Raw genomic sequence first — 56,282 nt, forward strand, 5'->3', positions numbered from 1 at the left:
CGATCACATAAGACGGAGGTAAAGCCATGGATGATCTAGAGAAATACATTGAGAAACGGAAAAAGCGGTCCCCCGCTTTTGCGGCTGGATTTGAAACCGGGTACGAACAGTTTAAGATCGGACTCGTCCTTCGTACGGCACGCGAAAAAGCGGGGCTCACGCAGGATGAGGTCGCCACACGCCTGAGCACAAAGAAATCGGCCATCTCCAGGATTGAGAATCACGCGGAGGACATCAGGTTATCCACTCTGGAGAAATTCGCCGAGGCTATTGGCAAACGGTTGACATTGAAAATTGCCTGATTGATGAATCCATAAAATGCGAACCACACAATTCTGGCTATCGTCGCTCCGCTCCTCAGCCAGATTGTGAACGTTCGCGAAAATGATGAATGACGCCAACCAGAACCCTTGGTAATATAACGATATGGATGAAACGAATCATTTCGGGGACATGCTGCGCGAGCGCAACATTTTGCGGGCTTGGGCACAGCGAGCAGAAGATGAACCTGATCGGGTTGAAGACCATGATGATGGGACTCGACATTTCATCAAGCAAATTCCAGAGAACGATGGGAGATGGTTGCGAGTAGTTGTGAATATTGTGGCGTTCCCGAATCGGCGTGTAACCGTTTTTTTTGACCGACGACTGAGGAGAATACAATGAGAATTAAAATCGACAAAGACAGTGATGCCCTCTACTTCCGGCTGGATGACGGACGCATCGTGGAGTCTGAAGAAGTTCGCCCTGGTGTCGTATTGGATTTTGACGCCAATGATCGCGTTGTGGGCGTGGAGTTTCTAGGCATTTCGACCAGAGCCACACCAGAAGAATTGGCGAACTTCCAGTTCCAAACGTCATAATACCCTTCCAACCAGCGGTAGCACCATACGGCTCGCACACTCTCCGATCCTGGCCGCTGACGTTGGCATATCGATATTATTGCGGAATTTAAACTCAATGCTACTATTTATGCATGACAACCAAAGATAGAGTACTTCATGCTGTTCAGGAGTTGCCTGACGATAGTTCGATCGAAGACGTCATGGAGCGGCTGTTGTTCATGGCAAAGGTCGAGAGTGGCATCCAGCAGGCGGATGCCAGCAAAACCATATCTCAGGTCAAGTCAGGGAGAAGATGGCCAAATGGCTGAAGTGAAGTGGACGGGCATTGATAAATGCAGTGGCTCGTATGGCGGATGAAAATCGTCGGCTAGGGTATCCCGTTGCCGTAACGCAACATGCCTAGATGGCCGTAAATGGGAATGTTGTAATCTGCTGACATTGACTTCTGCGACATTTCGTCACCTTTGGCGTCTCTTTGATTAACGTAGAGCGACATAATGTCTCCATGATGTCGTCTTTAATAAATGATAAACAGATAGTGAAAAAGTTTTAACTCGTTAATTGATAGATGTTTATCGTTCTATTTATGAGCTGCTTGCGTTATGATGGCACGCTCATTGCTTAGGTAAAATCATGTCATTCAATATGAAATCTTTTTCGCACTGTTTTGTTGCGATATATCGGAAGGAGTTGGCTTATGGCTAAGGTATTAGGAATTGATTTAGGAACGACGAATTCTTGTATGGCGGTCATGGAGGGTGGTGAGCCTGTTGTGATCCCTAACGCTGAGGGAATGCGGACGACGCCTTCCATTGTGGCGTTCACCAAGACGGGTGAACGGTTGGTCGGGCAAGCGGCAAAGCGCCAGGCGATCACGAACTCCCAGAGCACCATTTATTCGATTAAGCGGTTCATGGGTCGTAAATTTGAGGAGGTCGCCCGCGAGATCTCGTTGGTGCCTTACAAAGTCGTTAAGGCCAAGAATGGTGATGCCCATGTTCAAGTGGGTGATAATCTGTATTCGCCGCCGGAAATTTCCTCGATGATCCTTCAGAAAATGAAGGCGGATGCCGAGGCCTATCTGGGCGAGAAGATCACCCAGGCGGTCATCACGGTGCCGGCTTATTTCAACGACAGTCAGCGTCAGGCGACCAAAGATGCGGGGCGCATCGCCGGGTTGGAAGTTTTGCGCATCATCAACGAGCCCACCGCCGCCTCGTTGGCCTATGGGCTTGATAAGAAGAAGGACGAGAAAATTGCCGTCTACGATTTGGGTGGCGGTACGTTTGATATTTCCGTTCTGGATATCGGTGAAGGCGTCTTCGAAGTCAAGGCGACCAATGGTGACACTCATCTCGGGGGTGACGATTTTGATGACACCATCATGACGTGGCTGGCGAATGAGTTCAAGAAGGAGCAGGGGATTGACCTGACCAAGGATCCCATGGCTAAGCAGCGTCTCAAAGAGGCCGCTGAAAAGGCCAAGTGCGAATTGTCGAGCGCTTTGAGCACCGACATCAATCTTCCCTTTATCACCGCCGATGCTTCTGGTCCGAAGCATTTGAATGTGACCCTCTCCCGTGCCAAGCTGGAGCAGTTGGTCGACCCCTTGATTGAACGCACGATGCAGCCTGTGAAGAACTGCATGAAGGATTCAGGTCTTTCGACGGTTGATGAAGTGGTCCTCGTGGGCGGTATGACGCGTATGCCCAAGGTTCAGGAAATGGCCAAGAATCTTTATAATAAAGAACCCCACAAGGGTGTGAACCCGGATGAAGTCGTGGCCGTTGGCGCCTCAATTCAGGGCGGTATTCTCAAGGGCGAAGTCAAGGATGTGCTTTTGCTCGACGTGACGCCTCTCTCCCTGGGTATTGAGACCCTAGGCCGTGTGTTCACCGCGTTGATTGAGCGGAATACGACCGTGCCCACGAAGAAGACGGAAATTTTCAGTACGGCTTCGGATAATCAGCCGTCAGTGGAAATCCACGTTCTTCAAGGTGAGCGCAAGATGGCGGACCAGAACAAGACCATTGGCCGGTTCCATCTGGATGGCATCCCTCCTGCCGCGCGTGGTGTGCCGCAGATTGAAGTGACCTTCGATGTGGATGCGAACGGAATTCTCCATGTGTCCGCCAAGGATCTGGGAACCGGGCGTGAGCAGAAGATTACGATCACAGCCTCCAGCGGGTTGACGGATTCCGAGATCAAGGAAATGGTTAAGGATGCCGAGGATCACGCGGATGAGGATCGCAAGAATCGCGAAACGGCCGAAACCCGCAATATGGGCGACAATCTGGTTTACCAGACTGAGAAACTGATAAAGGATCAGGGCGCCAAGATGACGGACGACAAGAAGAAGCCGGTGGAAGCTGAACTGGAGAAGCTGAAAGAGGCGCTCAAGGGCAGTGATAATGATGCCATCAAGGCGGCCATTGAGGGCGTCAACACGGTGATGCAGGCATTCACCGCCGAGATGTATGCACAAGCCAAGACACAGCATCCTGGTGGCGGGGTAGGGGATGCCGAGCCGGGGGCGGATGCAGGCGCCAAAGGCAAGGGCGGCAAGGATGATGTGATTGATGCCGATTTTGAAATGGTGGATGAGAATAAGAAGAAGTAAGGACAATACGCGGGGCGACTGGTTAGCCGCTGCGAAGAAGTAGAAACAAGAAAAGGAGAACCAAATAGATGAAGATTAAGCCGTTAGGTGACCGGGTTCTGGTTGAGCCCAAGAAGGAATTGGAAGTCAAAAAGGGCGGGATTATCATTCCCGACAGTGCGAAAGAAAAACCAACCGAAGGAACAGTGATTGCCATCGGTACCGGCAAGCGCGATGAAGATGGAAAGTTGATCCCGTTCACCGTCAAGGTGGGCGACACAGTGTTGATGCCCAAGTACGGCGGCACTGAAGTCAAGATCAACGACAAAGAATACCAGATCATGCGCGAAGAGGATATCCTCGGCATCGTTGAGTAATTTTTGGATAATTCTGAAGTAACAATAAAAGAAGGAAAAAACAATGGCTGATAAAGGCAAACAACTCAAGTATGACAGCGAAGCGCGCCAGGCGATGCTTCGTGGTGTGGAGAAGTTGAGCCGTGCCGTCAAGGTTACCCTTGGCCCGTGCGGTCGTAATGTGATTCTGGACAAGAAGTTTGGTTCCCCGACCATCACCAAAGACGGTGTGACGGTTGCGAAGGAAATTGAACTGCCCGACCCGTTTGAAAACATGGGTGCCCAGATGGTTCGTGAAGTTGCCAGCAAAACCAGCGATACCGCCGGTGATGGAACAACGACCGCGACCCTGCTTGCAGAGAACATCTATCGCGAAGGCTTGAAGAATGTAACCGCCGGTGCCAATCCGATGAGCTTGAAGCGCGGGATTGACTTGGCTGTTGCCGTGGTTGTCGAAGCCATTGCGAAGCAGGCCAAGAAGGTCAAAGAACACGTTGAGATCGCCCAGGTTGCGACGATTTCCGCTAACGGCGAAGTCGCCATCGGCGAGATCATTGCCGAAGCCATGGATAAGGTCGGCAAAGATGGCACCATCACGGTTGAAGAGGCCAAGGCCATCGAGACCACGTTGGATGTGGTCGAGGGTATGCAGTTCGACAAGGGCTACATCTCCCCGTACTTCGCCACGAACATGGAAGCCATGGAAGCCGTTTTGGATGATCCCTATATCCTGATCTACGAGAAGAAGATCTCGAATCTCCAGGACATGCTGCCCCTGTTGCAGAGCGTTGCCAAGTTGGGCAAGCCGCTTCTGATCATTGCCGAGGACATCGAGGGCGAAGCCCTGGCGACCCTGGTGGTGAATCGCCTGCGTGGTACGCTTCAGATCTGTGCCGTCAAGGCCCCTGGCTTTGGCGACCGCCGCAAGGCCATGATGGAAGATATCGCCATTCTGACCGGTGGTAAGTGCCTGACGGAAGATCTCGGCATCAAGCTGGAGAGCGTCAAGGTTGAAGATCTGGGCCGCGCGAAACGCGTGACCGTTGACAAAGAAAACACCACGATCGTGGAAGGCGCCGGGAAATCGACCGCCATTCAGGGCCGTGTTGCCCAGCTTAAGCGTCAGATCGAGGAGACCTCCTCGGACTACGATCGCGAGAAGCTGCAGGAACGCCTGGCGAAGCTCGCCGGTGGTGTGGCCGTCATCAACGTTGGTGCTGCGACCGAAACTGAGATGAAGGAGAAAAAGGCCCGCGTCGAAGACGCCCTGCACGCAACCCGTGCGGCGGTGGAAGAAGGCGTGGTTCCCGGTGGTGGTGTGGCTCTGCTGCGCTGCTTGCCCGCGTTGGATAAGATGACCGCGGAAGGTGACGAGAAGATCGGTGTGGATATCATCCGCCGTTGTCTCGAAGCTCCTTTGCGTCAGCTTGTGGATAATGCCGGCCTCGAAGGCGCCGTTATCGTTCAGGAAGTCAAGAAGCTCAAGGGCACGATGGGATACAATGTGGCAACCCGCCAGTATACCGACCTAATCAAGGAAGGCGTTCTGGATCCGGCCAAGGTGACCCGTATGGCGTTGCAGAACGCGGCGAGCATCTCGGGGCTGTTGTTGACCAGCGAGTGCATGATTACCGAGATTCCGAGCAACGACAAGCCGGCTCCTATGCCCGGCGGCGGTGGCGGAATGGGTGATATGGGCGGAGGGATGTACTAAGCCCGTATCAATAAACCGTTTATAGAAAACGGTTGACCTGTGTAAACGGGGCGCATACACTGCGCCCCGTTTACTTTTCTTTATATGGAGGTGGATTTTGAACGCAGAACTTATTGAACAAGCCAAATTGAAGATGACGTCGGTGCCATTGCTGGTAAATATGATCTCAAGGCGCGTGCGTCAGTTGAATGCCGGAATGCGGCCTTATCTCAAGCCCTTGACCCCGAATGAAGAGAAGGTGGACATTGCCCTGCGTGAAATTATTGAGGGTAAGTTGACCGCCGAAATCGGATTCTTTGATCCGTCATCTCCGGGTGCTGCTTCCAGTCATTAAACTGGAACTGTTTCATGGCGGCCGCTAAGGATAAGAAAGAGGCGGACAAAACCGCCACCAATCGCAAGGCGTTTCACGACTATTTTGTTGTGGAACGTATTGAGGCTGGGATCGAACTGCTGGGAACCGAAGTCAAGTCGGTGCGTGGTGGTAATGTGACCCTCACCGGCGGCTACGCGACTATTACAGCAGCAGGACGTGTGGTGTTGACTGATGTCCACATCGCTCCGTATGAGTGCGGGAACCAGTTCAATCATGAACCGACACGTCCCCGCACCTTGCTTTTGAATCGTAAAGAGATTGAAAAGCTGAAAACTAAAATTGCCCAGCACGGGTACACGCTGGTTCCTCTGAAAATGTATTTCCATAAGCGTTGGGCCAAGGTCGAATTGGGGCTATGCAAAGGGAAGCAGGATGGGGATAAACGGGATACCCTGCGGAAAAAGGATGCGGATCGGGAAACTCGTCGCGCCATGTCGCGTGATTGGTAGTTGGTGATCGCTTTATTTTTCAGGTAAGGTGTGGGTGTCCAATTACGAAAGGGTGGTATTATGCGTAATTTAGGTTGGCCTGAATTATTGGTGATTCTCCTGGTGATCGTGGTGTTGTTTGGCGCCCGCAAACTTCCTGATTTGGCTCGTTCTCTGGGGAAAAGCCTCAGCGAATTCAAGAAGGGCCGTGATGAGGCCGCGAAACCGGGTCCGACGGATACCGGGAAGAAGGATGAAGACAGTAAGCAGTGAGCAGTCGGTCATGCTTACTGGCTGCTGCTTACAGTTTGATGCTTGGCCGACGGGCCTCGGAATCAAGTTGCTTCAGGGCCTCATTCACATCGTTCAGCCACGGGCTCTTGGGATTGCTGGCCAGAAAATCCTCATAGGTAGCGCGGGCCTCGACGTAACGCTTCAAATCCTGCAGGCATCGCGCTTTTCCGAATATCGCCATGGGCATCAGAAAGTGCTGGGGATGCTTGGCGGCAAATTGAGTAAAGGCCGTTAATGCAACTTCTGTGTTGCCCAGCCCCTCGGTACAATGGATTTTTCCCAGTTCAGCCATGGCAGCCATGGGGTGATCGGGATATTTCGATAGGAATTCCTGATAGTTGGACTGAGCCGCTACAAAGTCGCTGTTGTCATACTGAGCCTTAGCCAATTGTAGCAGGGCTAATTTGGTGGCTGAGGTGTTCGGATACTGTGTGAGGATTGATTGCAGTGCCTGACTGTTGCGGGCTTCCCCGAGCATCCTGGAGGCTTTCTCTTCGTTATTGGCGTTGTTGGATCGGTAGAGTATCACCGCGAGAATCAAGATGGCTGCAATCCCGCCTGTAACAAGCCAGTTCCGCCATTCCGCACCCGTTGACTCCAATGAAGCTCCTAGTTCGTGTCCAATCGGTTGCCCATGGTTCGGTTCATTATTATTTGTCATGATGATCAATCCCTTTACGTCTGAAAAGTTCAGGCATTTAATACGGGTATGCCGGTTGAAGCAAGATCAAAATCTGAAACTCGTTATTCGTATTGTAGAGGCGGCGATCATTGGGCTGGTGTGGAAGATTCTTGAATTGATGGTTTCGCTTTTGTTACGTTAACTCCTGTTCAATGTCATTCAAATGAGTATGAGGAGGCTATTATGAGCGTACGAAGACTTAAGGCTGCAATTCGCGATGTGCCTGATTTTCCCCACCCAGGAATCATGTTCAAGGATATTACGCCGGTTCTTAAGGATCCGAAACTGTTTCGGGCTGCAGTCGATTTGTTCGCCAAACGCCATCGAGACAAGGGTATTCGCAAAATTGCGGTGATTGACGCCCGTGGTTTCTTGTTTGGTGCCGCCTTGGCTTATAAGTTGAAAGCTGGCGTTGTACCGATCCGGAAAAAAGGGAAATTACCCTATCAGACTTATGAAGAAAGCTATGAACTCGAATATGGTTCGGCCACGCTGGCCATCCATATCGATGCCTTTTCGCCTGGCGAGCCCGTCGTGTTGGTGGATGACCTTCTGGCCACTGGAGGGACGGCCTTGGCCTCCGCAAAGCTCATCGAGCGGGCTGGGGGGAAGGTGGAGGAAATAGACTTTCTCGTCGAGCTTGGATTCCTGAACGGGCGTGAGAAGCTTGGCGGCTATAACTTGTTTGCCCCAATCAAATATTGAGGCCAATGCTCTCGGAAATGGCTTGAGCCTTGGCGGCGTTGTCCACGAGGCGCACCAGGGTTAGTGCGAAGTCAAAAGTGGTTCCGGCTCCATGACTTGTGACAATACGGCCATCAACGACGGTAGGTGCCGTGAGCCTTGGCGTGACGGTGAGTCGGCTGGCGACGCCCGGATGGCAGGTTACATTTCTACCAGTCAGAATTCCCGCCGCCTGCAAGGTAAGGGGTGCTGCGCAAACGGCACCGATCCATTTTCCTGCCTGATGAAATTCTAGAATGGTTGCCAATAATGGCTTAAAATTAAGGAATTTCTCCACTCCCGGTCCGCCTCCAGGGATCATCAGAATATCATACTCGGAGGGGATAATTTCGGCCCATTGTTTGTCTGGTATCAGGCGGACACCGCGCGATGCCGTTAAAATCCCTTGTTCAATTCCCGCCACGGTGACTCCCCACTGGGCACGGCGTAGGATATCAATAATGATAACCGCTTCCATTTCCTCGGTGCCATTGGCGATGGGGACAAGAACGTTAGGCATAGGCTTGAATTCCCTAGTCGTTTCTCCGCCCCCCGAGCAGACCAGCACGGTAGAGATAGTAGAGCAGGGTGAGCAGGGCGGTGATGGCTGATGCCACGTAGGTCAAAAAGGCGGCATTCAGCACCCGTCCAGCGTCTTCCTGTTCGCGGATACTGACGATCCCTGATGAAACCATGAGTTTTTTGGCTCGCGCACTGGCATCCCATTCAACTGGCAGGGTGATCAGCGAGAATACAACCGTGATACTGAAAAGGATGACACCGATTAGAATCATTTTCGGGTTGTGCATAAACATACCCAGCAGAAAGAAGATATAAGAGCCCCAACTGCCAATCTGGGTTGCTGGAACCAAAGAAGAACGGAGGCCCAACCAGACGTAGGCTGAAGCATGTTGTAACGCATGACCGGCTTCATGGCAGGCCACCCCAATGGCCGAGAGGGATGTGGAGTCATAAACGCCCTCCGACAAACGCAGGGTGTGGGAGGTAGGATCATAATGATCGCTTAAAAAACCACTGGCCCGTTCAATTTTAACATTTGTTACGCCGTTCCGGGCAAGCATCTGGCGTGCGGCTTCCGCTCCGGTCATGCCGGAGGCGGCCATGGTTTGCGAATAGTGCGCAAATGTGGATTTAACTTTGAAGGTGGCAATCAAAGCCAGCACCATGCCTGGCCCGATAAATAAAAAATACAGAGGATCGAAAAACATGGTTTATAACCTCCTGATCATTGTCGGTTTTAACATAAGGACTGGCAGATAGTAATGGCGGCAACGCCGACAATATCATCTGCGCTGCACCCGCGGGAGAGATCATTTACAGGTTTTGCCAAACCTTGAAGAATGGGCCCGTAAGCAATGGCTCCGGCAAGTCGTTCTGTTATTTTGTAAGAAATGTTACCCGCTTGAAGATCAGGGAATATAAAGATATTGGCCGATCCTTTTAAGGGACTATCCGGACATTTTTTGGCGGCGACGTTGGGAATCATTGCGGCATCCACCTGAAGTTCGCCATCGACGACGGCATCTAATCCTAGTTCTGCCACGCGTTTCCGGGTTAACTCTGTCGCCTTGATCATTTTGTCCACCAAGGGATGTTGTGCGCTCCCTCGTGTAGAGAACGAAAGCATGGCGACGCGCGCTTGTCCACCTATCAGTGCTTTGTGAGAGGCAATGGTCGCCAAGGCAATATCCACCAACTGCTCAGCTGTGGGGTCAGGATTGACGCCGCAGTCGGAGTACAGCAGGACTTTATCGCCGGAAGGGGTTGGCTTGGTTAACTCCATCGCAAAGAAGCTGCTTCCAGTTTTGATACCCGGAGCTGTGCCGACGCACTGAAAAGCCGCGCGCACCATGTCGGGGGTGGAGGCAATGCTGCCGGCAACCAATCCGTCAGCCAGCCCCATCCGAACCATCATATCACCGAAATAAAGGCGATCCTTCAGAAGAGAGTGTGCCTGCTCAATGGTGATTCCCTTATGTTTACGAATTTCAAATAACGCCTGCGCGATACGTTCGAAATCCGGGGAATGGGGATAATCCAGTAGTGTGACAGGGAGTCCGGCAAAGGAGATGCCAGCAGTGCTAATTTGAGCTTCCTCCGGAGTGGCCAGTACGATGACTTTAGCGATTCCCTGTTGGGTGATTTTTACCGCCGCTTGCATGACCCTTGGATCATGACCTTCGGCCAGAACAAGAGTACGGTGAGCAGCGCGAGCTTTTGGAATGAGTGATTCAAGTAGTGACATATGTAAAGGATCTTTCGGATATTATTTGATGCAGGCAGGGCAGGGGAGGATGGGGTTGTCGGGGACTGATAATAAACGGACGGTTTCCCGGGCAATCATTAATTCCTCATTGGTCGGCATGACAATGGCTTTCAGCTTGCTTTCCGGAGTACTGATAATTGCGGGACGTCCGATCGCAGTGTTGTTTTTCTCGGGATCCAGATAGCAGCCCAGAGATTCAAGTTTGCGGATTGTATGTTCGCGGATATAGGAACTATTTTCTCCGATTCCCCCGGTGAAAACCACGGCATCGGCGCCATTCAGCAGGGTGAAGTAGGAACCGATATACGAGACTAATCGCTGAACAAACATTCGGATGCCGCGCTGGGCTTGGAGGTTGCCGGCCTCGGCCGCCGCAATGTTATCACGCATGTCTCCGCTGCCAATTCCGGAGACGCCAAGGAGGCCGCTACATTTATTCAAAAGTTTATCGATGGCGTCCGGCGTCATTCCGCGTCGGGCGAGGTAAAGGACTACGGCCGGATCGATATCACCACATCGGGTTCCCATAACAAGCCCGTTCAGCGGGGTCATGCCCATGCTGGTATCTAGGACATTTCCGCGTTCCACTGCAGTGATGCTTGCGCCATTTCCAAGATGCGCCGTAATCAGTTTAAGCTCTCCCAAGGGAGCGTTTAACAGGTTGGCGGTGGCATACGAAACAAATTTATGGGACGTGCCATGGAATCCGTATTTACGGATTCCATACTTCTCGTAATAGTCATAAGGAATGGCATAGAGATAGGACGAGGCCGGCATGGAATGATGAAACGCGGTGTCGAAAACGGCGACATTCGGAACCCCTTCAAAAACCAATTGGCATGCTTCAATCCCCCCGAGATTGGGGGGATTATGAAGCGGGGCAAGTGCGGCGCATTCGTGAATATTGTTTTTTACTTCGTTTGTGACAATGACCGAGTCATGGAAATTCTCTCCGCCATGCACAACACGGTGTCCAATGGCCTCGACATCCATCAGACTGTTTAAGACCCCCACTTCAGGTTCAACCAGTTTCGCGCATACCAGTTTTAAGGCCTCAGCATGATTAGATACGAGCGCCTGCTCCTTAAAAGAACTGCCGTCAAAGCGCTCATATTTCAAGAAGGGCTCATTGAGTCCGATTCTCTCCACAATCCCCTTGGCAAGAATTTTCTCGTGATCCATGGCAAACATGGTGAATTTCAGGGATGAACTTCCGGCGTTAACAACGAGCACGTTAACCGGCCCGCGTAGTGATATAGCAGCAGACATAATATTTCCTTAGAAACACAAAAGGTTTAGCCGTTAAAAAAATCACGATATAATTGCATGAGTGTAATAGGGAGTTCAAGCATATACGCCAAAAATTTTCATTCATGTGTATTTAAAGAGGGCTCGTTTCGGGGATGATCCGTGTGCGGCGGTAGCGGGCTGGGGTCACGCCGGTCAATCGTTTGAAGTGCTTGATAAAATAGCTTTGGTCATTAAAGCCCACCTGATAGGCAATTTCTGTGCAGGATTTATCAGTGTTTCCCAGCAGTTGAAGGGCATTTTGAACCCTCGTATGAATGATAATCTGGAGTAGTGTCTTTCCACTATGCTCCTTGACTACGTGAGCCAATCGAAAAGGGCTCAAGCCCACTTCCTTCGCGATGTCCTTTAGTTGGATGGGCTTCATATAGTTATGTGCGATGAAATCAAGCGCCTTTGTGACGTGGGTGTTGGAGCGATTAAAGCCGTGAAGGTAAATGCCTTCAATAAAGTCATTCAGGGCGTCCGTGAGAACTCGTGCCAGGGCTTCAAAATCGCGGGCACGGATCAGGCGCTCCATCCATTGGTGATTGCGCTCAATAAGGGATTCCATGACGGGGCTGTCTTCCACGGCAGCACGGGTGAGATATCCCATCATTTCAATAGCACGGGCTCGCAGTACGACCAGCTTGGGTGTGGTCAGATACATGGCGCCCAGCATCTCATTCAGTACACGACGGGCTCCGGTCTGGTCACCTGCCCGGATATGCGAGAGCAGAATGCGCTCTTTTTCGAAGGGATAAGCTGTCGGAGCACCCCGTTGTTGTTGATCTTCGATCGCTTCGGCGATTTGTTGTTGCTGCTGTCTCCTGAGGCGGTTTTCGTTCATATGAACCGCCTTCCATCCGCTCATCTGATAGAAGGTGTGCTCGAGATAGCTGGCCGCTTCGTTGCGTTCGCTAAGAGAGAGAATGGGGCGGCTCGCGTAATAGTCATGAGCTTGAGCAGGGGATAACCCCAGGGTGATCAGGTGGCGGACACTGTCCGCTTCTGGTCGCTGGTTTTCCTTGAAAAGCACATCACCCCCGATTAAGGCGCCATGGATAATCCTGCGGTGTTCCAGTGCGACCACCCAACTTCCGAGTCCCGGCATGGTTTCAAAAAAATATGGACAGCCCATATTGACACTCTCGTGAAGGGCGTAGATTCGAAGTTTATTGATTTTCAAAATTGGCACGCCGATAGGATCGGTCTCCCGATTCGTGCACCCATTAAGATCCATGAAAAAGGGTCGTATCCCTGTGACCCTGCGGACATCACGCGATATTTCACTGAGAAGTCGCTTGGAGAGACTTGTCATAACGGCAATCATTGCGTATTCGTATTATTTCGGTTCGGGGAAATGAATTTTATTATAATTCACTAATAATTGATAATCTCCAGTTTAGTTGGCATTACGTCAAGTGGAGATTCAATTCGTGAATGGCCCGTTTTAGCATTAAAAATGTGATATACAGCAAGAACGTCGTATTTGAGGGCTAGAAACAGCTATTTTGATAATCTTATGGAATGCTATTTTCGTTCCCCATTAAGGAATGAATAGATCTTCAGCAAACAAAAGGAGTATATGATGAGCGCAGTTTTGGAACAGATTAAGGAATCATTGATGAAGGGCAAGGCCAATGACGTCAAAGTATTGGTTCAGCAGGCATTGAACGAGAACATCGGTGCTGCGGATATTTTGAATAAAGGGTTATTAGGCGGTATGGGTATTATCGGAGAACGTTTCAAGAAGAACGAAGTTTATGTCCCGGAAGTGTTGATCGCGGCGCGTGCGATGAAAGCCGGAATGGAGATTTTGAAGCCGGCACTGGCGGCGGCCAAGGTCGAGCCTCGTGGCGTGGTGGTGATTGGCACGGTAAAGGGCGACCTTCATGACATCGGTAAAAACCTGGTTGGCATGATGCTTGAGGGCGGCGGTTTCAAGGTGGTGGATGCGGGGATCAATGTTGAACCGGCTAAGTTTATTGAGTTAGCACGGGCCAACAATGCCTCATTGATTGGTGCCTCGGCACTGCTCACCACCACCATGACAAATATGAAAGAGATCGTGGTGGCACTCAAGCAATCCGACCTTGCCGGTAAAGTGAAAGTGATGATTGGCGGGGCGCCCGTAACCCAGGCGTTCTGTGATGAGATCGGTGCTGATGGCTATGCTCCCGATGCTGCCTCTGCCGCGGATTTAGCCAAGAAATTGGCCTAGTACTTTTTACCGAGGGGCTGGCGCTAATCATCGCCAAGCCCCTTTTTTTGTTGTATTAATGGTTCCGTTCAGTTTTTCTTTTCTCAGAATTATCTTTAATCTCGACTCTAATCGTGACATAATATTTTTTCTCAATTTTACGGTGAAAGGATTTATATGGCCGTCTTGATTGGAATGTCGAGTACAGTAAAAGGGAAAAAATTTGAACTGAAGCATGATGAAACATTCATCGGTCGAAGCACTCAGAACCAAATTCCGATTGATGACGTCTCGATATCTGGTCGTCACTGTAGCATCGTTAGGGATGGAAATAAATTCTCGCTGATTGATCTTGGCTCTACCAATGGCACGCGTCTAAATGGTTCCGGAGTTACAAAAACGGGGTTGCGGCCAAAGGATATTTTGCAGGTAGGCAGTGTTGAGTTGATGTTTGATGGTCAGGACGTTGAGGTAGATTCCGGAACGGCATCTGATACCGCCAAGATAGAAGTTATGGCAGAACCGGTTCATATCCCTCCAAATTTTCATACGGCGTCGCCGTTCGGCAATCGCAAAGATAATCGGAAGCCCTGGGTGATATTAACCATCGGGTTGATGGTTCTGGTAGTCGCGGCACTTGCATTTTTTATCGTCAGGATGTTTTTCGCCTGATGGCTCCCCGAGGTAGGCGACATGCTGGCATGACGCTGGTTGAGATTTTGGTCGCACTGTCTGTGTCTGCTTTGATTTTATCTGCCGCCGCCTTGGTTTATCGGACCATAACAGCTTCGCTACGCCGTCAGCAAAGCAGTCGGCAGGAATCTGCATATTCTGCGCTGGAACAGTTGCGGCAGGATTTAGTCCAGTGCGCCCAAGTACCCTCCACTAATCTTCCGGCCTTTGTTCTGGAGAGCCAGAGTAGTGGTAGTAACACCCCCCAGATATCATCGCTCGCCTTCTCCGCCGGGAGTCTTCCTGCGCCAGAGACCGATTTTTCAAGTTTGGAAGTCTCTCGGATTCGATACAATCTAATTCTCATGGATGCGGATACAGAGGGACGGCTGGTTCGTGAAACCATGAGCTTGTGGGGCTCGAACGCCCTTTCGCCAGCTGTCAGCAATACTCTTTTAGATCATGTGACTGCTTTTGAAGTGTCCGTGCTTGCGGATACAGGTTGGACCAACACATGGAGCTCTTCCAACCGGTTACTGGTGCCCCGTGCGGCACGTCTTCGTTTGGATTGGCGAACCGATACATCACTGGAAACGGCTCGAATGGAGGTATTCATTCCTGCTGGTAATCTCGTGCCCAGCGGGAAGTCAAAGCGGTGAACTTTCTTTTCTTAAGATTTTTATCTTGCGTCATGTGGGGGAGATATCTATTATCTGCCCCTCATTAATTCAAGGAGACGACCGATGGGTAGGGCATGTGAAATTTGTGATAAAACGGTTAGCACGGGCAATCGAATTGTACGTCATGGTTTGGCTAAGGCCAAGGGCGGTATCGGCTTACATACCACGGGGATTACCCGCCGGAAATTCTTGCCGAATCTTCAGAAGATTCGCGTGAAAGAGGGCGGAAGCGTTATTCGCAAGACTGTTTGCACTGGATGCATTCGTTCTGGCAAAGTGGTTAAGGGCTAACGGCAGAACGAACTTTCGTTTTGTCAGTTGTTCAAAGGGCGTGGAGTGAAAACTCTGCGCCTTTTTCCTTTAATCAATGGATCTGATTTCCCGGAGCGCCTCAATGGCGTGCCGCATTTCCACCGCATCCTCAAGTTGCATCATTTCCACCAGATGCCGACGGCCGGCCAGCATCCGGCGGAGATATTGAGGAATCCATTTTCGATAAAGCCGGGTGGCTCCGATGGGGCCATACAGTTCGACCATCCGCTCAAAATGGGCTCCGGCAAAATCCACCCACTCCGCGCGGGAAGGGGGGGGCGCGGAAGGCATGCCTCTCATTTCGTTCCAGATATCGCGGATCAGCCAGGGGTGTTTCAGAGGGCCACGTCCCAGCATGATGCCTGCGCAACCCGTCACCTCGAACATCCGAAGGGCCGCCGCAGGTGAGGTTATGTCTCCATTCCCGATCATCGGTATTCGCTTGGCCGCCTGCACCACTGTTCTAATTCCCTGCAAATCGGCTTCGCCGCTGAATCCCTGACATCGAGTGCGGCCGTGAATAGTGATGGCTGCCACCCCGGCGGCTTCGAGTTCAGGAACCATTTCGTGTGCCACAAGGCTCTCTGTGTCCCAGCCCAGCCGAAGCTTGACTGTGACGGGAATCTTCACCGATTTAACGACTCCAGCCGCGATTCGGATCGCTTCCTTGGGATCCCGTAAAAGCCCTGCGCCAGCCCCTTGAACGGAAATCTTGCGCTGGGGGCACCCCATATTGATATCGATCAATTGTGCGCCCCGCTGTTCGAGCAATACCGCTCCGGCACAAAGGGTATCATAGTGAGCCCCATAGATCTGGTGGCCAAGCGGTAAATCTTCATCTGATGTTGCCGTCAGGGATTTTAGGCGTCGGGCTTTACCAATTAAAAGGCTCGCGGGGCTTAGCATTTCAGTATAGGCGAAGCCCAGCCCACCTAGTGCGCGGAGGCTCATCCGAAATGCGAAGTCCGAGTATCCCGCCAACGGTGCAAACAGAATCGGGGTGTCAAATTCCAGCGGGCCGATTCTAAGCTTGAGGGGGAGGCTCATGAATTTAGAAAAGACCGGGCACGGTCACGTTCCATTAATTGGGCTCGGTAGCCGCTCAGATCCCGTTGGGGAGCCGCTCCAGACGCCACAGCCGCTTCCGCAATGGCTGTCGGCACCTCAAGGAACAGTCGACGGTCAAAGGGTTTGGGAATGATATACCCGGATCCGAATGTCAGATCGGTTCCATAGAGTTTTTTGACCTCAGCCGGAACCGGTTGGCGCGCAAGGTCGGCTAGCGCTTTCGCCGCCGCCACTTTCATCGGCAGGTTGATGGTCCGTGCCCGTACATCGAGTGCGCCACGGAAAAGGAAAGGAAACCCGAGGACATTGTTGACTTGGTTCGGATAATCCGAACGGCCAGTGGCCATCACATAGGGTTTATTGCCCATGGCTTCAGCCACATCTTCAGGACGAATCTCCGGATCTGGGTTGGCCATTGCAAAAATGCCCGGTTGCGAGGCCATGGTCAAAATCGAAGCGGGCTTAACGCAGTTGGCGGCTGAAACGCCGATAAACATGTGTGCCCCTTTCAAGGCATCTGTCAGGGTAGTGTCGGACGTGGCGAAGGCATGTTCTTTCTTTTTACCGCTGAGATCACTGCGATCACTGCGAATGACGCCTTTTGTATCGCACAACATGACGGTTTTTGCCCCCGCCGCCTTGAGCATTTCGCAAATTCGTATGCCCGCCGCACCCGCGCCGTTGATGACGATTTTCAACTCATCCAGTGAACGTTGTGAAATATGGCAGTAGTTCATGGCCGCTGCCAGGGTAATCACGGCAGTACCCCATTGGTCATCATGGAAAACAGGGATGTCCAGCATGGCATCAAGTTTGTCCTCAATTTCAAAGCAGGCGGGTGCGGCGATATCTTCCAGATTGATTCCCCCGTACATCGGGGCAATGGCCATCACCGTATCGATGACCCGCTGAGGATCGGTTTTGCCGGTATTCTGCCCCTCCATGCGGCAGTGATTCACAGGAACGGGCCATCCATCAACGTCACCAAAAGCCTTGAATAGAACGGCTTTTCCTTCCATCACGGGAATACTGGCTTCGGCACCGAGGTCGCCAAGTCCAAGAATCGCCGTCCCATCAGAGACTACGGCCACCAGATTTTCCTTGGCGGTACAGCGATAGAGTGCTTCACGGTCACGAGCAATTTCTTTGACGGGCAGGGCAACACCGGGCGTGTAGGCAAGCGACAGATCGTCCGGCCCCAAAAGTTTTTTAGTGGTGCGCATGCCGATTTTGCCGCCGACATGATAATCGAGAATTTCTTTATTTTTCTGGGTCATAAGGCTCCTCATTGCATCAAACGAGCGGACAATATACTGGATTCCAGCCAGTCAAGACAACAGCAAACAAGGAGTCCATCGGGAATTCCCTGATACAGAAATCAGGGATAGGCTAGCTTGTGACATTTCATAATTAGTTTACTCTAACCCATAAGTGAATTGAGAGTTTGATAACCCATGTGCGCTGCAGGTGCTGGAGGAAGGGACCAAGAACCATGAATTCGAACTGTGAATTTTCTACGACGCTGGCACCTCAGAATGATGTGGGCTGGCATCTGCGTCCAGCGGGGTTGCTTGTGAAAGTCGCCAGCATGTTCGAATCCGAAATTATCGTGAGATGCGGTCAGCGGATCGCCAGTGCGAAAAGTTTACTGGGGATTCTCTCCCTTGGCGCGGGAAATGGGGTGCGCCTTTATATTTCAGCCCGGGGGCGTGATGCCCAGTTGGCAATCAAATCAATAGGAGAAAAGTTCTCTGCTGATATGAGTACTAAGGGGGCCACCATGCAGGAGAGTCAGTCGGGGATCAAAAATAGCAAACCCAAAAAACACGTGGCGACCACCTTTAAATGTGGAGTCAAACCAGATGCCAAAAAAGCTTATTTGGTTGGTGATTTTAACGAGTGGGATCCACAGGCGGATCCCATGACCAAACGAAACGGCTGCTTTTTGAAATCCATCAAGCTTACTCCCGGGCAATACCAGTACAAGTATGTCATCGATGGTGAATGGCATGCAGATCCGGCCGCGCCAGTGGCCGTCAGTGCGTTGGGATCAATCAACAATGTAATTTGCGTTTGACGCAACTGAAACTTTTTGATTGCGGCAGGATGCGCTCCTTGGGACTATGAGCGCATGAAGCAGATTAAAGTGTTTTCTCCTGCGACGATCGGGAATGTCGGACCCGGCTTCGACGTTCTTGGGCTGGCAGTCAAAAATCTCGGTGATATCGTTGAGGCGCGGCGCTTATCTGGTGGTAAGATCCGCATTGCCGCTGTTCATTCGGCGGTTCCCCTGTCATGCGATCCCAGGAAAAATACCGCTGCACTCGCTGCCGCAAATGTTTTCAAATATCTCAATATCAAGGGGGGGATTGAACTCACCCTTTACAAGGGTTTGCCGATTGGCTCCGGTCTTGGTTCCAGCGCGGCGTCTGCCGCGGCAGGCGCGTTTGCTGCCAATATTATTTACGGTGCACAGCTTAGCTTGGACCAATTGATTCTTGCGGCGACCGAAGCCGAAGCCATTGTGTCAGGTGGTTTTTTTGCCGACAACACCGCGCCCGCCCTGATGGGGGGGGCAACCTTGACCCGGTGCTGTGTCCCGCTGGATGTTACCCGGATTGGGTCAATTCGGAGCTTGAAGATTGTGCTGGTGACTCCCAATGTGGTGGTGCTTACACGTGAGGCTCGTAAAATGTTGCCACGGCAAGTTCCCATGGAACACTTTATTGCCAATATGGCGAATACGGCGTTGATCACAGCTGCCTTTGCGAAAAATGATTATTCCCTGTTTTCGAGGTGCCTGAATGATGTCATCGTTGAACCCGTTCGATCCAAATTGATTCCAGGCTTTGATGCGGTAAAACGTAATGCGCTCAAAGCCGGTGCGGATGGCGTAGCCATTTCCGGATCCGGACCGACTCTGTTCGCCATCACGGATAATTTTAAGAAGGCGAAGGCTATTGAGAAGCAAATGGTACTTACGTTTAATTCGCTGGGAATTGCGTCCAAAAGTTGGGTCACTACGGTGGACTCTCAGGGAACCAGGTTGATATAAGGCAATGCATACTACAGACCGCTGAGGGAAAGGGTTTTGTTCAGCGCTGGGGTTGATGAAAGAAACTCATCGGCCCGGGCTCTGGCGGTTGACCAATCGGGCGCACTCTGAATGGCCGTAAAAAGGGTATGGCCGAAAGCGAAATTTCGCGCGAAGTAAGGGGTGAAGACTTTTAGTCGGATCAATCCCTTTTTCGGGTCAAAATCATCCTCCATGTAGTTGCACAGTCGCGTCCATACTTCGTGATGATCGATGGTCAGGTCACGGCGGAACCACTGTGCAAATATCCAGGGCCGTGCCGCTGCCACTCGTCCAATCATAAGCCCTGCTGCAGGGGAAAAGAGTGATGCGTTCGACTGGATGTAGGAAATTCCCGTAATATCCCCGTTGGCGATGATGGGGAGTTTGGTTTCAGTTGCCAACTCGGCATAAAAAGAGTGTCGGGGCTGATAACGGTTTAGGGATTCTTCCGCGAATCGGGGATGTAAGGTTAATGCGTCAATGCCTTCGTCCTCGAAAAGATGCAGCCGGTCATGTAATACGCTTCGCCAATCCGGGGTGGAACGGCCCAAGCGGATTTTGACGGTCAGCGGTCCCGTAAAATCGCGTCGTATGGTACGGATGATATCGCGAAGCCGGGCGGGATCGTCGAACAGGTTTGAACCTCCGCCCTGCTGTTGAACTGTTGCGGACGGACAACCGAGATTGATGTCAATTCCATCTCGGGAAACCGGGGCAAGCCGGGCTAGGGTGGCTTGCAGACGGGTGGAATCGGTAATCAGCAACTGGTAGATGACCCGGTTTTCCTGTGGGCGTCGTTTAAGCCAAGGGGAGGTTGCGGGGTCTTCATGAACAACCATTTTTGCTGACAGCATTTCAGTGAACAATGCCCCGTAGCCTCCGAAATCAGCCAGAAGTCGTCTGAAGGCACTGTGGGTAATTCCTGCCATAGGGGCGCAGAAGAGCGGGGGATCATAACGTATCCCCCTGAGTGTGAGGGGAGGGTGCAATAGATGTGGCGGAGACATAATCCGGTAGATGCTCACAAATATTGGTGGCATGTGCAACCGTTTTACGACATATTTTCAACCCAATGAACCTGATACTCCTTTTTCCTGCAGATTTTATTGATGAGCATAAGGTGGTTTTACTTGGGGTGCGAATGGAACACATTCGTGCCGTGCTCCGGGCAGGAAAGGGAGATTCATTGCGGGTTGGGCTTTTGAATGGGCTTCTGGGGACTGGAATCATCTCGGCGATAACGGATAAAGGCGTTGAATTGATCATTACGTTGAAGGAAGTTTCGCCGGTTCCGCTCCCTATCACACTTCTTTTGGCGATGCCGCGGCCGAAATGTTTCCGCCGCATCATTCAGTGTGCCACCACGATGGGGGTTAAACGTATCGCATTATTTGGGGCTTATCGGGTCGAAAAAAGTTATTGGAAAAGTCCCTGGCTGGAGGATCAGGAATTGCAGCGGCAGTTGGTGCTCGGGTTGGAGCAGGCCCGCGATACGGAGATGCCTCAAGTTACCATGCACCCCTTTTTTAAACCGTTTGTAGAGGATGAGGTATCGGCTTTGGCAGCAGGAAGCCGATGTTTGGTGGCGCATCCAAGTGAGCGTTCAGACTGTCCTTCCAATATTTCTGAACCGATGACCCTTGCGATCGGGCCGGAAGGTGGGTTTACCGATTATGAACTGGGGCTTCTGACCGAACGTGGATTTGAATGTATCACCCTGGGGAAACGTATTCTCAGAACCGAACAGGCTGTTCCTGCTTTTCTTGGTCGTTTGATGAGGGCGTAGCGAAAGCCGCCTTTGGGGTTGTTTTCCATCGGCGGTGAATCCAAGTCCATTGGTCAGGATATTCCCGGATCACATCTTCGATGATTTTAGTATACAGTTGAGTAAAGACGTGAATGGTTTCTGGTTTACGGTCAGGCGGAGGGGGAATGGCGGGGAACGCCTTGATGAGATGCCTGCCATTGTCCAGGCGGATCATAAAAACAGGAACCACAGCGGCCCCGGATTGGGCGGACATATAGGCGAGACCGGGAGAGGTACAGGCCTTTTTGCCAAAGAAATCGACAAAAACCCCTTCAGTATCGATCATGTTTTGGTCCAGAACAAAAGCGACAATTTCATTTTTTCGCAAGGCGGATAGGCATTGGCGATAGGAGTTATGCGCCGGCACGAACTTGAGGCCAAATCGGCTCCGGGCATCCATCCAGAATTTATTAAGCGTAACATTTTTAATACTCTTAGTAATGACTGTCGTCGGAAAATTGAACTTGGGTGCGAAGGTGCATAACAGATCGAAATTCCCGAGATGGGCTGAAAGTACAAGCAAGCCTTTGCCCGCAGTAAGCACATTATGGCTGTAGGCTTCATTCTCCCACAGGATGTTTTCCTCAAGGTAGGTTTTTGTAACGGAGGGGAGTCGGAATTCCTCAATGAGGTTCATTCCGAGATTTTGATACATCCGATCAATGATGGCGTTTCTTTCCTGTTCAGTTTTTTCGGGGAAACTGCGACGCAAGGCCTCTGAGGCGTCTTTGCGGCGATGACGCAAGACGGAGCCAAAAAACCAGCCGAGTCCACGGCCAAGCGTGAGTGCCCCGGGAAGCGACAGCCAGGCAAAGAAATGGGTCAATCCTTTTAATATGAGATGAAGCATAGGGGTAACACCGTATTCAGAAATTGGGCGCGGGTCAAGTCAGGGCGTCAATTATTTTGCGGGTCTTGCTATTTTAGTGAAATTTTCATCTTGTTACAAAATGCCGGAGGGCATAGAGTTACAACGTGTTTATCAACTAACTGAGGAGGCGTTATGAAGACCAAGAGTGAAATCATTGCAGGGTTGGCTGAAACTTCCGGAGTCGAAAAGAAGCAGGTTGCTGAAATTCTGGAGGCATTAGTTAAAATGGCGGTTAGTGAGGCCTCTGATGGTTTCACCATCCCGGGCCTTGGCAAACTTGTCAAAGTGGAACGTGCCGCACGGACTGGGCGTAATCCTGCCACTGGCGCAACAATCGAGATTCCCGCTAAGACCGTATTGAAATTCAAGATCGCCAAGGCCGCGAAAGATGCCATCCTGACGGCTCGGTGATGACACGATTTGGCTTATAGCGCCTTAGCGTAGATGACGCGCGCATCCCCTTCATCGTAAAAGTTGGGGATACGTGCGGATTCGGTATAGCCAGTCTGGAGATAAAATCCGCGTGTGGAATCATAGAGGGGGCGCCCGGAGGTTTCTATAATGATGGCACGTCCTTTGGCGCGGCGGATGTGCTTCTCAACATGCTCCAGTAAGGCTCGTCCGAAGCCTCGGCCTTGAGCGTTGGCACTGACCCCGATCCAGTAGATATCAAACGTTCCTTTTGTGCATGGGGTAGGACCGCAGCAAATCCAACCAGCCGGCTGGCCGTCTGTGAGAAGCGTGAAGGATTGGTAGTGTCCTGATGGCCCCTTGGCGATTGCTTCCTCCAGCACTTCGCGCGCAACCTCAATTTCCCCATCATGGAAAAAGCCCGTCCCCCGCATAAAGTCCAGAATGCCATCGCGGTCTGACGCCTCACTATGACGGATGCGCGGCTTTATACTGGATGAGGCCTTTTTTTTCAGTTGTTTTTTTTCAGCCTTTGGCTGCGCTGCTTTTTGATTGGCCGTCCTAAGTATCAAACGAGCGCGCGCATTCCCGCAAACCTTGCTAACGAATTTCTGATACGGGATGCGAGTTGCGGTGAGAGCGGCGGCAAAGCCGCTATCGGGTGAAATATCGGGATTCGGATTAATTTCAAGAATTACGAAATTGCCCGCCGCATCCAACCGGAAATCCACGCGGGCATAATCTCGGCAGCCCATGGTGTGCCAGGCCGCCAGAGAAGCAGCCTGAAGGCGGCGGGCAATGGCCTTGTCCATGACCGCAGGAATCACGCGCACGGTGTTTTTATATTCGAAGGAATCCGTATGCCATTTGGCGGCATAATCCACAATTCTCGGACGATCTTTGCCAAAGTTCCTGAATTCGATTTCAGCCACGGGAAGGGTCTTGATGGTGGCCCCATCTTCAAAGATGGATATGTTGATTTCGCGGGTACCAAAAAATTGTTCCACTAGAGCGGGATGCTTGAATTCACGATGAACTCGTGCGACTGCTTTTATAAGATTAGCCATACCACCGGAAATAACCGAACTGGCGTGAATGCCCTCACTCGCGTCAGCAAATAGCGGTTTAACGATCCAGGGGGGCGGCGGGAGGGCTGCGCACATGGCGGCACCGTGGCCGGGCGGTATAATGAGTCCTGCCGGGACAGGAAGGCCCGCAGCTTTAAGGATCGCCTTCGTTCGCCATTTGTCCAGAGCCAAAACCTGACACGTGCTGTCATTGCCGGTACATTCTTTGCCGAACGCTTCGCAGAGAATGGGGACCTGCATGGCATCCGCAGGACGGCCGGGGAAATTCTCGACCAGATTAAAAACCAGACGTTCAGGGGCGCTTTGCAGAATTGCAGGGAGGGTGGCGAGTGACTCCACTGCCATGATCCTGAACGGAATTGCAAGCGACTTTAAGGCTTTGGCTACGGCGTGAACTTCCTCCATGACGCCGGCATCACTCTCGACGCTCTGGCAACTGCCGGGCGCGGGGAGAGCATGGTGCAAAATGAGGATCTGGTCGCAGGGGAAATTCATGCCGGTGTTGCCAATCGGGAGCATGCGCTATCGATGATGGCGCTGATAATATCTTTATAGCTCATTCCAATGAGCTTGCCGATAATTGGGAGATCTGAGTGGAGGGGATTAAGACCGGGGAGCGGATTGACTTCCATAAATGAAGGGTTGCCGTCCCGGTCCATGCGGATATCCACCCGTCCAGCGTCACGGAGTTCCAGGGCTCGGTAAGAATCCAATGCCAGCTTTTCGACCGCTTCGGTTTCCGGTGTGCGAGGGGGGCAATGATAATCTACATAGTGGGTGTAGTTTTCCTTCACCTCGTAGGTGTAAATGGTGGGGGCGGAGTTGTCGCGGAAACAGACCTCCATGGTCCCCATGACACGTGCCTTGGCCCCCGTGCCAAGAATGGCCACAGTAAATTCGCGGCCGGGTAGAAATTCTTCAATCAGAACCGGTTGGTTATATTTCAGCAGCAGGGTCTGGCAGACCGCCCGCAATTCGGCGGAGTTCGTAATCCTTGAGGTGCGGTCGATTCCTTTACCCGTTCCCTCGGCGATAGGTTTTGCAAAAAGAGGGAAGGGCAGATTGACCTTGGCAACGTCGAATTCGCTATGAACCACGTGAAAGCCCGCCGTATTGAGACCTTCCGCCTTGAGAATCCGTTTTGCCACCGCTTTGTCGAGAGTGACAGCACAGACCAACGGATCCGACATCGTGTACGGAATATCAAAGGCTTCTAACATGCAGGGGATTTGTGCTTCCCGGCTGCGACCGGAAACGCCCTCGGCAATGTTGAAGACCAGATCCCAGCGGGCCCCGGCGGCCAGTTTGCTGCAAAGTGCGCGGACATGTCCAATACGCTCGGGTTTAAACCCGAGCTCGGCAATGGTGCGCTCGATGGTGTCGATGGTGACATCTGCGTCAAACTCAGCGACATCCTCCTCTTTGTAGCCGAGGGCGAGATAGTCGCGCTTCAAGTCATAGGTCAATCCGATGGTTAGGCTCACGTGGGGTCTTAACCTCCGCCTTCCGCCATAAGTGATTCCAACAAGATCCGGAATTCGGGATGTTCCTGTCCAGGATCCGGCTTCTGATACTTGCGGGCGGATCGACGTTTGTTTCGATTGGAGTTTGCAGGCGTAATCACCGAAGAATGGCCTGCGGCCACTTCCCAGACGCCGTGGCTTCCACTTCGTGTCCCGGCAGGCGCCGGAGTGCGGGCCATGGGTTCCATCGGTTCGGGATAGTTAACAATCATGCCTTCAAAGTTCCGGAGCACGGTGTGTGTCGGACTGGAAGAGATAATGTAATTGGGCAATACAGGGATCTTGCCGCCACCGTGCGGGGCGTCGACCACATAGGCCGGGATGGCCAGACCGCTAAGCCGCCCACGAAGATATTCCATGATCTCAATACCTCTACTGATCGGGGTACGGAAATGCTCAACCCCTCTTACCAGATCGCATTGGAAAAGGTAATAAGGGCGGACGCGGATTTTCACGAGACCGCGCAAAAGTTCCTCCATCACCTGAGGGGAGTCGTTGATACCTCGCAGAAGTACCGTCTGGTTCCCGAGCGGAATTCCGGCATTGACCAGCTTGGCGCAGGCGGCTGTGGATTCAGTGGTGATCTCGTTGGGATGGTTAAAATGGGTGTTAACCCACACCGGATGGTATTTCGCCAACATCTGGGTTAGTTCTGAATTAATCCGTTGGGGCAAGACTACCGGAACGCGAGTCCCGATCCGGATGATATCCACGCTGGGTACTGAGCGTACGGCGGCCAGAATACGTTCCAGCAGAGAGGTTGCCATAGTCAGCGGATCTCCGCCGGAGATGACTACATCCTTGATTTCCGGATGAGCCCGGAGATAGCCCGTGATGGTGTTCAGTTGGGCGACATCAATACAGGATTCCTGGTATCCGGCTACACGCTTCCGGGTGCAGTGGCGGCAATACATTGAGCACATGGTGGTTGCCATCAAGAGTGCGCGGTCTCGGTACCGGTGAATCAATCCTGGTACAGGCATATCTTCCTCTTCTTCCAAAGGATCCGCATGCAGGAAGTCGGGTGCAAAAAGTTCCTGCCCCTGAGGCACGCTCATCTGGAAAACAGGATCAGATAGATCTGTTGTTTTGATGAGTGAGGCGTAATAAGGGGTGATGGCCATGGGGTATTTTTCACATACCCGGGCAATGCCCTTATTGGTTTTTAGTGAGGGGAAGAATTCTGTGAGTTCATTGAACGTCCGGATGCGGTTCCGAACCTGCCAGCGCCAGTCATTCCACTTTGGGTTTTGTTGAGGGTTGAGCGTGGATGAGGGCAGGGGCGCGGCAGAGCTTGTACTTGCAGGCTCATCACTACTACTAAGCGGAGGTTCTTCTTTTACTGAGACTAACTCGTTTGTCATATTATTATTGCTATTCATCTAAAACTCCTGGTTAAAAAGCTTTTTTTAAACTGATATAAAAATCTAAATTCCGAACAAACCATACCTGACAGGCCGGTCTACACGGCACACCTCGGTCGTTGCGACGTGCCGATCAGCAGCGACTGTCGCGCCAGATCGAGGTTAGTGATCACGTCATGTTTACTACTTAAAATGGATAGGCCGACGGTGATGTGTCCGCAAATGGTGGCGGCGATGGCGACAGCCAAGCGACGCGTGTCAACGGCATTAACAGGAGCCGGAAGTATCGGGGCTAAGCGTTGCTCCAGTTCGGTGATGTATCGGGCGAACGGGGGTTGAAGTCCCGGCACGGCTGCTGACCGCGCTGCCACCATCATCTGGCCTTGCAAAAAAACATTAAACAAGTCTGCGCGTTCAGATAGGAACGTTACATGGGCATTAAAAAGCTGGGTGATCCGATCTTCAAGCGAGAGAGGGGCAGTGGTGGTGGTGGGCATGCGCAGGATCAAATCATCAGTAGCCAGATCGAGAAGAGTGCGGAGAACATCCATTTTATCCATAAAGTGGCGGTAGAACGTCCCTTTGCCGACATCCGCACTTTCAGTGATATCTTCGATGGCACAGGCTTCAATACCTTTGGTATTGAAGACATAGAGGGCAGCGTCTAGCAATCGCTGTCGGGTTTTGGTAGCCCGTCGCGATGCTCTGCCCTCAGTTCTAGGGTCTGGTTCGTCGTCCATTTTTTCGTCACCAGTAAGTCAAAACTGACTATTTGGTCGCTTTTTCGCTTGTTGTTGCGGCCATTAAGCCTTGATTCTCAAGATACACACAATAGCTTGTGGTTTCTTATTGTTCTCTTGTTTAAGGGGAAAATAGTCGCTACTGACTATACCGTCAATAAACTTTCAACAAACTTTAATGTTTTTTTGAAGTTTCATTGCTTTTGCCAGTAATTGATTGACCAGTGGGGTTTTTGCTTTGGTATAGGCATCACGGTTGTGCCTGTATTTTTTGGCAAGGGCTTTTTTTAGATTATTGTATTTTTGCGCTTCGGCAGGATTGGCCCTGAGATAATCTCTGAAGAGAAGCCAACGGGGCCAGTGTTCACTGCCTTTTGAAACGAGATGAAGGTGATGGGTCACCGGATTTCCACGTATGAAAAAATGTCGTCCGGGAAGTCCATACTCACCTTTGTAGGCATAACCGGCCGCTTCAAGTCTCTTAATCCAAAGTGGAAGGCGGCGCAGACTGGGGATCATCATGGCCATGTCAATGATCGGCTTGGCATCAAGTCTTTGAATGGCGGTGCTGCCGATATGCTCAAGCAGATAGCGTGAGCCGCTCGTATAACGCTTTAGCCGCCGATCTTCGGTCCGGAACCGATTCCGCCACAAGGCTGTATAATGGCGCAATTTAACTGTGCCGGGCGTGAGGCCAATCATGGTTTTCATTTATTTGCCAGAGCTTAACTGCGGTTCAATAAATCTCTGAAGTAGGCAATCGTTTTGGTGAGGCCTTCGTCAAGCGCGATGGTGGGTTGCCATTGGAGGATGGTTTTGGCCAGGGTTATGTCGGGCTGACGTTGCTTGGGATCATCGGCGGGCAGGGGCATAAAATTCAGTTTGGATTTTGAGCCTGAGAGCGAAATGACTTTTTCAGCCAATTCGAGCATGGTGAATTCGCCAGGGTTGCCGAGGTTGATGGGGCCGGTCACCTCATCTGTGGAGTTCATGAGGCTCATCAGACCGTTGACCAGATCATTCACATAGCAGAAAGACCGGGTTTGTTTTCCGTCGCCATAAATAGTGATGGCGTCATTACGCAGGGCCTGAACGATGAAATTTGAGACGACTCGCCCATCATTAGGATGCATTCTGGGACCGTAGGTATTGAAAATACGCGCTACCTTGATTCGCACTTTATTCTGGCGGTGATAGTCGAAGAACAGGGTTTCCGCACAGCGTTTCCCTTCATCATAGCAGGATCGAATTCCGATGGGATTGACATGACCCCAATAATCTTCGCGTTGGGGGTGGACGTGGGGATCACCATAGACCTCACTGGTAGAGGCCTGAAGAATTTTGGCGCGGACGCGCTTCGCGAGCCCCAACATATTAATGGCACCATGTACGCTGGTTTTGGTGGTTTGCACGGGGTCGTATTGATAATGAATGGGAGAGGCGGGGCAGGCCAGATTGTATATCTCATCCACTTCGACATAGAGGGGGAACGTGACGTCATGTCGCATGAGTTCAAAAAATGGATTAGCCAGTAGATGCGCGATATTGGCTTTTGTCCCGGTAAAATAATTATCAACACAAATAACCTCATGTCCCTGCGCGATAAGCTTCTCACATAGATGCGAACCTACAAAGCCAGCTCCACCGGTGACCAGAATTCGCTTTGATGTCAGTGTTTTCATGAGGTGAATATATAGGTGATTAAGTGTGAGAGGCAAGAAGAGTGGTGAAAAATAAGAAATTTGTTCCTAGGGTTTGAGCGCGAGAATTCTCTGAATCTCCAGTTCCAGCAAACGGGGGTCTGCCGGACTACGTCCTTTATTGGTTTTGGGAAGAGTCGGAATCCATTTGCGCAACTCTTCAAGTAAAATGGCGGGCATATAGGGGCGCGAGATGACACCAAGAATAGGTTGCCTCTCGGCTAGAGGAGGAGGGGTGGCCGGTTGCTGCGCGGCCAGTATGATCTTTGTGTTTTTCAGCCAGTCCATATTTTCTATTTGATTTATAAACTCTTGCACGCTGATGAAAGGGAGGAGGGTGTCCAGAATCAGGTAATCCGGATGTGAGCTCTTAAGCCGGTGCAGAGCATCAGCCGCACTCTTCGCCAGCAGAATTTGGCAGGTCCCCATTTGATGGAGGGTTGTTCCTGCCAGTAATAACTGGGGAAGCTCGTGATCGACAACCATGATCGTGATTCCTGGGGGAGATTGAAGCGAACTATTATGGCTGATAATCCGCCTGATTTGACTCAGAAATTCAGGCATGGCGGGGGGCTTGAGGAAATAATCGCTGGCACCAAGTTTCATGACGCGTTCAATACTCTCTTTGTTGCTAACCATCATCATGGTGCTTAGCGCACTGGCGTATTTTTGTGTATTCAGTTGTTGCAAAAGATGGAAGCCGCTTTCTTGCGGAAGCTCGTCATCCAAAATGAGCAGGCTGAAGGGGGTACTGGTCATGCGCTGAAAAACGCTTTCGGTGTTTGTAAAAGTTTCCACCCGAAACGTCTCCCGTTCGAGAATCTGTTTGATCACATTCGCTACGTTCGGATTCGTCAGGCAGAGCGCGACGGGTTCCTCCCGGTGAGAGATTGGGGCGGCGTCCGAGATGATTTGATTTCTGGCTGAATGGGAATCGGCCTCGCTAAAGGCCATATAGAGGTGGCTTTCCGCTCGGAGAGCCGCGTCTTCAATAGCGGTGTTTGAGTCGTGGATGGTAATCCCGATACACACGACGATGGGAATCAGTTGTCCTGTCGAATTTTTAATTGTCAAATGGGATAGTTCTGGAAGCAATTTCTCCACCGCCTTGGTTGCCCCGAAATGATCCTCGCCTGTTAACAGAATGGCGAATTTTGATACATCCCACCTTGCAACGACATCAGTTGCCCGGAGCTCTGACGAAAGAATAACTCCCATTGCCCTCAGGAGTTCATCACAGGCCGTGGGGGGGCAGTGGTTGCTTAGCGCCGCAAAATGAGGGATGCCTACTAATACAAATGCCATTGGATCGTTCTTTTGAATCGATCGTTGAAGCTGTTTGAAAATTTCATGGCAGGCTGCGCGGTTGGGAAGGCCCGTTGTCAGATCCCGGCGTGATTGCAGGCCTTTCATATAATTTCGTTTAAGCCGAAGCGTTAGATAATTGGCAATATCTTCCAGGACAGCGGACTTAGAGAAAACACCATCTGCACCCGGCACGGAAAATGCCGAGGGGTGATTGTAGCGGGTTCCTGTAATGCTGGGTGTAATTGCGATAATAGGAAGGGCGGCTGTCTCAGGATGGTTCCGTAGTTCATTGATAAATGCTCTGCCGTCCAGATCAGCCAGAACAACGTCTACGATACAGAATGCCACCGGGGCGCTGGAGAGCAACTCGTCGGCCTTGCGTCGAGATTCTGCTATAAGCGCTTGATGATTCTGTGCCTTTAAGCTTTCCACAAGAAGCGAGCTGTAGATTTTGTCAGATGACACAATCAGCACCAGTCCTGTATTATCGGGGGTGCGCTCAAGTGCATGTTGGATTTCGGAAATCAGTTCCTGCAGTTTGTCAGGGAATGCCGCGGAGGTCGCCTGTTCAGCATTCCGTGCAGATTGCAACAGGTCATCCATGCCCCGGAACTCACTGGAGGCCCGTAGCAAGGCGACCAATCGACGGGCTTCGTTTTCGGATTCATCATGGGTATGAGTTTCCATCCGTGCCAGCAATTGGGTCAGGCTGGAAAGCCGATAGGTCAGATTCACTGGTGATGTTATACTGTTAATCATTATTGTTACATATTATCCCGATTAATCGCCTCTCGTCAAGGAGGCTCCCGAAGAGTCTGATCCATCCTTATGATTTTGGATTTCGACTCGAATCTTTCCGACAGAATGGTCGGCCAGCTTGCTTGACAGAGGGCGGGGGTAGAGTACTATTATGTCCAAATCTTGGGGTGCCCTTTCGTTGGGCTGAGATTATACCCGTTGAACCTGTCTGGGTCATTCCAGCGTAGGGATTATAACTGGAAGGCGCCTCAAAAAGGGGCGCTTTTTTTATGAAAATAATTGTAAACGGCAATACACATGAACTTAACAGGATGGCTTCGCTTGACGACCTTTTAAAGCAACTGGGTGCCAATCCTGAGGCTGTTGCTCTCATGGTGAACGATCAGGTGATTCCTAGGACTGAACGAGCAGGCATGGTACTCAAGGAAGGGGATCGTCTTGAGGTGCTGTCTTTCATGGGGGGGGGATAATATCGTGATGAAAACTAATGATAAATTAATTTTGGGTGGGCAGGAGTTTGAGTCCCGCTTGCTGGTGGGCACGGGGAAATTTTCGTCTATTGAGGTGATGTTGGCTGCGATTAAGGCTTCAGGGGCGCAATTGGTAACGGTTGCCCTGCGTCGGTTTAACCGGGAGCGGCCATCAGATGATTTATTGGGGCCGTTGGTAAAACTTGGAATTACGTTGGTTCCGAATACCTCCGGGGCACGGAATGCGGCTGAGGCGGTTCGAGCGGCCATGTTGGGGCGTGAATTATCGGGGAGTCGCTTTGTGAAGGTTGAAATTCATCCTAATCCACACCATCTCATGCCGGATCCGATCGAGACCTATGAGGCCTCCCGGCAATTGGCCCAGGAAGGATTTATCGTGTTGCCCTATATGCCAGCGGATCCTGTTCTGGCTAAGCGACTGGAAGATGTGGGGTGCGCTGCCGTTATGCCCCTGGGTTCAGCTATCGGTTCAGGCCATGGTTTATCCACCGCCGAAATGGTTAAGTTGATTATTGCCGATAGCGGGATTCCCGTCATTGTGGATGCCGGCATCCGCTCCCCCTCTGAAGCCGCGGCCTCCATGGAAATGGGCTGCAGTGCCGTTTTGGTTAACAGCGCTATTGCCGCTGCGGGTGATCCTGTGGGTATGGCCTCTGCGTTTTCATGGGCCGTCAAGGCAGGGGCTGCGGCCCGGCTGGCTGGCCTTATGGCTCAAAGCGGTCATGCCGTGGCAACCAGCCCTTTGACCTCGTTTCTGACAGGGGATCATGCGTGATCTCTGAACTCCCGACAGAACTTGCGCCATCGCCCTGGTTACTTAAGGCTCGCGCGGCCTCGGAGCTGGATGTGCGGCGTGCGTTGACGTCCTCCGCTCCGACCGAGGCTGAATTTGCTGCCCTGATCTCGCCAGCGGCGGACGGGTTGCTGGAGGAAATGGCTCAGCGGGCCAAACATCTGACGGAGAATCATTTTGGCCGGACTATCTCCATCTATGCGCCGCTTTATCTCTCTGATTATTGCCCCGGCGGCTGTGCCTATTGCGGGTTTGCCGCCGACCGCTCCCAGCCGCGCAGCCGACTGAGCCGTGATGAGATGCTGAGTGAATTTGTGGCCCTTAAGGCAATGGGGTTTGAGGAGGTGCTGTTGCTTACAGGAGAGCGTTCTCCCCAGGCTGACTTTGAATATCTTCGTGATGCCGTGGCTGAGGCTGCTAAACATTTTGCGGCTATTACGGTGGAAGCTTTTCCCATGACGACTGATGAGTATCGGGAGTTGGCTGCGGCGGGCTGTGTTGGTGTCACGCTCTATCAGGAAACCTATGAGCCCATTCAATATCAGGCACTGCATCGCTGGGGCCCTAAGCGGGATTACGCCAATCGTCTGGACGCTCCCTCCCGTGTGTTGGAGGCGGGAATGCGCTATGTGGGATTGGGTGCGTTACTGGGGATTAGCGATCCGATGTTTGATACCCTTGCACTGTATCGGCATGCCCGTGCCTTGCGCCGAAAATTCTGGCAATCGGGGGTGACGATTTCATTCCCGAGGGTTTGTCCCCAGGAAGGTGGATTTCAGCCTCCGTTTCTAGTGGATGAGCGTTTGCTGGCCCGGATCATTTTTGCCTTCAGGATTTGTATGCCGGATATCCCGTTGGTGGTGTCAACTCGCGAAAACGCCAAGTTCCGTGATGGCATCGCCGGGGTGGGGGTGTCAAAAATGAGTATAGCTAGTCGGACGACCGTGGGGGGGTATCGCGCGCCCACCTCTTCTCCGGATGGCCAGTTCCAAATCAATGATAACCGGGATATCGAAACCTTCTTTACCGCTTTACGAGACAAGGGCCTGGAGCCAGTTTTCAAGAATTGGGATAGTGTGTATAGCTTACATAAGGATGACACATGAGCGGACTACACTCAGAGCGTATGCAGCGTTTTCAGGCGGCAGGTCTTTATCTGGTTACATCGCAGGCACTTTCGGCAGAACGAACCACGGTTGAGATCGTGAGGGCCGCACTGGCGGGCGGTGTGAAGTTGATTCAACTCCGGGAAAAAAGTATGCCGCTCTGCGACTATGTCAAGTTGGCGGAACAAATCCGGGCCATGACTTCGTCGGCGGGATGTCTCCTGATCATCAATGATCGGGTGGATGTGGCCTTGGCCGTGGGGGCGGATGGTGTTCATCTGGGACAGGATGATTTTCCTATTCCTGCAGCCCGACGCCTGGCACCTGAAATGATTATTGGGTCCTCCACCCATAACGTTGAGGAGGCAGTGCGTGCCCAGAATGAAGGGGCTTCCTATATCAATATCGGGCCGATTTATCCGACTGGGACCAAGGTGTGGAAAGGTGAGTATCTGGGGCTTGAGGGACTTCGTACTATCGCAACGGTGGCACGGATCCCCTTCACGGTGATGGGGGGCATCAAGAAAAGCCATTTCCCCGGTCTCATCGCAGCGGGCGCCCGTACCATTGCACTTGTGACCGCCGTGACCGCTGCACCGGATCCTGAGGAAGCAGCGAGAACGTTACTGGGGCAAATAGTGAGCAGTCGCTAATTAGCCGTGAGCAGTTGCTGTCCACTGCCTCGCGCTAACTGTTTTTTTCGGCTGCCCTCATCCCATCCAGTGCAGAACTGACGATTCCACCAGCATAGCCTGCCCCTTCCCCAATAGGGTATAAGCCACGGGTGTTGGTGGACTCTCCCTCAGGATTTCGTGTGATCCAGAGGGGACTTGAACTGCGAGTCTCGGGTGCATAAAGAATCACTTCCTCCAGTTTGCTTCCGTTCAGTTCCTTCAGCATGAGGGGAATGGCGACTTCTAATGTGCGGGTGACAAATGGTGGTAGAATACTTCGGAATTCGACTGGGACAGCCCGCGGACAGGATCGGCCATCCGGCAAAGAAGCAGGGGCTTGTTTTGCCAGAAAATCTACAAGTCGGGTAGCGGGGACAATATAGGCCCCACCGGCCGCAGCGAAGGCCGCCTGCTCCAGTTGTCGTTGGAACTCCAGGCCCGCCAGGGCGGGATTGGCGTGAGCGGGGTAATCAGTGGGCCCGACCGGGACGAGAAAGGCGGCGTTCCCCAGTGGCAATGAGCGTTTGGAATAGCTCATGCCATTGGTGGTCAGCAGTCGGGGTTCCGAGGCACAACTGATCACTTTTCCACCCGGACACATACAGAAACTGTAGCAGGATCGGATTCCCTTTTCCTCACGTCGCGTCAATCGGAAACTGGCTGCGCCAAGTAAGGGGCTTCCTGCAAAACGGCCATATTGAGCCTTATTTATCGTGGTTTGGGGCAGCTCAAGCCGGACGCCGACGGCGAAGGGTTTGGGGGTGAGTTCTACCCCGGCCGCAGCCAGCATGACATACACATCATGGGCACTATGGCCAACAGCGAGGAAGCAATAATCGCAGGCAATTTCCTGGCCATGAATCACGACGGCTTGAAGTGCCCTATCCTTAATGATTAATTTTTCCAAACGCGCTCCGAACCTTACCTCACCGCCTGCCTCGATTATGCGCTGGCGCAGGCGGGGAACAATATCCAGCAGCACGTCACTGCCGACATGTGGCTCAGCATCAATCAGTACGGTATCACTTGCGCCGCATGCATGGAGCAATTCCATAAACTCGCGGATTCGGCCCCGCTCTTTGCTGCGTGCGGTGAGTTTGCCGTCCGAGAAAAGGCCGGCTCCCCCTTCGCCGTAAAGGACATTACTTTCCGGGTCAAGGGTACCATCGTTCCAGAACTGGGCCACTTTGGTGCCCCTTGCAGGGGCGGCCTCGCCCCGTTCGATTAATAGGGGGCGGGCTCCGGCCATAGCTAGTTTGTACGCTGCCATCAGTCCGGCGGGACCAGCTCCAACCACGATGGGGCGTGGCTTATGCTTTGCCCGACTGCATGACATAGGCGCGGCCTCCACCAGTGGAATGCTCTCGCAAATCTCAATACTCGGCAGGTGTGCCTCCTTGGGGAGGGCGGCTAAACCGAGATCGACGGCTATCGACAGGACGAAAACGGGCTCGGGATTACGTGGTCGGGCATCCAGTGAACGGCGTAGAACTTGAAGATTTGAGAGGTCGGATGGCTGGCAGCCAACTTTCCGACTGACTCGTTGCAATATGACTGCATTGTCATAACTGAGGGGGACACTCACTTGTTGTACTTGAATTCGCATGCTCGAAAATCTACACTCCATTACCTTAATAACCAATAACGAATAACCAATTCATGAACACGCAGCACCCTCGAGATCCTCTTCACGGCATTAAGCTTACTAAGATCCTGGATGATTTACTGGCGCACTATGGATGGGACGAGTTGGGGAGAATGATCCCTGTTCGTTGTTTCACCATGAATCCCAGCGTCAGCTCCAGTTTGAAGTTTCTCCGTCGGACTCCCTGGGCTCGGGAGCGTGTCGAAGCTCTGTATTTGCGCCTGATCACCTCAAACGATGTCGAAACGAAAATGGTGTGGTCCCCCAAAGATACCTGATTCCAAGTCCTGATCGTTTTACTGGGCTGCGGGACGGAGGCGGCGGGCGAGCTTGTTTTTAAGGGTTTCGTAGGTGTTGAAAACAATCGGACAGCAATCGTAATTTTCGACGGATTGGCGGACCCTGAAAACGAAGCCGCGCCGGTGTAAATGGGGGTAGGACCGGCAATCACGTGGGCGAACTTCATAGACTGTGCAATGTTTCTGTTTCAAGAAGGGGCAGGGGCGTTTTTGAAAAATCAAAACGTCTTTTTTGTCCTGCTTTATTTTCTGGAGATATCGGGCGGTAAATGATTTCAAGGTCATCCCGAGGTGGCGGGCCAGCCGTTTGGCATCGGCAAGGGTCAGCGTAGGATTGAGCTTGCGACAGCAGTTGGCGCAGTCGGTACAATCTACTTTTCGCGTGATCGCGCTGTAGGCCTGCTCAACGGCCTGATCGATGGCCTTGATGGAGTAGGGTAACTCCCTCACATACATTCGAAAATCATCATTCTCCGCCTGCCGGAGTTTTCCCAACCGTTTGATGGTTTTAAGTTCCGTGATGATATTCATAAAGGTAGTTATACCGTTTTAATGAAATGGCGCCGGTAGAAATTCAATTCGGCAATGGAGCACATCACGTCATAGAGTGCATCATGCCGTTTTGCCTGTTTGGGCAGGATCCAGCCGGAGAGATAGTCCTGCATCAGGGTAATATTTTCCTTCTCGAACTCCGGTCCGAGCTTGGCATCCAACCAGAGGATTTTCAGAGAGCTGACGTCCAGCATTCTGTAATGGAGTCGCGTCAGGAATTGTGGCAGATATCGCTGGGCAAACCACCAGTCGGCATGGATGGTATTCCCCGCCAGTATAGGACGGTCTTTGATTTTTGCCACCATCGGCCCCACCAGAGCGTCAATGGTAGAGGCTAGAAGGTGGTCCACATCCGACACGGTGGGGGCGTTTTCTGAACGGGCCTGAGTGACGATATCCGGACACTCTTTCGCCACAAAGTCACTGACGGATGCCGTTAGAGGAAGTCGAACAGGTGTCACCAGATCCTTTTCCGCGGGGGCTATCCTACGCCCCTGCATGTCGGTAATAACCATGGCAACCTGCAGCAGGTGGGCCTGTTCAAGCTCTAAGGTCGAATATTCGGTGTCAAACCAGACGAGATACGGTCCTGCTGATGCGTTCATGAGTTCCCTGTGATTTAGGATTAGGATTACGATTACGATTCGGATTACGAGAATGATGAGAAGGGGTTACAAGGTCAGCAAGTCCTGGATATCCGTCCAGGTCATGGCCGTGAAGGCATTCTCGCCGGTGGTCAGGGTGGCGTCGATAATGGCCTTTTTGCGGCGCTGTAACTCGAGCACTTTTTCTTCAACGGTACCCTTGGTAATGAGTTTGACGCTGTAAACGGTTCGTTTCTGGCCGATACGATGGGCTCGATCGGTGGCCTGATTCTCCACGGCGGGATTCCACCAGGGGTCGAAATGGATGACCATGTCGGCACCCGTCAGGTTCAATCCGACGCCACCGGCTTTCAAACTGATCAGGAATACTGGAATCTTGCGATCGGTATTGAATTTGTGGACCACGCTCATACGATCCTTGGTGGCGCCATCCAAGTAACAATAGGGGATTTGTTTGTGATCCATCTGAGCGCGCAGGATGGTGAGCATGGAGACGAACTGACTGAATACCAGGACGCGGTGTCCGCCGTCCAAAGCCTCGTCCAGGAGTTCGAAGAAGAGCTCCATTTTGGCTGATGGCGCCTCGACTTTTAGCCCTTCCATCTTGAGGAGATCAAGGTGGCAGCAAACCTGACGCAGGCGCAACAGGGTCTTGAGCACTTCCATGCGTGATTTCTGGAAGCCCTGTTTGGCAACCAGATCGGTAAGTTTGTTACGCGAACTGTCGATCAGCTGTTTGTACACGGCCTTCTGGTCGGCGCTGAGGGTGCAGGCCGCAATGCGTTCGATGCGTGGCGGCAGATCTTTTGCCACGTCGACCTTCAGGCGGCGCATCAGAAAAGGCTGGAGCTTGCGGCGGAGTCGGGCTTGTGCCGCTTCGCCTTCCGGCCCACCACCGGCAATCGGCAGTTCGCAGTTGTGCCGGAAACTGTCATGACTGCCCAGATAATGCGGCATCAGGAAGTCCATAATCGACCACAGGTCTGACACGCTGTTTTCAATGGGTGTACCGGTGAGCACCACTTTATGAAAGGCCTTCATCTCCTTCGCGACAATGGCATTTTGGGTGGATCGGTTTTTAATATGCTGGGCTTCGTCCAGCACCAGAACGCCAAAGTCATGTTCCCGATAATGCTCTGCATCGCGTCGGAGCAGGGCGTAGGAGGTCACCACCAGATGGGCTTGCGGCAACTCTGCCCACTTGGCATGCCGATCAATTCCAGAGAGCGTGAGGACCTTCAGTGACGGCACGAAGCGCTGAGCTTCTTCGGCCCAGTTTCCCACAAGACTGGTAGGGCAGACAATCAGGCATGGTTTTCCGCGGACGGCGGGATGAAAGCGTTCCATCTGTAACCAGACCAAGGTTTGAAGCGTTTTCCCCAGTCCCATTTCGTCGGCCAGAATTCCGCCAAACGTGTTGGTCTCCAGGAAGCGCAGCCAACTGACCCCTTCCTTCTGGTAGGGGCGGAGAATGGCATCGAGGGCGGGTGGAATCGTGGCCGGTTCAATAGCGAGACCATCCGACTGTCTCTGCGCCTGATTGCGCCATGCCAGCGGGGCTTCGACGTCCACGCCGTCAAGGGCATCAAGGGAGTTTTTAACATACGAGGCGTAAACGGACGGCATGCGGAACACACCGGGTTGGGTGCTCTCGCCGCTGGAACAATCCCGGAAGACTTCGATCATGCCCTCAATCGCCTCGGCGTCCAGCATGATGGTCCGGCCGTTGTGGTCGATGAACGAGTCCCCTTTACGCAGGGCACGTTGGATTTCGGCGGAGGTGAGGCGGTTGCCGGTGCCATCTTCAAAGTCAAAGCCGACCTCAAACCAGCCTGACTCCTCATCCTTGTAATTAATATGAACAACCGGAGTGGCAAATTCGGCCTTTTCCATGAAACCGTCGACCCGGCCTTCCAGTTCGACCTTCCAGCCTTTACGCCGCAGGGCGGGGACATGACTGCCGAGGAAGTTCAATACTTCCCGACATCCCACCACGGGTGTAAAAGTGTCACCGGTTTCCCCTTTGAACCCGTATTGGGCCAGAAATTCGGTGGCCCTTTTCTCGGCGTCAAGATTCCGGACCAGGTAGCGGAGAAAGTCATTCGGGTCCGGAATGGCAAAATGTCCCTGGGGATCTTTTTTGACGGTCACCATTTTGAAACCGTTGTATTCGGCATATAGGGTTCCGGCGAGTGAGGCCGGACTTCCCTTGATGACGAATCTGAATTTGGGTTGGGCTGGCTCGATGGGGAATAGTTCCAGGGACAGATCGCTTTCCACCCTCATGAATCCTGCCAGCATCGGCAGTTCTGCCTGCATGAAGCGGGGGACAGAGGTTCGGGGAATGATGACGGGTTCAACGTAAATGGAGCGGATCGGGTCTGGTAAAATCTGTTCTAAAGGCCAGAAATGATTGGCCCCGAATACCCAGCCATGCCGACCGGCTACCACGTACAGCGGGATTTCGGTGGCTTGGCGGAACGGGATCTCAGTGTGAATCATCAAGATCAGTTCCCCATTATCGCGGTCGAGATCAAGATGCAGGAATGAGGTGAGTTTCGTGGCGGTGACGGTTATGGGCAGGGGGTTCTGTTCTTCCTCAATCTGAAGCCCTTGCAATAATTGCAATAAGGAGACGAAGTCCTGCGGTTTGAGATCGATCTCGCTTTGGGCGGGTCCCTCGCAGATATCTTCCAGTACGAAAAGGACGGATTCATCCTTTTGATTAAGACCCAGACTCGTGGTCGGGGGGACATTGCTGAGAGGAATGACCTGATCCTTGATCAGGGCATCACAGCGGATCGGGATCCGATGATTCAAAACTTCACGACGCCAGCCACTCTTGAGGGTTAGCCGGATATGTGCGTCCGTACTTCCGGGGGTGCCATTGCGGGTGCGCTTGACATAGGCTGCTTCATTAAATTTGGCGATACGCTCGGCACGGCGGAGTTCTTCCTGCCGCTTCGCCTCCATCTCCGGATTATTGGCGCGGCGGATCAATTCCAGACATAAGGCGACCACATGGGCACAGATGATGCCCCGCTCCTTGCTATCCCGACAAGGGCAGTGATTCTGGGCAGACCCATCTTGCAGGATACGTACCGAGGTTTTTAGAGGCCGGTTGCTCCAGAGAACGGTGCCGGTGACGAAGGGTTCTTCATAAGCTACATCCTGAACCAGGCCCCGCTCAACCAAAGCCTTGGCATCCTGGAAGACGCGTTGGCCCGCCCAGTTGATCAGGATTTTGTGTGTGATGGGAGCTCGGGTCATATGAGATGGACTGTATCCCGTTTTTTCATACAGAGGGTGGTCCATTCGCCACGTTGAATGCTCTCGACGACACTCAGGTATTGTGCCTCAAAGGCGGCTTGGACATCGGCAGCCTGGGGATTGAGAATACCGGACAGAATGATGCAAGCTTGGGGGATGGGGGCCATAAAGGTTACGAGCACTTGTGCGTTGGCAATCAACACCGTGGCCAGAATATTGGCGACGACAATGTCGCAAGCACCTTCAAGTCCCGCTTCCGAGACATCCCCCGTCATGAACCTGATTTGGTCGGCCACGCCATTCAGTTCTGCATTCTCACGTGCGATTCGAACGGCAAGGGGATCATTGTCCAGTGCGATCAGCCGGGAATACCCCAATTTGGCGGCAGCAATGGTGAGGATTCCCGAACCGCAGCCCAGGTCGGCGAAGGTAGCACCGGAGTGTGTTACGGCCAGCTGGTCAATCATTTCCAAGCAACCACGAGTGGTGCCATGTTGTCCGGTACCAAAGCTCATGCCGGGATCAATTTCAACCACGATGTCGTCGGGGTGTGCGGGACAGGTTTCCCATGATGGCTTGATCCAGATCCGGTCTGAAACTTTTTCGGTGTGGAAAAATTTCTTCCAGGCTTCAGCCCAATCTTCAACGGGAAGTTCGCGGATGACACTTTTCAGGGCATCCTGTCCCTGGTGGGGGGCCAGAACGGCCGCCATCGCCGCGAGGCGATGTTCAGCCTCTGCCTTGGTGGCACAAAAATACTCAATGATGGCCAGATCGCGGTCAGCGTCAAACCAGGCCGTGCATTGATCATCGCCCCCTTCGACAGAATAGTCATCGTAGAGCTCTGCAAGCCGGCTGGAGGTTTCCAGACGGGCAACATAAAGGAGGGGAAAATCAGGTTTGGAGGCGGGTTTCGTCATTCTGACTCCTGGCTTTTGGCGCCTGACTTCTTCGGAAATCGGCTATAAGGCTTTGATTGAACTGCGCCATCCGGGCCCAGCACGGCGCGGGTCTCGTGAACACGTGCCAGAACGGACTCGGTGGTTTTGAAATGGCATTTGGCCGTATCTAGTAAAACCTTCGGGGAATGCTTTTTGATCAGTTCCACGGCGGCCATTTGAACCATCTCGGAGGCTCCTTTGGGAAGTTTGACGCCGTACTGTTCGCCCAGTCGTTGAATTCCAAGGACAAAAGCTTCCCGTGCCAAGATAGAGGCGGCGGCCACGGCCAGATCCGCTTCAGCGCGGTGCATTTGGACCAGTTCAATTTTTTTGCCCTTATTCATCAAAGCGCGCTTTACCTGCTCTTTGCTGCCGAACTGATCTGAGATCGCGCGCGGACAAGTGGGGATTTTTTCCAGCATGTTTTCGATGGCGCGGGCATGTCCCCAGGCTAGCATGGCGTTGACGCTCCGCATTTTGGCGTACAGTTGATTGTATTTGCCCGGGCCGATATGGATCAGCGTAAAGCGATCCCCCAGAAGTTTCCGGATTTCGCGGGCGAGTTCAAGAATACGCTTGTCGGTGGAGATTTTCTTGCTGTCTTTGACCCCCAGTTCACGCATCTTTTCAATGATCGGTTGATCAGTGTAGGCGCTGGCAATGACCATGGGGCCGAAAAAATCGCCTTTTCCGCTTTCATCTACACCGATATGTGGGGCCAGGGCCTCGGGGTTAAGCACGTCTTCATAGCCAACTTGGGCGGACATCAGAACCAGCGGTTCGAGAGTAAAGGTGACGAAATCCTGCGCTCCCTTGCCCTGTACACAGACTTTGCCTGAGGTATAGAGAACAATCCTGCAATGATCGCCGTCAACGGCAATAGTGGAATAGGGCACGGTTGCCCGCTTATAGTTCCCCCCTTCGAGGAGCATAATCAGGGCCGCCTGCTGGATTTCAGACAACTCAAATGTGAACGAATTTCGTTGTTCCATAAACGCTTAGTTATATCAAACTTCTCATGGCAGGCAAAATATATTTGGGCCACAACGCCCTAATAGCCGGATGACGATTTAAGAACCCTTATGGCACACCATCATCACGCGGCTCAGACTCCAAAAAAAATATCTAGAAGATAAAGATCATTCTACTGGAGGGCGAAGCTTGTCTGAGCCGCGTGGACAGGGCGTCAAAATATAGCGTCACTTCTTATCAAACCGCAGCCGATAAGTACATCGGCGGCAGAGCGGTTCTGTGATGTGACCCCGCCCAAAACCATCCCTCATCGTTTGGGCCCTTGGAGCGGCAAGTATCTCTGCGAGTGTTTGTTCTTCCAAATTGCCCAGGGCCGTAACGCCATTCCGGTCGAGGCAGCAGGGGACCACGGTGCCATCAACGAGCACCGCCAACTGATCGTTTAAGCCCGGGCATCGGCCGGATTCCCCAAGATCAGGCGCCTCGAGGTTCGGCCATTCAAATCGTTCTGCGGTATTAATGAAAAGGTAGTCGCTGATTCGTAGTGCCCCTTTGGCCTGTAGCGTTCGGATCATTTGGTCGGGTGTTCCATTGAAATGCCCTGAGGTGCAGAGCGCGGTTAAAAAGAACTGGGTTGCTGGGGAATTCAGGCTATGTTCGCGGTTCCAGAGGCGTAGGCTGATGTTCGGGTGTATTTTTTGAGCGAAAATGAACTCGATGATTCGGGAGGTATAGGGCTCGACGTTCTGGCCGGCATTTGCTTCAAGACTATGGAGCGAGATACTGATTTGTTGTATGGCGGGAGAATTGAGAAGGAGTGCCGTGTGATGGGAAAGGAGTGTGCCGTTGGTCACAAGGTTCACTTTGGCTCCGTGTGCAGCGCAAAGGGTTAGAATAGAACTGAATTCAGGGTGATGGAGCGGTTCCCCCATGATGTGGAGGTGCAGGATCCCTGAAAGTGGCGCCAGTGTAGCGATATACCGCTCCGCACGGCCTAGGTCGATGTGTTCGATTGGTCGCGTGGTGCCGGGACAGAATTCACATACAAGGTTACAGGCGTTTGTGATTTCGAGGTATATTTTACGAAATTTCAATAGTGGGCATTCCAATAGGTTTTATGGACAAGGCAATGTATTCACGGTGATTGTTTCCGCTTCGGGATTCAAGAACAATCGCCGTGACTTTGTGAATGGGGCATGCCTAGTATCCCGCAAGGATTTATCATCATGAGAACGAGGTCTGCATTGGATGTTATCATAATAGGGTTTGGCCCCGCAGGCATGTTTGCGGCCCTCGAGCTTCTTGATCATGGGATCAAGCCGCTCATCTTCGAGAGGGGCAAGAAGATCGAAGAGCGGGATATTGATGTTCAACGATTTATCAGGGAAAGGACATTGGATCCTGAATCCAATATCCAGTTTGGTGAAGGTGGCGCCGGTTCCTACTCGGATGGAAAACTGTTTTCGAGGATCAACAATTCAGTCCATGCCAACAAGGTCTTGGATACGTTTATCAAGTTCGGTGCTCCGGAGGAAATCGGGCATGTCCGCAAGCCACATCTGGGAACTGACGTATTGTGTGGAATTGTCCGCAAAATCAGGGCCTCTGTTCTCGATCGGGGCGGGGAGATTCATTATTCCTCAAGAATGACCGATCTGCTTGTTTCTGACGGCGAAGTCTCCGGTGTCGTGATCAATGGGGAGAAGGAATATCGTGCGTCAAAAGTCTATCTGGCGGTGGGACATTCTGCGCGCGACACTTTTGAGTTACTCCAAAAGAGAGGCGTGGCTCTGGAGCAGAAACCCATTTCTATCGGCGTGCGGATTGAACATCCTGTTGAGTTGATCAATCATATACGATATGGAGGAAAAGGGCAGGATCCGTCCTGCGTGGGAGCGGCAACGTATTCTTTCAACAATACCAATAAAAGGACCGGAAGAGGCGTATATACCTTCTGTATGTGTCCGGGCGGGGAGATTGTGAATGCATCGTCAGAGAACGGGTTAATGGTTCTTAACGGCATGAGTTACTCCGCGCGGACGTCTGCGTTCTCAAATTCGGCGCTTGTTGTGAGTTGCCATACTGCGGATTATCAATCGTCAGATCCATTGGCAGGCATTGATTTCCAGAAGGCGATTGAGAGAAAGGCCTTTGAAGTAGCTGGGGGAGGCTGGAAGGCGCCTGCTCAGAATCTCGTGGATTTTTTAAGTGGCCGAGCCTCTTCCGGATTAAATCCGAATTCCTTTAAGATGGGAACTGCCTCTGTTGTTCTAAATGGAATCTTTCCACAATTCATATGCGATGAACTTATGAATGCCTTTGCCGCGTGGAAGGAAGAGTATCCCTTATTTGTTTCAGAACATGCGATCCTGCTAGCCTCGGAAACAAGAACGTCCTCGCCTGTGAGAATCGTCCGAGGCGAAACGCGTGAGTCAGTGAATGTTAAAAACCTTTTCCCGATAGGTGAAGGGGCTGGCTACGCGGGGGGGATAACGAGCTCGGCGATTGATGCCATCAAGGCGGTCGAACGCAGTTTTAACCTTACGGCATGAAGGTATTGCGGAGCAGAATCAGATTGAGCACAATGACGATAATGGCGATGGCCCAGAGCAGGATCTTGCCGCGCGGAGTATTGGCGTGAGTGCCCATGACCTTTGGAGATGAGGTCAGGTAGACCTGCAGCATAATGGTGAACGGCAGTTGGATGCTTAGCAGGACTTGAGAAAGAATCAATGCTTTGAAACTGTTCGTGACAAACAGGATAGCTAAAAAGGCAGCGCCTAATGTGATGGCCACCCCGAGTTTTGATGTCCGGGTATGGATATCGTAATGCTTGTTGAACATTCCCGCATAGATGGAGCTACCGGCCATCCCTGCGGTTACACTGGCGGTCAAGCCTGCACAGAGGAGCGCAACGGCGAAGAGCGTGGCGGCCAAGGGGCCATTTCCACCCAGAATCGGCCGCAACATATCTTGAGCCTGTTCCAATGATGTGACAGGGACGCCCGCTCTAAAGAAGGTGGCAGCGGCCAGCAGAATCATCGCACTATTGATCATCCACCCGATAATCATGGAAAACAGGGTGTCGAGCCACTCATACTTCAGATGATTGGCAATGGCGCTTTCCCCTTGGATATTCCATTGCCGGCTCTGAATGACTTCGGAGTGAAGAAACAGGTTGTGAGGCATAACGACCGCCCCAAGTACGCCCATGACAATCAAGATCGAGCCGGTGGGGAGCGCGGGGGTTACCCAGCCTTTGGCGGCCGTGACCCAGTTTGTGTCTATCAGGAACATTTCAGCGATAAACGCGAGACCTATCAGGGAGACAAAGCCGATAATGAGTTTCTCCAACCGCCGGTAGGAGTTCCAGAGGAGGAGACCGAGCGAAACAACAGTGGTCAGGGCGGCTCCAATTCTCAGTGGAAGCTGGAACAGCATCTGAAGCGCAATCGCACCGCCCAGAATTTCTGCAAATGCAGTGGCTATGGCGGCAATGACGGCCGAACCCAGTAGCGGGCGTGAAAGCCAGCCAGGCAGATGCTGGGTAGCCGACTCCGCGAGGCAGGAGCCCGTGACAATTCCGAGATGGGCCGCATTATGCTGGAGCAGTATCAGCATCGCTGTGCTGATGGTGATCACCCAAAGTAAGGTATATCCGAACTGGGCACCCGCTGCGACATTGGTTGCCCAGTTCCCCGGGTCAATGAACCCGACAGTCACCAGCATGCCGGGCCCAAGAAAACGCAGGGCATTTAAGGCACCCGAGTAGGCTCGTTTCTTTTGAAGATGTTCGTGAAGTTGTCTCAATAGATTCATGCGGGGGGAAACTATAGCAAAGTCCGGAAAAGTTGAGAGTCCAAAGTAACCTGTCTTTGACGCCGGGCGAATAACAAATTTTAGGAAGTTACTCAAAAGGCCTTTATTCCAACCCCTGAAAACACATACGAAGACATTCTCGACACCCAATCAGTGTTTCTGTAGTTTACTTGGCCTTTATGGCGTTGGATGGGAGTTTTGGAAAACGGGGCTATTTATGAATGCACAGGATATTGTTGCGCTGAAGGAGCAGAGTCTGGCGGAAGTCAAGGCGGCTGCCTCCTTGAATGAAATTGATGCTGTCCGGATTAAATACCTGGGACGGAAGGGCTTGCTGCCTGCAATTATGGAGGGACTCAAGACCGTCGCACCTGATGATCGACCGGAAGTAGGGCGTCGCGCCAATGAACTTAAGCAGGAATTGGGGCTGGCACTGGATGAAGTGAAGGCCGCCCTCGGTGCGGCCTCAAAAGCGGCCGACCAGAAACAATTTGATGTCACCTTACCCGGCGCCTGGAAAACCCTTGGCTCTCGCCATCCCGTTACTCAGGTGATCGAGGAAGCCATCCGGATTTTCAGTATGCTCGGGTTCACAGTGGCGGATGGGCCCGATATGGAGACCGAATACCATAACTTTGATGCCCTGAACACGCCTGCTGACCACCCGTCCCGCGACACGCAGGATACATTCTGGCTGGATAAGAAGACCTTGCTGCGGACACAGACCTCGCCGGTTCAGATTCGCGTGATGGAAAGTTGCAAGCCTCCGATTCGCATTATTGCGCCTGGTCGCTGTTACCGGCGTGATACCACCGACGCCACTCATAGCGCGAACTTCCATCAGATCGAAGGCCTGTATGTGGATCGTAAAGTCTCGATGGCGGATCTGAAGGGGGATATCACCTTCTTTGCCAACCAGATGATGGGGCCGAATGTCAAAGTGCGGTTCCGTCCTCATTTCTTCCCCTTTACCGAGCCCAGTGTGGAATATGATTTTTCCTGTCATGTCTGTGGCGGCCAGGGCTGCCGGGTCTGTAAAAATAGTGGCTGGATAGAAATCTCCGGTGCTGGCATGGTCAACCCCAAAGTCTTTAACATCGTGGGCTATGACCCCGAGTCGGTTACAGGTTATGCCTTCGGCATGGGCGTTGAACGCATTGCCATGATCAAGTTCGGTATCGAGGATATCCGACTGCTGTATGATAACGATGTGCGATTCTTGTCCCAATTTTCCTGAGGAATACGACCATGAAACTTCCATTGAGCTGGTTAAAAGAATATGTGGATTTTGAACTGACCCCCAAGGAACTGGCCTCCCTGCTGACGTTCTCCGGAACCGAAGTCGAGGGGATCAAGACCATTGGTGGTGATTTTACGGGCCTGATAGTGGGCGAGGTGCTCAGTGTTGAGCGGCATCCGAATGCCGACCGCCTGACCGTCTGTCAAGTGAATGACGGAACGAGCACGCTGACGGTGGTCTGTGGGGCACCTAATGTGGCCGCCGGGATCAAGGTGCCACTGGCAACGATCGGGACTACCTTGCCGAATGGTTTAAAGATCAAAAAGGCCAAGGTGCGTGGCATCGAATCGTTCGGTATGCTTTGCGCCGCTGACGAATTGGGCCTTTCTGAGGATCACAACGGCTTGATGATCCTGCCTGCCGATGTCATAACGGGGACGCCTTTCTCCGAGATCGTGGGTCCGCCCGAGACGGTATTGGAACTCGAAGTGACGCCCAACCGCCCCGATTGCCTCAGCATGATCGGGATGGCTCGTGAGGTAGCAACCTTGTTGGGAAAGCCCTTGAAGATTCCCGCTCCGGTGATGAAGGAGTCCGGCACGTCTGTCGAGAGTTTAGCTAGTGTGACGATCGAGGATGCCGTAGGATGTCCACGTTACACCGGTCGGGTGGTGCAGGGGATCACGATCGCGCCAAGTCCGCAATGGCTTCAGAGTCGGTTGTCCGCGGCGGGGATTCGCCCCATTAACAATGTCGTTGATATCACCAACTATGTCATGTTGGAGTCCGGTCAGCCTCTGCATGCCTTTGATTACGAATTATTGGAAGGCCATAAGATTGTGGTGCGGCGCGCCAGGGTTGATGAGGCTATGAGCACTCTTGATGGGGCGGCCCGTGAGCTTACTTCTGAGATGCTGTTGATTGCCGATGTGCGGCGTCCTGTGGCAGTAGCCGGCGTGATGGGCGGGGCGGGGAGTGAGATTCGCGACGTTACCAAAACGGTGTTGCTGGAGAGCGCCTATTTCAAGCCGTCTGATGTTCGCAAGACCTCCAAGAAAATGGGGCTCTCGTCCGAGTCATCCTACCGCTTTGAACGCGGCGTGGATGTCGAAAACGTGGAGTGGGTCAGTCGCCGGGCAGTTCAGTTGATGTGTGAACTGGCCGGTGGGGTGGCAGCCAAGGGGGTAATAGATGTATACCCGACCAAGACGGCGCATGGACAGGTGACGCTCCGGTTTGCTCGTGTCCGGGACTTGCTTGGAATTGAGATCACCAATGAGAAAGTGATGTCGATTTTCACCTCTCTTGGGTTTGGTATCGTGTCGAACGACGCGGTCCGTTGTGTGGTTGATGTACCCGCTTTCAGGGTGGATGTGTTGCAGGAGGCGGATCTCATTGAGGAAGTCGCCCGTATCAATGGGCTGGATAAAATTCCCTCACCTTCACCAGTGGCGAAGATTGTGCCGGGAGTCGACGACAAACCGACCCGTGCGGTTTTAGCACTGCGTGAGAATCTGGTCGGGTTGGGGCTTGCCGAAACCATGAACTACAGCTTCCTGTCTGAGAAGTTGCTGGATCTGGTGGACTATGGGGACGCGGCGAAGCGGGTTGTATTGCCGAACCCGATCAGTGCAGATCATACGATTCTGAGGGATTCGTTCATCCCGCAGATGATCGAGACACTGGGTAAAAACCGGGCACGCCAGGCTCGGGAAGCGTCATTATTTGAAATGGGCCGCGTGTTCTTTAAGGATGCCGATGGCAAGAATGCCGAGTCGGACCGCATTTGCATCGGGCTGATGGGGCCGGTCGGTCGGGCAGGGATTCTGAAGTCGCAGCCGGTGAAGGATGAGGAGATGTTCCAGTGGATCAAGGGGATTCTCGAGTCACTTGGCCGGGCGCAACATGTGGCGGCAGTCGCCCGTGGCGGGCTGTGCCGTCTGGATATCGAATTGAAGCCCTTATCGAGTCCTTGCTTTGAAGAAGGCCGTGCGGTCTCGGTGTGGCTGGCGGGAGTCAATGTCGGTGTGATGGGCCTGGTCAGTGAACGCTTGCGCAATGAGTGGCGTATGGCGGATCCTGTCGCAGTGCTTGAGCTTGAGGTGGCGCCGCTGCTCAAGGATGTGCTGCGGGTTCCGGTATCTCATGGAATCGGTTCATTCCCCGGCGTCGATCGTGATGTGGCCATGGTGGTGGAAGATGGTATCTCGCATGAGGCGATACTGAAATCTATCTGGACGGCCGCCCCGCCGGAGTTAGTCGACATCCAGCTTTTCGATGTCTATCGCGGTGAGAACCTGGGGAAAGGACGGAAGAGTCTGGCCTATTCGCTGACCTATCGCTCCATGGACAAGACCCTGACCGATGAAGTAGCCAACGCTTTCCACGACAAGGTCAAAGCCGCCTTACGAAAAGATGTGGCCGCCGATATAAGAGAGGGCTGATTAGTTGGAATGTAGGGCCGTCGCTTGCGACGGCCCTACGGTAAATCAGGCGATTTAACGATATGAAGGCTTTGATCCAGAGAGTGAGCCGGGCAAGGGTGACGGTGGAGGGGAAGGAAACCGGGGCCATCGGGAAAGGCTATGCCATTCTTTTGGGCGTCCGGTTACAGGATACTGATACTGATGCCATCTTCCTGGCAGAAAAGACCGCAGGACTTCGCATTTTTACCGATGCCGAGGATAGGATGAATCTTGCATTGTCTGATGTAGATGGAACCGTTTTGGTCGTTTCGCAGTTCACACTTTACGCTGATACCCGCAAGGGAAACCGTCCCAGCTTTATCAATGCTGCCGCTCCTGCCGAAGCCGAACGCCTTTACGAGGTCTATGTCAACCAACTCCGCCGTATTCTCGGGCCGGACAAAGTGGCGACCGGTATATTCCGCGCCAACATGAGTGTCGAGATCATCAACGACGGCCCAGTCACGATCGAGTTGTGCTCGGATGGTAGGACGATTTGAGGCCTAACTCATACTTCGTAATTCATACATGGAAGAGGAGGGCTGATGAATGCGTAAACACGTGGCAGTCATGACCGGCGGGGCGCAAGGGATTGGCAAGGCCTTGGCCCACCGCTTCCTGTTGGACGGCTTTGCGGTGGTGATTGCCGATGTCGATGAGGAAGCCGGCCGTGAAACGGAAGCTGAGTATACCGGGCTAGGTGCCATTCGTTTTGTCAAAGCCAATGTCGCGTCCGAACCTGATGTCGTGCGCCTTGTGGCTGACACACTGGCGGCTTTCAATGGGGTGAACGTGCTGATCAATAATGCCGCGATTGGGTGTAATGAGCCTGTGACAGAGCTCAGCCTGACCGATTGGGATCGTGTAATCGGGGTTAACTTAACGGGCCCGTTCCTTTGCGCTAAACATTTTGCGCCTTCCCTGCGCCAGAGACATGGTGCCATCATTAACATTGCCTCCACCCGCGCGTTGATGTCAGAACCCAATACGGAAGCCTATTCTGCAAGTAAGGGTGGCATCATGGCGTTGACCCATGCGCTGGCCGCGAGTCTTGCACCGGATGTCCGCGTGAATTGCATTAGTCCCGGCTGGATTGAAACAGGGGCCTGGCGTAAGGCGAAAGAACGGACCACACCTGTCCATAGTGAGGCCGATAAGAAGCAGCATTGGGTGGGGCGGGTTGGCCAACCCGAGGACATTTCCAGCCTTGCCGCGTATCTCGCTTCTGCCCAAAGCGGATTCATCACAGGCAGTAATATGGTGGTGGATGGTGGCATGACTCATAAAATGATCTACGTGTGAGGAGCCAGTGGCCAGTGAGCAGTGAGCAGTAGGCAGTTGGCAGTAAGCAGTCGTCATTGAGAATTCTGCTTGCTGCAAACTGCTTACTGTAAACTGCCTACTGCTTGCTGCCCACTGCTAACTGAATTTTATTCATGAGATATCTTTGCATCTTTCTGGTTGTATCTGGAGTGAAAGTTCGATGATACGGTCACGGGAGAGGAACGGTGTGCCATAGTGTTCTACCGAAGCGGCTCCTGCGGCCACCGCCCGCGCCATGATTTCAGGCGTCATGATTCGACTCGGGAAATAGTCTGCACAGAATTGGCCGAGCAAAGCATCACCGGCGCCTGTGGTATCGATACATGACACGACCGGGGATGCGGCAAACCAGATGTGGCCCCGTCCCGCGAACCAGGCTCCCTGTGCTCCGTCGGAAACAACGATGGTTTCATGGCTGCCCATGAGCTTGCGGAGTGCATTTTGCAGCGCCGCTTTCGTCTCCAGGGCTTCGTGGAGTACGGTTTCCAGTTCTTGACGGTTAGGCTTGATCACATCCGGTTTTTCCGCCAGAGCAGCAGCCAGTGCCGGGCCCGAGGTGTCAAGGACTGTAGGACACCCTGCAGACCGGAATAGACGGATCAGATGGGCGTAAGTATCTGGAGGGAATTGGGCCGGTAAGGATCCACTCATGATGACAACGTCTTCCGGTGTTGTCAGAGATTGTACATAAGTACGCAAGGTGGGTTCGTCAAAGGACAGGTCGGGAAAACCCGGGCAGTTGAATTTCTGTTCGTGGCCAAGTTCATCGGAGATCATGAGGTTGACCCGCGTGGGGTAGGGCAGGGTGAGAAATTTACACGTAATGCCGGCAGGGGTGAGGGCGGTTTTATAGAAGTCGATGCGATCTTCACCCAGCAAACCGGCCGCCGTTACCGGCAGGCCGTTGGCGGCGAGCATTTTGGCCACATTGACTCCCTTGCCCCCGGGGGTGTTGGCTTCCGCCATAACGGTATGCACGGCATTAAGTGTGAGCGCGCCGGAAACCGAAAGAGAATGATCAATTGCCGGATTAAGAGTAAGTGTCACAAACATCCTGTCAAAATATCATATCGTATGGAATTTGAAAAGGAGGTCACAATGAACGTTTTGTCAGGAGAAATGGTCGGCGGTAAAAATGATTTTTTTAAAGATTGGTCACTTGACAATTTACTGTCAAACGCTAGAGTGTACCGCTCTTTGATTATTCCGGCGTAGCTCAATGGTAGAGCGTCTGGCTGTTAACCAGAATGTTACAGGTTCGAGTCCTGTCGCCGGAGCCATTCAATAGACAGCTCACTCTTACCGGGTGCCTTTATTTCTATCCCCAAGATGTGATCTGTGGCGTCCCGAAAATGCTATTGATGGCCGATATGCGTGGTTGCCTGTGCGCTTCGTGTCGGCATAGTAGCCTGCTCAAGCGCCGCAAGATAGTGATAGGCGTGGAGTTTGGTCTGTCCGCACATCTCTTCTGATGGTTTTAGCCGGACGCATATCGCGGGGCGACTGGGCTGGCCAAAAAGCTTACAAAGACCGTCTATGGTTAATTGAAGGCATCGTAGCCCAGCCGGTTTACCGTCTGGTAATCCGGGAATAGACGAGGAAATGGAGATTTCCACGCAACAGGCTGCGCATCCCGGCCGGCAGTTCAGGATTTCACCGATTTTACGATTTGATACCCGCGGCGATGGATCATTTCTGCATTCCCGAAGAGTTCCTTCATATAATCCAGATGATGGGCTGCATTTTTGGCAACGCTATAAGCGCGCCCCTCCGGTAACAAGGTCTCAAAGGCCGTACGAATGAAAAAATCCGTGATGCGGTCATGGGAGTAGTAGGGCGGGTTGCCCACAAATAACGTAAAGCGGGGCGGGGGCGGGATCCCCTGGTCGCTGAGTACTACGGTGTAATTTATGAGCCCATTGTTAAAGGCGTTTTGCTGGGTAATGGCGGTGGCACGTGAATGGGCGTCCACAAAACAAACACTTGCAGTCGGCTGGTTTTTTGCCAGCGAGATCCCAATGCTGCCGCACCCGCACCCCATGTCCAGAATGACATCCCCGGGCTGACTTATGGCTACTTCAGCGAGCGCCTGGGCACCCGGGTCCACCCGGCGGTGGGCGAAGACTCCCGGGAGCGTGGTGAGCGTGACGGGTAATCCATTGGGAATGGTCATGGTGAATTCGGCCTGATAGACCTTGAGTGCTTTTAACTCATGTTTCTTTTGGGCCATAAGAAGAGTGGATCCTTTTTTCTGGCCGCGGATGGAGCAGTTGCTGAAAAACTTTTTGACGTGTTCGGCAACCCAGGGCGCCTCTTCTTCAATCGAAACAAAGCATCGTCCACCCGTTTTAAGGGCCAGATGGCTTTGCTGCAGAAGATCCAGAATCAGTTCGTTGGACGTGGTGCCTTTTGAGATCTGAAGGCAGACGGCATCAAAACAATTCCGCTCCGGGATGTAAGGCTCGCACCGGGAGGTCACCCCGGACGCCGGATTCCGGAGAAGATTCCGTTCAACGGCATGGTGGTGAAACAGATCAAGCGAGGAGACGACCGCTTCAAGTCCGTGGTGAAAGTGTGTGGCCATCATGGCAATGGCCCCGGTACGATTGCCGAGAACCAGGAGCCGTTGCGGCTTGGTCGGGAGCAGGGGGATGGCTTCGATAAGATGAGCCTCGGTACGGCTCAGGCCGGAACGGGAGATGACTTCATATTTTCCATCGAGAAACAATTCAGCGGTGGACGCGAGGTCGGCTTGAGTTTCTGTGATATGGAAGGTGATGATCGGGAGGTCAAGCATAGGTTATAGGTTCTTTCATTTGCCTTAGTCTCGCATCATCCCTCGTCGCCCGTCAACATGATGCTACACATGCGGCTAAGGGGTGGGCAGCTCCTCATGTTCGCTACTGACCACAAGATTCTGTTCGTTGATAATATTGAAATAATAGACATGGGTGCCTGGTGGTAATTGGGCGGAAGCCCTTTTTGAAACGATAATTGGCCACTGCCAGGGTTTGAATCATGGGAGAGCCACCCTGATGGTCTTTTTGATCAAGGCGTCGAGGCCATCAATAAAAGCCTGGATGCTGAAGGTTTCAGCATGGGCCCGGATGAGGCGAGGATCCCAGGTCTTGCCGGCACAAGTTTCGATAGCTGCGATAAGGGCTTCAGGAGTTTGCTGGTCGAAAAAGAGTCCGGATACGCCCGCTTTGACTGTCTCCAAGGCTCCGCCGCGACCAAAGGCCACCACAGGGCGACCGCAGGCCTGTGCTTCGAGTGGGGCAATGCCGAAGTCTTCTTCGCCCGGGAAGATAAACATCCGGCACCGGCGATAGAGTCCCAGTAATTCATCATCCGTTTGCCGGCCCAGAAGTTCAATAGTGGGTCCCGCCATGGCCTTGAGCGATTCAAATTCGGTGCCTGTCCCGACAATTTTAAGGCGCCGTCCTGTTCGGTTGTAGGCCGTTACGGCCAGATCAATTTTTTTATAAGGAACCAGGGCCGATGCGATCAGATCAAAATCGCCAGCAGGTTGGTAATCCGGCGTCCAGCGGTCAAGATCCACGGGCGGATACAGGACGTCCGCCTCACGGCCATAAAAGCGGTTGATCCGGTCCTCAATATGCTGGCTGATGCCCACGAACCGGGTAACCCGTTTTGAGGCATGGCGGTCCCAGCGGCGCAGCCATGCCAGGAGGGGCCGTGCCAGCAATTTTTTCAACGGGTTTCCCTTAAGGTATTCATCGTGGAACAACCAGGCATAGCGCATGGGGGTAAAGCAGTAACAGAGCTGGGGTGCTTCGGAACGCAGGCCCTTGGCGACGCAGTGGCTGGTACTGATGACCAGGTCGGCCGTGGGAACCTTGAACTGTTCAATCGCTGATGGGAAAAAGGGCAGGAAATAGCGATATCGTTTTCCGATGGACGGGATGGCCTGAAGCCAGGAGGTGTGGATGGGGTGGCGGTTAATGGTATCGGAGATGGCGCTGCGATTACGGATGAGGGTGAAGATGGGGGCTTCAGGGAAGCCCTCGCAGAGAACCTCAAGGACGCGTTCGCCTCCGCGCATTCCGGTAAGCCAGTCATGGCAGAGAACCACGCGTAAATTTTTCCAGGATGCAGGGAATGTGTGGCTCATAACTGAATCAATTCGTGATAAAGGGCAATGGTTTGTCGGGCGGCTGCGGTCCAGGTGAACTGTCGGGCCTGCTCAAAGCCGAATTGAATCATATTGCGGCGGAGTTCGTGATCGGTCAGAACACGCAGGATCCCGTTTGCCAGTTCGGGGCCATTGTCGAGCGGGGTATAGAAAGCGGCCTGCCCGCCGATCTCTTTGAAGACCGGAATATCACTGCATAACATCGGTGCGCCACAGGCCATGGCCTCGACTACCGGCAGGCCAAAGCCTTCGTAGCGGGAGGGCAACACCACGACATCGGCACTCTGATAGGCCTTCACTAGGGCTGAACTGGTTTGATACCCCACCCAGGAGATGGCGGCTTCCATACCCAGCGCTTTGACACGTTGTCCGGCTTCCGGGTATCTGGGGTCGGGCGGACCAAGGATCTTGAGTTGGATTGGGAAGGGCGCCTTTTGGCGAGCTTCCGAGAAGGACTCAATCAGGAGGGGTAAGTTTTTATAGGGATCACTCCGTCCGACATAAAGCACCGTGCGGGGCCTTGTGGGGTCATCGTGTACAGCCTCCGAAGCAGGGCGGGGGACGAAGATTGGCGAGACTCCATTGTAGATCACTTTGACGGAATCGTGGCGCTCCGGCGGGATATTGAGATGTTTTACGATATCGGAGCGCGAGGCTTCACTGACCGCGATGATCCGGTCGGCGCGGGCCCCGATTTCAAGCATCAGGCGACGATAGATTGGGAATAGCCGGGTTTTCAGGGCGCGCGGGGTGGCCGA

The 56,282-nt window shown here is 52.7% G+C and carries 57 protein-coding genes, 1 tRNA gene, 1 pseudogene and 1 riboswitch (1 of these 60 running past the window's edge); of the genes and pseudogenes, 30 read left to right on the plus strand and 29 right to left on the minus strand.

Annotation, left to right across the window (positions count from 1 at the left end):
* The first annotated feature begins 26 nt into the window (after positions 1-26).
* The 10 genes and pseudogenes from WCI03_05975 to tatA all read left to right on the plus strand — a co-directional run bounded on the left by WCI03_05975 (position 27) and on the right by tatA (position 6,534).
* Positions 27-302 carry a helix-turn-helix domain-containing protein gene (locus WCI03_05975; GenBank protein ID MEI8139400.1) on the plus strand — a complete coding sequence of 92 codons (276 nt, stop codon included), beginning with the start codon at positions 27-29 and terminating at the stop codon, positions 300-302.
* 124 nt (positions 303-426) lie between these two features.
* Positions 427-666, plus strand: coding sequence for a DUF4258 domain-containing protein (locus WCI03_05980; GenBank protein ID MEI8139401.1), 240 nt, complete (start codon positions 427-429; stop codon positions 664-666).
* A complete protein-coding gene (locus WCI03_05985) occupies positions 663-863 on the plus strand; it encodes a DUF2283 domain-containing protein (GenBank protein ID MEI8139402.1) in 201 nt (66 codons plus the stop codon). The genes WCI03_05980 and WCI03_05985 overlap by 4 nt, the downstream gene beginning before the upstream one ends.
* 113 nt (positions 864-976) lie before the next feature.
* Entirely contained in the window at positions 977-1,153 is a 177-nt protein-coding gene (locus tag WCI03_05990; GenBank protein MEI8139403.1) for a hypothetical protein, read from the plus strand.
* Positions 1,154-1,542: 389 nt separating this feature from the next.
* Complete coding sequence (dnaK, locus tag WCI03_05995; GenBank protein MEI8139404.1) at positions 1,543-3,465, plus strand: molecular chaperone DnaK; 1,923 nt, start codon at positions 1,543-1,545, stop codon at positions 3,463-3,465.
* A 68-nt stretch (positions 3,466-3,533) separates the two neighbouring features.
* Complete coding sequence (locus WCI03_06000) at positions 3,534-3,821, plus strand: co-chaperone GroES (protein ID MEI8139405.1); 288 nt, start codon at positions 3,534-3,536, stop codon at positions 3,819-3,821.
* 43 nt (positions 3,822-3,864) lie between these two features.
* A complete protein-coding gene (gene groL, locus WCI03_06005; GenBank protein ID MEI8139406.1) occupies positions 3,865-5,514 on the plus strand; it encodes a chaperonin GroEL in 1,650 nt (549 codons plus the stop codon).
* Between the two features lie 97 nt (positions 5,515-5,611).
* The gene (gene rpoZ, locus WCI03_06010) at positions 5,612-5,848 is read left to right on the plus strand and encodes a DNA-directed RNA polymerase subunit omega (GenBank protein ID MEI8139407.1); all 237 of its coding nucleotides are present in this window, start codon (positions 5,612-5,614) and stop codon (positions 5,846-5,848) included.
* A gap of 14 nt (positions 5,849-5,862) precedes the next feature.
* Positions 5,863-6,339 (plus strand): SsrA-binding protein SmpB, encoded by a 477-nt coding sequence (gene smpB / locus WCI03_06015; protein MEI8139408.1) that lies wholly within the window; start codon positions 5,863-5,865, stop codon positions 6,337-6,339.
* Positions 6,340-6,399: 60 nt separating this feature from the next.
* Positions 6,400-6,534 (plus strand): annotated as a pseudogene (tatA, locus tag WCI03_06020) (twin-arginine translocase TatA/TatE family subunit).
* An 85-nt stretch (positions 6,535-6,619) separates the two neighbouring features.
* Here the strand turns inward: tatA and WCI03_06025 are convergent.
* Positions 6,620-7,273: a tetratricopeptide repeat protein gene (locus tag WCI03_06025; GenBank protein MEI8139409.1), complete on the minus strand. Its 654-nt coding sequence runs from the start codon at positions 7,271-7,273 to the stop codon at positions 6,620-6,622.
* A 204-nt stretch (positions 7,274-7,477) separates the two neighbouring features.
* Between WCI03_06025 and WCI03_06030 the strand changes: the two genes are divergently transcribed.
* Positions 7,478-7,999: an adenine phosphoribosyltransferase gene (locus WCI03_06030; protein ID MEI8139410.1), complete on the plus strand. Its 522-nt coding sequence runs from the start codon at positions 7,478-7,480 to the stop codon at positions 7,997-7,999.
* On the opposite strand, the gene WCI03_06035 is transcribed toward WCI03_06030, so the two are convergent.
* The 5 genes from WCI03_06035 to WCI03_06055 form a co-directional block, all read right to left on the minus strand.
* On the minus strand, positions 7,989-8,537 hold the full coding sequence (locus WCI03_06035; protein ID MEI8139411.1) for a DJ-1 family glyoxalase III: 549 nt from the start codon (positions 8,535-8,537) through the stop codon (positions 7,989-7,991). The genes WCI03_06030 and WCI03_06035 overlap by 11 nt on opposite strands.
* Positions 8,538-8,550: 13 nt before the next feature.
* Positions 8,551-9,246: a zinc metallopeptidase gene (locus WCI03_06040; protein MEI8139412.1), complete on the minus strand. Its 696-nt coding sequence runs from the start codon at positions 9,244-9,246 to the stop codon at positions 8,551-8,553.
* 29 nt (positions 9,247-9,275) lie between these two features.
* Complete coding sequence (pta, locus tag WCI03_06045; protein MEI8139413.1) at positions 9,276-10,283, minus strand: phosphate acetyltransferase; 1,008 nt, start codon at positions 10,281-10,283, stop codon at positions 9,276-9,278.
* Positions 10,284-10,304: 21 nt separating this feature from the next.
* On the minus strand, positions 10,305-11,573 hold the full coding sequence (locus WCI03_06050; GenBank protein ID MEI8139414.1) for an acetate kinase: 1,269 nt from the start codon (positions 11,571-11,573) through the stop codon (positions 10,305-10,307).
* A 112-nt stretch (positions 11,574-11,685) separates the two neighbouring features.
* On the minus strand, positions 11,686-12,912 hold the full coding sequence (locus WCI03_06055) for an AraC family transcriptional regulator (GenBank protein ID MEI8139415.1): 1,227 nt from the start codon (positions 12,910-12,912) through the stop codon (positions 11,686-11,688).
* A 267-nt stretch (positions 12,913-13,179) separates the two neighbouring features.
* On the opposite strand from WCI03_06055, the gene WCI03_06060 reads away from it, so the two are divergent.
* The 4 genes from WCI03_06060 (at position 13,180) to rpmB (ending at position 15,437) form a co-directional block, all read left to right on the plus strand.
* Entirely contained in the window at positions 13,180-13,815 is a 636-nt protein-coding gene (locus WCI03_06060; protein MEI8139416.1) for a corrinoid protein, read from the plus strand.
* A gap of 156 nt (positions 13,816-13,971) precedes the next feature.
* Positions 13,972-14,466: an FHA domain-containing protein gene (locus tag WCI03_06065; GenBank protein MEI8139417.1), complete on the plus strand. Its 495-nt coding sequence runs from the start codon at positions 13,972-13,974 to the stop codon at positions 14,464-14,466.
* Positions 14,466-15,125, plus strand: a complete 660-nt coding sequence (locus tag WCI03_06070) for a type II secretion system protein GspJ (protein MEI8139418.1) — start codon at positions 14,466-14,468, stop codon at positions 15,123-15,125. Before WCI03_06065 ends, WCI03_06070 begins: the two co-directional genes overlap by 1 nt.
* Before the next feature lie 84 nt (positions 15,126-15,209).
* Positions 15,210-15,437 (plus strand): 50S ribosomal protein L28, encoded by a 228-nt coding sequence (gene rpmB, locus WCI03_06075; protein ID MEI8139419.1) that lies wholly within the window; start codon positions 15,210-15,212, stop codon positions 15,435-15,437.
* Between the two features lie 69 nt (positions 15,438-15,506).
* Here rpmB and WCI03_06080 read toward each other — a convergent pair whose 3' ends face one another.
* Together WCI03_06080 and WCI03_06085 are read right to left on the minus strand one after the other, a co-directional pair.
* Complete coding sequence (locus WCI03_06080) at positions 15,507-16,505, minus strand: tRNA-dihydrouridine synthase (GenBank protein ID MEI8139420.1); 999 nt, start codon at positions 16,503-16,505, stop codon at positions 15,507-15,509.
* The gene (locus WCI03_06085) at positions 16,502-17,803 is read right to left on the minus strand and encodes a malic enzyme-like NAD(P)-binding protein (protein ID MEI8139421.1); all 1,302 of its coding nucleotides are present in this window, start codon (positions 17,801-17,803) and stop codon (positions 16,502-16,504) included. The genes WCI03_06080 and WCI03_06085 overlap by 4 nt, the downstream gene beginning before the upstream one ends.
* Positions 17,804-18,018: 215 nt before the next feature.
* Between WCI03_06085 and WCI03_06090 the strand changes: the two genes are divergently transcribed.
* Entirely contained in the window at positions 18,019-18,603 is a 585-nt protein-coding gene (locus WCI03_06090; protein ID MEI8139422.1) for an HPr family phosphocarrier protein, read from the plus strand.
* A gap of 54 nt (positions 18,604-18,657) precedes the next feature.
* Positions 18,658-19,581 (plus strand): homoserine kinase, encoded by a 924-nt coding sequence (locus WCI03_06095; protein MEI8139423.1) that lies wholly within the window; start codon positions 18,658-18,660, stop codon positions 19,579-19,581.
* A gap of 11 nt (positions 19,582-19,592) precedes the next feature.
* Here WCI03_06095 and WCI03_06100 read toward each other — a convergent pair whose 3' ends face one another.
* Positions 19,593-20,642, minus strand: a complete 1,050-nt coding sequence (locus WCI03_06100; GenBank protein ID MEI8139424.1) for a tRNA-dihydrouridine synthase family protein — start codon at positions 20,640-20,642, stop codon at positions 19,593-19,595.
* Positions 20,643-20,674: 32 nt separating this feature from the next.
* On the opposite strand from WCI03_06100, the gene WCI03_06105 reads away from it, so the two are divergent.
* Positions 20,675-21,388 carry a 16S rRNA (uracil(1498)-N(3))-methyltransferase gene (locus WCI03_06105; protein ID MEI8139425.1) on the plus strand — a complete coding sequence of 238 codons (714 nt, stop codon included), beginning with the start codon at positions 20,675-20,677 and terminating at the stop codon, positions 21,386-21,388.
* Here WCI03_06105 and WCI03_06110 read toward each other — a convergent pair.
* Positions 21,336-22,259 carry a lysophospholipid acyltransferase family protein gene (locus tag WCI03_06110; protein ID MEI8139426.1) on the minus strand — a complete coding sequence of 308 codons (924 nt, stop codon included), beginning with the start codon at positions 22,257-22,259 and terminating at the stop codon, positions 21,336-21,338. The two genes, WCI03_06105 and WCI03_06110, sit on opposite strands and share 53 nt — an antisense overlap.
* A 153-nt stretch (positions 22,260-22,412) precedes the next feature.
* Between WCI03_06110 and WCI03_06115 the strand changes: the two genes are divergently transcribed.
* Complete coding sequence (locus WCI03_06115) at positions 22,413-22,691, plus strand: HU family DNA-binding protein (GenBank protein ID MEI8139427.1); 279 nt, start codon at positions 22,413-22,415, stop codon at positions 22,689-22,691.
* Positions 22,692-22,705: 14 nt separating this feature from the next.
* On the opposite strand, the gene WCI03_06120 is transcribed toward WCI03_06115, so the two are convergent.
* The 7 genes from WCI03_06120 to WCI03_06150 all read right to left on the minus strand — a co-directional run bounded on the left by WCI03_06120 (position 22,706) and on the right by WCI03_06150 (position 31,173).
* Positions 22,706-24,274, minus strand: coding sequence for a GNAT family N-acetyltransferase (locus WCI03_06120; protein MEI8139428.1), 1,569 nt, complete (start codon positions 24,272-24,274; stop codon positions 22,706-22,708).
* The gene (locus WCI03_06125; GenBank protein MEI8139429.1) at positions 24,271-25,263 is read right to left on the minus strand and encodes an ATP-grasp domain-containing protein; all 993 of its coding nucleotides are present in this window, start codon (positions 25,261-25,263) and stop codon (positions 24,271-24,273) included. The genes WCI03_06120 and WCI03_06125 overlap by 4 nt, the downstream gene beginning before the upstream one ends.
* 8 nt (positions 25,264-25,271) lie before the next feature.
* Positions 25,272-26,684 carry a KamA family radical SAM protein gene (locus tag WCI03_06130; GenBank protein ID MEI8139430.1) on the minus strand — a complete coding sequence of 471 codons (1,413 nt, stop codon included), beginning with the start codon at positions 26,682-26,684 and terminating at the stop codon, positions 25,272-25,274.
* 80 nt (positions 26,685-26,764) lie between these two features.
* Positions 26,765-27,406: a TetR/AcrR family transcriptional regulator gene (locus WCI03_06135; protein MEI8139431.1), complete on the minus strand. Its 642-nt coding sequence runs from the start codon at positions 27,404-27,406 to the stop codon at positions 26,765-26,767.
* 165 nt (positions 27,407-27,571) lie between these two features.
* Positions 27,572-28,117, minus strand: coding sequence for a GrpB family protein (locus tag WCI03_06140; protein ID MEI8139432.1), 546 nt, complete (start codon positions 28,115-28,117; stop codon positions 27,572-27,574).
* A gap of 14 nt (positions 28,118-28,131) precedes the next feature.
* The gene (locus WCI03_06145; protein MEI8139433.1) at positions 28,132-29,088 is read right to left on the minus strand and encodes a UDP-glucuronic acid decarboxylase family protein; all 957 of its coding nucleotides are present in this window, start codon (positions 29,086-29,088) and stop codon (positions 28,132-28,134) included.
* A 66-nt stretch (positions 29,089-29,154) separates the two neighbouring features.
* Complete coding sequence (locus tag WCI03_06150) at positions 29,155-31,173, minus strand: response regulator (GenBank protein MEI8139434.1); 2,019 nt, start codon at positions 31,171-31,173, stop codon at positions 29,155-29,157.
* A 153-nt stretch (positions 31,174-31,326) separates the two neighbouring features.
* Positions 31,327-31,420: riboswitch (TPP riboswitch) on the plus strand.
* A gap of 22 nt (positions 31,421-31,442) precedes the next feature.
* On the opposite strand from WCI03_06150, the gene thiS reads away from it, so the two are divergent.
* Genes thiS through thiE form a run of 4 tightly spaced genes read left to right on the plus strand, consistent with a single transcriptional unit; the run spans position 31,443 to position 34,216 of the window.
* Positions 31,443-31,643: a sulfur carrier protein ThiS gene (gene thiS, locus WCI03_06155; GenBank protein ID MEI8139435.1), complete on the plus strand. Its 201-nt coding sequence runs from the start codon at positions 31,443-31,445 to the stop codon at positions 31,641-31,643.
* A gap of 7 nt (positions 31,644-31,650) precedes the next feature.
* Entirely contained in the window at positions 31,651-32,439 is a 789-nt protein-coding gene (locus tag WCI03_06160; GenBank protein ID MEI8139436.1) for a thiazole synthase, read from the plus strand.
* A complete protein-coding gene (gene thiH, locus WCI03_06165) occupies positions 32,436-33,563 on the plus strand; it encodes a 2-iminoacetate synthase ThiH (protein ID MEI8139437.1) in 1,128 nt (375 codons plus the stop codon). The genes WCI03_06160 and thiH overlap by 4 nt, the downstream gene beginning before the upstream one ends.
* Entirely contained in the window at positions 33,560-34,216 is a 657-nt protein-coding gene (gene thiE, locus WCI03_06170) for a thiamine phosphate synthase (protein MEI8139438.1), read from the plus strand. The genes thiH and thiE overlap by 4 nt, the downstream gene beginning before the upstream one ends.
* A 34-nt stretch (positions 34,217-34,250) precedes the next feature.
* Here the strand turns inward: thiE and WCI03_06175 are convergent, their stop codons facing one another.
* The gene (locus WCI03_06175) at positions 34,251-35,843 is read right to left on the minus strand and encodes an NAD(P)/FAD-dependent oxidoreductase (GenBank protein ID MEI8139439.1); all 1,593 of its coding nucleotides are present in this window, start codon (positions 35,841-35,843) and stop codon (positions 34,251-34,253) included.
* A 53-nt stretch (positions 35,844-35,896) separates the two neighbouring features.
* On the opposite strand from WCI03_06175, the gene WCI03_06180 reads away from it, so the two are divergent.
* Positions 35,897-36,160: a VF530 family protein gene (locus WCI03_06180; protein ID MEI8139440.1), complete on the plus strand. Its 264-nt coding sequence runs from the start codon at positions 35,897-35,899 to the stop codon at positions 36,158-36,160.
* A gap of 18 nt (positions 36,161-36,178) precedes the next feature.
* Here WCI03_06180 and WCI03_06185 read toward each other — a convergent pair whose 3' ends face one another.
* From WCI03_06185 to WCI03_06210, 6 genes are all read right to left on the minus strand, one after another.
* Positions 36,179-36,712: a YkgJ family cysteine cluster protein gene (locus tag WCI03_06185; protein ID MEI8139441.1), complete on the minus strand. Its 534-nt coding sequence runs from the start codon at positions 36,710-36,712 to the stop codon at positions 36,179-36,181.
* Between the two features lie 8 nt (positions 36,713-36,720).
* On the minus strand, positions 36,721-37,338 hold the full coding sequence (locus WCI03_06190) for an exonuclease domain-containing protein (GenBank protein MEI8139442.1): 618 nt from the start codon (positions 37,336-37,338) through the stop codon (positions 36,721-36,723).
* A 66-nt stretch (positions 37,339-37,404) separates the two neighbouring features.
* Positions 37,405-40,608, minus strand: a complete 3,204-nt coding sequence (locus tag WCI03_06195; protein ID MEI8139443.1) for an SNF2-related protein — start codon at positions 40,606-40,608, stop codon at positions 37,405-37,407.
* Positions 40,605-41,528, minus strand: a complete 924-nt coding sequence (prmA, locus tag WCI03_06200) for a 50S ribosomal protein L11 methyltransferase (GenBank protein ID MEI8139444.1) — start codon at positions 41,526-41,528, stop codon at positions 40,605-40,607. The genes WCI03_06195 and prmA overlap by 4 nt, the downstream gene beginning before the upstream one ends.
* Positions 41,525-42,541: a ribonuclease HIII gene (gene rnhC / locus WCI03_06205; protein ID MEI8139445.1), complete on the minus strand. Its 1,017-nt coding sequence runs from the start codon at positions 42,539-42,541 to the stop codon at positions 41,525-41,527. Before rnhC ends, prmA begins: the two co-directional genes overlap by 4 nt.
* Before the next feature lie 207 nt (positions 42,542-42,748).
* Positions 42,749-43,615 carry an SPASM domain-containing protein gene (locus tag WCI03_06210; protein MEI8139446.1) on the minus strand — a complete coding sequence of 289 codons (867 nt, stop codon included), beginning with the start codon at positions 43,613-43,615 and terminating at the stop codon, positions 42,749-42,751.
* Between the two features lie 132 nt (positions 43,616-43,747).
* Here WCI03_06210 and WCI03_06215 point away from each other — a divergent pair, with 132 nt between their 5' ends.
* A complete protein-coding gene (locus WCI03_06215) occupies positions 43,748-45,073 on the plus strand; it encodes a dehydrogenase (GenBank protein ID MEI8139447.1) in 1,326 nt (441 codons plus the stop codon).
* Here WCI03_06215 and WCI03_06220 read toward each other — a convergent pair.
* A complete protein-coding gene (locus WCI03_06220) occupies positions 45,063-46,331 on the minus strand; it encodes an Nramp family divalent metal transporter (GenBank protein ID MEI8139448.1) in 1,269 nt (422 codons plus the stop codon). The two genes, WCI03_06215 and WCI03_06220, sit on opposite strands and share 11 nt — an antisense overlap.
* A 226-nt stretch (positions 46,332-46,557) precedes the next feature.
* Between WCI03_06220 and pheS the strand changes: the two genes are divergently transcribed.
* The 4 genes from pheS to WCI03_06240 all read left to right on the plus strand — a co-directional run bounded on the left by pheS (position 46,558) and on the right by WCI03_06240 (position 51,347).
* Complete coding sequence (gene pheS / locus WCI03_06225) at positions 46,558-47,577, plus strand: phenylalanine--tRNA ligase subunit alpha (protein MEI8139449.1); 1,020 nt, start codon at positions 46,558-46,560, stop codon at positions 47,575-47,577.
* A gap of 11 nt (positions 47,578-47,588) precedes the next feature.
* A complete protein-coding gene (pheT, locus tag WCI03_06230) occupies positions 47,589-50,024 on the plus strand; it encodes a phenylalanine--tRNA ligase subunit beta (GenBank protein MEI8139450.1) in 2,436 nt (811 codons plus the stop codon).
* Positions 50,025-50,086: 62 nt separating this feature from the next.
* Positions 50,087-50,545: a D-aminoacyl-tRNA deacylase gene (gene dtd / locus WCI03_06235; protein ID MEI8139451.1), complete on the plus strand. Its 459-nt coding sequence runs from the start codon at positions 50,087-50,089 to the stop codon at positions 50,543-50,545.
* 49 nt (positions 50,546-50,594) lie between these two features.
* A complete protein-coding gene (locus WCI03_06240) occupies positions 50,595-51,347 on the plus strand; it encodes a glucose 1-dehydrogenase (GenBank protein MEI8139452.1) in 753 nt (250 codons plus the stop codon).
* A gap of 132 nt (positions 51,348-51,479) precedes the next feature.
* Here WCI03_06240 and WCI03_06245 read toward each other — a convergent pair whose 3' ends face one another.
* On the minus strand, positions 51,480-52,415 hold the full coding sequence (locus tag WCI03_06245) for a 1-phosphofructokinase family hexose kinase (protein ID MEI8139453.1): 936 nt from the start codon (positions 52,413-52,415) through the stop codon (positions 51,480-51,482).
* A 158-nt stretch (positions 52,416-52,573) separates the two neighbouring features.
* Between WCI03_06245 and WCI03_06250 the strand changes: the two genes are divergently transcribed.
* Positions 52,574-52,648 (plus strand) — tRNA-Asn (locus tag WCI03_06250).
* A 365-nt stretch (positions 52,649-53,013) separates the two neighbouring features.
* On the opposite strand, the gene WCI03_06255 is transcribed toward WCI03_06250, so the two are convergent.
* The 3 genes from WCI03_06255 to WCI03_06265 all read right to left on the minus strand — a co-directional run.
* Positions 53,014-54,165: a methyltransferase gene (locus tag WCI03_06255; protein MEI8139454.1), complete on the minus strand. Its 1,152-nt coding sequence runs from the start codon at positions 54,163-54,165 to the stop codon at positions 53,014-53,016.
* A 219-nt stretch (positions 54,166-54,384) separates the two neighbouring features.
* The gene (locus tag WCI03_06260; GenBank protein MEI8139455.1) at positions 54,385-55,503 is read right to left on the minus strand and encodes a glycosyltransferase; all 1,119 of its coding nucleotides are present in this window, start codon (positions 55,501-55,503) and stop codon (positions 54,385-54,387) included.
* A protein-coding gene (locus WCI03_06265) for a glycosyltransferase family 1 protein (protein MEI8139456.1) crosses the window boundary here: on the minus strand, positions 55,500-56,282 show its 3' portion. The gene runs 381 nt beyond the window's last position; 783 of the gene's 1,164 nt are visible here — the last part of the coding sequence; the start codon falls outside the window, past its right edge — the gene reads right to left on this strand; its stop codon occupies positions 55,500-55,502. Before WCI03_06265 ends, WCI03_06260 begins: the two co-directional genes overlap by 4 nt.

Source organism: bacterium (assembly GCA_037143175.1).
In the GTDB taxonomy this organism is placed as follows: domain Bacteria; phylum Verrucomicrobiota; class Kiritimatiellia; order CAIKKV01; family CAITUY01; genus JAABPW01.

Bases quoted from the DNA above. Each gene is read 5' to 3' on its own strand.
- WCI03_06070 (MEI8139418.1), top strand. From the start codon at position 14,466: ATGGCTCCCCGAGGTAGGCGACATGCTGGCATGACGCTGGTTGAGATT.
- smpB (MEI8139408.1), top strand. From the start codon at position 5,863: ATGGCGGCCGCTAAGGATAAGAAAGAGGCGGACAAAACCGCCACCAAT.
- pheS (MEI8139449.1), top strand. From the start codon at position 46,558: ATGAATGCACAGGATATTGTTGCGCTGAAGGAGCAGAGTCTGGCGGAA.
- WCI03_06215 (MEI8139447.1), top strand. From the start codon at position 43,748: ATGAGAACGAGGTCTGCATTGGATGTTATCATAATAGGGTTTGGCCCC.
- WCI03_06195 (MEI8139443.1), bottom strand. From the start codon at position 40,608: ATGACCCGAGCTCCCATCACACACAAAATCCTGATCAACTGGGCGGGC.
- WCI03_06085 (MEI8139421.1), bottom strand. From the start codon at position 17,803: ATGACCCAGAAAAATAAAGAAATTCTCGATTATCATGTCGGCGGCAAA.
- WCI03_06150 (MEI8139434.1), bottom strand. From the start codon at position 31,173: ATGATTAACAGTATAACATCACCAGTGAATCTGACCTATCGGCTTTCC.
- WCI03_06055 (MEI8139415.1), bottom strand. From the start codon at position 12,912: ATGACAAGTCTCTCCAAGCGACTTCTCAGTGAAATATCGCGTGATGTC.
- dnaK (MEI8139404.1), top strand. From the start codon at position 1,543: ATGGCTAAGGTATTAGGAATTGATTTAGGAACGACGAATTCTTGTATG.
- WCI03_05985 (MEI8139402.1), top strand. From the start codon at position 663: ATGAGAATTAAAATCGACAAAGACAGTGATGCCCTCTACTTCCGGCTG.
- WCI03_05980 (MEI8139401.1), top strand. From the start codon at position 427: ATGGATGAAACGAATCATTTCGGGGACATGCTGCGCGAGCGCAACATT.
- WCI03_06185 (MEI8139441.1), bottom strand. From the start codon at position 36,712: ATGAATATCATCACGGAACTTAAAACCATCAAACGGTTGGGAAAACTC.
- WCI03_06160 (MEI8139436.1), top strand. From the start codon at position 31,651: ATGAAAACTAATGATAAATTAATTTTGGGTGGGCAGGAGTTTGAGTCC.
- WCI03_06135 (MEI8139431.1), bottom strand. From the start codon at position 27,406: ATGGACGACGAACCAGACCCTAGAACTGAGGGCAGAGCATCGCGACGG.
- WCI03_06035 (MEI8139411.1), bottom strand. From the start codon at position 8,537: ATGCCTAACGTTCTTGTCCCCATCGCCAATGGCACCGAGGAAATGGAA.
- WCI03_06145 (MEI8139433.1), bottom strand. From the start codon at position 29,088: ATGAAAACACTGACATCAAAGCGAATTCTGGTCACCGGTGGAGCTGGC.
- WCI03_06120 (MEI8139428.1), bottom strand. From the start codon at position 24,274: ATGAATTTCCCCTGCGACCAGATCCTCATTTTGCACCATGCTCTCCCC.
- WCI03_06110 (MEI8139426.1), bottom strand. From the start codon at position 22,259: ATGCTTCATCTCATATTAAAAGGATTGACCCATTTCTTTGCCTGGCTG.
- WCI03_06065 (MEI8139417.1), top strand. From the start codon at position 13,972: ATGGCCGTCTTGATTGGAATGTCGAGTACAGTAAAAGGGAAAAAATTT.
- WCI03_06105 (MEI8139425.1), top strand. From the start codon at position 20,675: ATGAACCTGATACTCCTTTTTCCTGCAGATTTTATTGATGAGCATAAG.
- thiE (MEI8139438.1), top strand. From the start codon at position 33,560: ATGAGCGGACTACACTCAGAGCGTATGCAGCGTTTTCAGGCGGCAGGT.
- thiS (MEI8139435.1), top strand. From the start codon at position 31,443: ATGAAAATAATTGTAAACGGCAATACACATGAACTTAACAGGATGGCT.
- WCI03_06080 (MEI8139420.1), bottom strand. From the start codon at position 16,505: ATGAGCCTCCCCCTCAAGCTTAGAATCGGCCCGCTGGAATTTGACACC.
- dtd (MEI8139451.1), top strand. From the start codon at position 50,087: ATGAAGGCTTTGATCCAGAGAGTGAGCCGGGCAAGGGTGACGGTGGAG.
- WCI03_06100 (MEI8139424.1), bottom strand. From the start codon at position 20,642: ATGCCACCAATATTTGTGAGCATCTACCGGATTATGTCTCCGCCACAT.
- WCI03_06025 (MEI8139409.1), bottom strand. From the start codon at position 7,273: ATGACAAATAATAATGAACCGAACCATGGGCAACCGATTGGACACGAA.
- WCI03_06050 (MEI8139414.1), bottom strand. From the start codon at position 11,573: ATGTCTGCTGCTATATCACTACGCGGGCCGGTTAACGTGCTCGTTGTT.
- prmA (MEI8139444.1), bottom strand. From the start codon at position 41,528: ATGACGAAACCCGCCTCCAAACCTGATTTTCCCCTCCTTTATGTTGCC.
- WCI03_06090 (MEI8139422.1), top strand. From the start codon at position 18,019: ATGAATTCGAACTGTGAATTTTCTACGACGCTGGCACCTCAGAATGAT.
- WCI03_06180 (MEI8139440.1), top strand. From the start codon at position 35,897: ATGAACACGCAGCACCCTCGAGATCCTCTTCACGGCATTAAGCTTACT.
- WCI03_06030 (MEI8139410.1), top strand. From the start codon at position 7,478: ATGAGCGTACGAAGACTTAAGGCTGCAATTCGCGATGTGCCTGATTTT.
- WCI03_06240 (MEI8139452.1), top strand. From the start codon at position 50,595: ATGCGTAAACACGTGGCAGTCATGACCGGCGGGGCGCAAGGGATTGGC.
- pta (MEI8139413.1), bottom strand. From the start codon at position 10,283: ATGTCACTACTTGAATCACTCATTCCAAAAGCTCGCGCTGCTCACCGT.
- WCI03_06130 (MEI8139430.1), bottom strand. From the start codon at position 26,684: ATGAATAGCAATAATAATATGACAAACGAGTTAGTCTCAGTAAAAGAA.
- rpmB (MEI8139419.1), top strand. From the start codon at position 15,210: ATGGGTAGGGCATGTGAAATTTGTGATAAAACGGTTAGCACGGGCAAT.
- groL (MEI8139406.1), top strand. From the start codon at position 3,865: ATGGCTGATAAAGGCAAACAACTCAAGTATGACAGCGAAGCGCGCCAG.
- WCI03_06190 (MEI8139442.1), bottom strand. From the start codon at position 37,338: ATGAACGCATCAGCAGGACCGTATCTCGTCTGGTTTGACACCGAATAT.
- WCI03_06000 (MEI8139405.1), top strand. From the start codon at position 3,534: ATGAAGATTAAGCCGTTAGGTGACCGGGTTCTGGTTGAGCCCAAGAAG.
- WCI03_05975 (MEI8139400.1), top strand. From the start codon at position 27: ATGGATGATCTAGAGAAATACATTGAGAAACGGAAAAAGCGGTCCCCC.
- WCI03_06260 (MEI8139455.1), bottom strand. From the start codon at position 55,503: ATGAGCCACACATTCCCTGCATCCTGGAAAAATTTACGCGTGGTTCTC.
- WCI03_05990 (MEI8139403.1), top strand. From the start codon at position 977: ATGACAACCAAAGATAGAGTACTTCATGCTGTTCAGGAGTTGCCTGAC.
- WCI03_06095 (MEI8139423.1), top strand. From the start codon at position 18,658: ATGAAGCAGATTAAAGTGTTTTCTCCTGCGACGATCGGGAATGTCGGA.
- pheT (MEI8139450.1), top strand. From the start codon at position 47,589: ATGAAACTTCCATTGAGCTGGTTAAAAGAATATGTGGATTTTGAACTG.
- WCI03_06175 (MEI8139439.1), bottom strand. From the start codon at position 35,843: ATGCGAATTCAAGTACAACAAGTGAGTGTCCCCCTCAGTTATGACAAT.
- WCI03_06115 (MEI8139427.1), top strand. From the start codon at position 22,413: ATGAAGACCAAGAGTGAAATCATTGCAGGGTTGGCTGAAACTTCCGGA.
- WCI03_06060 (MEI8139416.1), top strand. From the start codon at position 13,180: ATGATGAGCGCAGTTTTGGAACAGATTAAGGAATCATTGATGAAGGGC.
- WCI03_06040 (MEI8139412.1), bottom strand. From the start codon at position 9,246: ATGTTTTTCGATCCTCTGTATTTTTTATTTATCGGGCCAGGCATGGTG.
- WCI03_06255 (MEI8139454.1), bottom strand. From the start codon at position 54,165: ATGCTTGACCTCCCGATCATCACCTTCCATATCACAGAAACTCAAGCC.
- rnhC (MEI8139445.1), bottom strand. From the start codon at position 42,541: ATGGAACAACGAAATTCGTTCACATTTGAGTTGTCTGAAATCCAGCAG.
- WCI03_06140 (MEI8139432.1), bottom strand. From the start codon at position 28,117: ATGAAAACCATGATTGGCCTCACGCCCGGCACAGTTAAATTGCGCCAT.